Here is a 52,279-nt window from a genome sequence, read left to right as displayed (position 1 = left end):
GTTCTTTTATGGACTCTTCAGAAATCCCCGTGTCTTCAGACCGGGGAAGCTTAAAAGAATTTTCCTATTTGGTCGGCAGAAGTCATGGCGATTATTGATGCTGCTGTAGATGAGCGAGACTTATATGCTCAAAAAGGGTTGAGATTTGAGAAGTTCAAAGGAAAACGAGCAAAACAAGAACAGCGTTCCTTACGTTTAACTGATCAGTGGCGTTTAATCGTGACAGTGGATGAGGATGACCAGGGGAATTCCCTCACAATAATCGACATCGAAGACTACCACTAACATTTATCAGCAGGGGAGACAGCAATATGAGCCAGAATCTAGCACCAGCGAGAGTACCAACACCAGGGAAAATTTTAAGTCGAGAATTAGAAGCGCGTGGCTGGACACAGAAAGATTTAGCAGAAATTATGGATCGTCCAGTTCAAACTATCAACGAAATTATCCGAGGAAGTAAGCAAATTACACCTGAGACAGCTATCGAACTTTCCCAAGCTTTGGGTACTTCTCCTGAGTTCTGGACGAACCTTGAAGCAAAATATCGACTGCATATAGCAGGTAAAGAAATTGATAGCTAGGTTTGCTCTGACGCAGATTATAAATTATATAGTATGTCCATACAAAGAAGATGCATCTATCCAAAGTGGTAAATTTAATTTTTCTAAGTGATTGAAACTAGATAAAAGTTGTTGTGGTTTGCCCCAAAGATCCAAATCAAACCAACCATCATCTTCTTGATTGAGTGGGAGTGATGCCTCAATTATATTGACTGTAATTCCATAAAGCGAAATCAAGTTAGATATAACTGGCGTTTGGTGATAATCTTTCAAAATGCATATTTGTAAACGTAGTCGGTGAGATTGACCAGTATAAACTTGATGGGCTTGATTATTTATAGGTGTTGGTGAATGCAGAAGTTCTCGTTTATTTATTTCTTGATTTTGGTTAGGAAATAGATGAGAATTATAATTATTCTGCACCATTCCAGTAATACCTAACTGTATTAAATCGATGCCTAATTTTTGTAAATACAGCAGGCTATTACAGATATGATCTGGATTACCTTGAAATTGCAAGTCAAACCAACCGTAGTTTTCTGTTGTTGTCAGCATTGCAGCCGTAATATTAACAGTTACACCATAGCGCGATATCAAACGCGAAATTACGGGTTGTCGCTGATAATGCTGTGGTATACGAATGCGGCTATTAATTGGAGTGGGTTCAGGAGATTTTTTTGGAAACATGTGAATGGGGAATTGGAGTGCTGAGTGCTGAAGCGCGGTAGCGGGGCGTTTAGCCCGTGCTGAGTGAGGAGTGAGGAGTGAGTGATTAGTAGTTTTTCTCCCTGCCCCTTCATCCCCTGATCACCAAACACTTAAGCTGTTTTCATCCCATATTTGCAGTTGTTTATTCTTCAGATAATTAATAGCTGCATCTATATTTATTGTTGTGCCTTGTAAGTCGAGATCAAACCAACCATCACCAACAGCATTTGCACCCAAAATTGCAGCTGTAATATTTACAGTTAGACTATAATCCGAGACTAGGCGAGAGATAACGGGTTCTTGATGGAAGTTTTTAGGTATTTGTAGGCGAATTCGTTTGTGAACGATTTGATTATTAGTAACCATATCTAAATTACCTAATTTTTCATCGATTTTAACTATAGAAACACACTTGTAAAACTTTATGGGAAAATAGCAGATGGGCGGAAACTACCCAACTGCTAAATAGGAAGGAGTAAGAACAACTTTGATTAATGGTATTGTTGAATTGGTTCATGAATTGCGGTTGTCAACAAATTTGGCATTTCCCATCAACCTTTTAATAATGCGCTAGCCGACTACGACGCTAGGATTTTTGCTTTTAGAGAGAAAGACTGGACTGTTAGCCTGACCTTGCTTGAAGATAGAGAACATATCAAACTTGATGTGGGCAATTACCAGCGAGGTAAACTTAAAGGCAGGAAACCGACATCGGCTCAACTGTGTAAACATCGGGATGGTTCCTACTACATTCATATTCAAATTAAAGATGAAGCACCCCAGCCACTTAAACCAAACAACGTTATTGGTGTAGATTTTGGGCGCAGAGATATCGCTGTCACTAGTAATGGGGACAAGTGGGATGGAAAACAAATCAATAACATTAGAGACAATTTTTCGCGCTGTAGGACTTCCCTCCAAAGAAAAGCGTCGAAAGGCACAAGGTCTACTCGCCGTCGAGCGAGACAGATTTGGCAACGGCTGTCGGGGCGTGAGAGAAGATTTCAACAATGGCTCAACCATCAAATCAGCTACCGGATTATTCAACAAGCAAAGTCTACAAGTGCAATTGTAGCTATCGAAAATCTGACTGGGATTAGGGAGCGTACCAACAAACAACCTAGAAACAAGGTTGAGCGCAGACGCTCTAATTCTTGGTCGTTTTATCAATTGCGTTCTTTCCTTGAGTACAAGGGTATTAAGGAAGGAGTAGAAGTAATTGCAGTGCCACCAGCATATACAAGCCTTACTTGCCACCAGTGTTTGCACATTGGCTTGAGGTCTGATAAACGCTTTAAGTGTGGTAACTGCTCTTGGCATGGTGACGCTGATTTGAATGGTGCAAAAATGATTTCTTTATTGGGGCAGTCTGTAAGCCTGCCTAGAGGTTCGGGTTATTTGTACTGTGAACTCAGTATAGATAGCTCAGGGCTACTGAAAGCTCCGTCTCTTTAGAGCGGGGAAGCTTACCAAAGGGACTTAATATTTGTGGTTCTGCTGTTGGCTGATTTTCTAGGGGCAAACGTGGGAAGAGTAATTCTGCTACTCGATATGCTTCTTCTAAGTGAGGATAACCAGAGAAAATAAAGGTATCGATACCCAACTCAGTATATTCGAGCATTCTTTGAGCAACGGTATCGGGATCGCCTACCAAAGCTGTCCCAGCACCACCACGCACTAAACCAATTCCTGCCCACAAGTTCGGACTAATTTCTAAAGCTTCTCGACTGCCGTTATGTAGTTCACTCATCCGGTGTTGTCCTTGGGAGTCCATGCGCGAGTAAGCTTGCTGGGCTTTGGCGATCGCTTTATCATCTACGTAGCGAATCAAATCATTCGCCGCATCCCACGCTTGGCTCTCAGTCTCCCGCACAATGACGTGTAAACGAATACCAAAACGTAATGTTCTACCTGCTTTTTCCGCTAGTTGGCGTACAGAAGCAATTTTTTGGGCGACTTGTTCCGGTGGTTCACCCCAAGTAAGATACACATCTACGTGTTTGGCGGCGATTTCTTGAGCAATGGGAGAGGAACCACCAAACCATAAAGGTGGGTAAGGTTTCTGTACTGGGGGAAATAACAACTTACCACCTTGAATGTTAAGGTAGTTTCCCTGAAAATCAGCAACTTCCTCCCCAGCGATCTGTCGCCACACTGTCAAAAATTCATCTGTTAATTCGTAGCGATCGTCATGGCAAAGATGCAAACCATCCCCAGCCAATTCTACTGGATCGCCACCCGTGACAACGTTAATCAGCAGTCTGCCACCAGAAATCCGATCAAATGTTGCTGCCATCCTTGCCGCTACCCCCGGTGACATCAACCCCGGACGTATCGCCACCAAAAACCGCATCCGCTTGGTGTGTGTCACTAGAGTTGATGCCAAAATCCAGGCATCTTCACAAGAACGCCCTGTAGGTAGTAATGCCCCTGTAAAACCTAAATGATCCACAGCTTGAGCAATCTGCCGCCAGTAATCAAAGTTGACTACCCGCCCGCCTATCGCAGTACCAAGATAGCGCCCTTCACCGTGAGTGGGAATAAACCAAAGTAACTGCATTGTCTTTCTATAAGTATATTACGGTAAATTGATAGTTTTGCCGTATATTTTAGTCACCTTAAGAATATCCCATAGGTCATAGAACAAAGCAATACCTTTACAAAATTAAATACGGTTAATCTATCGAATTTAAGTTGTTTACTTCTTGTCGTTTTGAAGCGGATGTGACATACTCAATATCATTAACAACATTATTCCGACCGATTTGCCGTATTTTAACCATGTGGAGTTGTGAGAGGCGTCTTCATAGGCTTTGGTATGGGGGAGTAAAGGAGACGCGGGGACGCGGAGACGTGGAGAGTAACCAATGACAATTCCCCATTACGAATTACAAATTACGAATTACGAATTGCGAATTGGTTTAAATCATGCTTAAAGATGCACAAGGATTGGTAGTTACAACAGATTCAGCAGAAGCGATCGCCGCCATTAATCGTTTTATCAATCAGGCGCTTTTTTATGGCAAACATATAGAAACAACGATTTTAGAGGCAATTAATGCCGATCCAACTTGTGCTTTAGCTCATGCCTACGCAGCTACTTATTATCTGTCTCAAGAAAACGGCATCGCTTGGCAGCAAGTGCAACCCCACCTGCAAACAGCACAACGGCATTTAGCCAAGATTACGGTTAGAGAACAGCTATATGTGCAGGGAATTTTAGCTTGGGCAAACAAAGAGATTGATGTGGCGATCGCGATTCATGAAGAAATTACTGATAAATTTCCTCGTGATTTGATTTCAGTGCAGCAGGGACAATATCATTATTTTTATACAGGTAAAAAAGAAAAATTACTACAAATTGCTTATAAAGTCTTATCTAGCAATCTAGAGCATCATTATTTATACGGAATGTTAGCGTTTGGTTTAGAACAATGTCACCAACTAAAAGCAGCAGAAAACATTGCTCGTCAGGCGATCGCATTAAATAGGTATGATCCTTGGGCGCATCATGCGATCGCCCATGTCATGGAAACTCAGGGAAGAGTCAATGAGGGTATAGCTTGGATGGAGAATTTTGCAGATACTTGGCAAGACTGCAACTCTATGCTCTACACCCACAACTGGTGGCACATTGCCCTGTATTATCTCAAGCTAGGCGACGTTCGCCAAGTTCTCAGGCTCTACGACACCCAAATTTGGGGATGTGCTAACAAACAATCTCCCAAAGACCAAGTAGGGGCAATTTCGCTCTTATTGAGGCTAGAATTACGTGGGATAGACGTGGGTAGCCGTTGGCAAAATATCAGCGTTTATTTAGGCGATCGGCTCAATGAACATGCATTACCATTCCAGGACTTGCATTACATCTATGCAATCACCAAAGCGGGGCGTACCGACTGGGTAAACCAGATGTTACAGAGTATGCAGCAACATGCTTTGGGCATCAATCCTTTCTGGCGACAGAGTTGGTTAGAGGTAGCAATTCCTGCTGCTAGGGGAATGACAGCTCATGCCAAAGGTGATGTTAACACAGCTGTTGCCGAACTCAAACCTGTTTTATCGCGCCTATATCAGATTGGAGGTAGTCATGCACAGCGAGTGTTATTTGAGCAAGTTTATCAAAATGCAGTTTTATTAGCACAAAAGCAGAGTTTGGTTTATCGCATGACTGCGTGAAGGGGGAGGGGAGTAGGGAGTGGGGAGTAGGGAATTGGGAATGGGGAATTGGGAATTGGGAATTGTTATTTGTCGTTGGTTATTCTCCGCGTCCCCGCGTCCCCGCGTCCCCGCGTCCCCAATCCCCAATCCCTACTTACGCTTCATCTAAAGCAGCGATACCGGGTAGTACCTTGCCTTCAAGTAACTCTAAGCTAGCGCCGCCGCCGGTGGAAATATGGCTCATTTGATCGGCTAAGCCTACCTTCTCAACAGCTGCTACCGAGTCACCGCCGCCGATGATGGTGGTTGTGCCAGTTTTGCTAAGTTCAGCGAGGGTATGAGCGATCGCTTCTGTACCTACAGCAAACTTGTCAAACTCAAATACACCCATTGGCCCGTTCCAAATCACTGTCTTGGTATCTCCAAGGCTCTCTTGGAAGACTTTAACAGAGTCAGGGCCAATATCCAAACCCATCCAACCATCCGGGATATTCTCAATGCTGACGGTTTGAGAATTAGCATCAGGAGCAAAATTATCTGCTACTACCACATCTGTGGGCAACAGTAAGCTTACACCACGTTCTTTGGCTTTTGCTTCCAAAGACTTCGCTAGTTCTAGCTTGTCTTCTTCCACGAGCGATTTACCAACACTCAAACCACGGGCTTTGTAGAATGTGAAAATCATCCCGCCGCCGATGATCAGCTTATCGCACTTCTCCAGCAGCGTTTCAATCACGCCAATTTTACTGGAAACTTTAGAACCACCGATAATTGCTGCCAAAGGACGTTGGGGATCTTCAATTGCGCTTTGCAGGTACTGTAATTCCTTCTCAACCAAATATCCAGCCACAGAAGGACTCAAGAATTTAGTCACACCCTCAGTAGAAGCATGAGCGCGGTGTGCTGTGCCAAAAGCATCGTTTACATAAAAATCAGCATTGGCTGCCAGTTTTTTGGCAAATTCTGGATCATTTTTTTCCTCTTCTTTGTAGAAGCGGACATTTTCGAGTAACAGCACTTGTCCATTTTGTAAAGCTCCCACCTTGGCAGCAACTTCGTCGCCAATAGAGTCATCAGTTTTAATGACTTCTTGCCCCAACAGCTCAGAGAGACGCTTAGCAACCGGAGTCAGGCGCAGTTTGTCGTCCACACCTTTAGGACGACCAAAATGGCTTGCTAGAATTACCTTAGCTCCCTTCTGCGTCAAATCTTGGATGGTTGGCAAAGCTGCACGGATGCGAGTATCGTCTGTGATCTTGCCTTGATCATCTAAGGGCACGTTAAAATCTACCCGCACCAAGGCACGTTTGCCAGATACATCACTTGCAGATAAATTTGCTAAAGTTTTTTTGGACACAGCCAGACCCTCCTGATTGCCTTTTTGTTATTGTTTTGAAAGTAGAACCATCAAGATTTTACCGGAGTCAGGGGTGCGTAGGTGAGAGAGATGTTCAAGACAGTTCTATTTCCAATCGATCAAAGCCGAGAAGCGCGGGAAGCTGCTGATGTAGTTGCAAATATCGTGCAAAAATACAGCAGCCGCTTGGTACTGCTATCTGTAGTAGAGGAACCGCCTCCAGAAGCACCTAGTCCAGATCCAATGGTGTCACCGGAGATAGTTGCTAAATTACTAGAGAATGCTCAAGTCTTATTTTCTGGGCAAGGAATTCAAGCCGAAGTCTTAGAAAGGCAAGGCAAACCAGCATTCACTATCTGCGATGTCGCTGACGAAATCGAGGCCGATTTAATTATCATGGGCTGCCGGGGATTAGGCTTAACTGAAGAGGGAGCAACTGATAGCGTTACTACCCGCGTGATTAACCTTTCCCCTTGTCCAGTGCTGATTGTGCCTTAATCAGGTTCTCAAATCAACTCTGTGAAAAAAGCGATCGCCCTCCAGATTAGCATTGGTGAAGGCGATCGCTTTTTTCGTTTTTTAGCTTCTTTAAATAGTTAAAAGTAATTATAAAAAAGCAATCGTCTCTACCAATTGTGGTTAGCGAAACGATTGCTTGTAGCAATTATGTCAGATTAAATCATCTATGATTAATTCTATCCTGAGTTTCAAATATTACTAGCTACCCTGGGATAGATTGGGTACATATATCAATAGGTTGAGAATATAGCAGTTTTTGTGAGAACCAAGTAGACCTTAGAGTTAAAACGGTCTTTATCAGCTGTTAAGCATTTAATTTGTGCGTTGAAACAGCGCGTTTTTGGGGGTTTAACGCCACTTCCTACAACTTTGGGAACCAAAGCAACGCAGTGGCTCCCCAAATGCTGCTGTGTTGGGTTGGATAATGAGACATTGGGGTCTTTTTGATTATTTGAAAATGGGGAGTAAAAAGGAGCCACTGCGTTGTGGAGCAAGTGTGGTTTTGGAGGTTTTCCCCATGAACAACTCGCGTTGGGGAGGAGCCACTGCGACTGCGGTCTTCTTCCAAGGGGAAACGCTAAGAGCGATAGCGAAGCGGTAGCGAGTCATCGAGCGTTTGGAGTCTTCACAAGTAGAGCCAGTGACGTTGAGGAGTGGGATAAAATACCTTTTTTTCATATTTTGGTTGTGTTTTTTCGTATACTGCTGTGTTGAACTGGGCAATGATACTACGAATTAGTATTACTGCTGCTTTCAACTGGCTCTAAATATGCATTCGAGAATTAATTTTTGATTCACCAGCGAATAAGGCTGAATTTCCAATGCGCGTTGAAAAGCTTGGATAGCTTCACGATAATTTCCTAAAGCCGCGTAACACAAGCCCATGCCATGAAGCGCACCAAAATGTATTGGATTTAGCTGTACGACCATCAGACAATCTGCTAAAGATTTTTGATAATCACCAATACTGTAATAAAGAAAAGCACGCCGATTCCATGCTTCGGCAAAATCTGGTTGATATTGAATTAAATCGCTTAGTACTGTTTCGGCTTGGGTAACTTCCCCTCCATCCAGTAACTTTTGACTATAATCAATCTTTTCCAGTCCATATATCCCCTTCTGCTGAAACCAAATCCGCCAAATTTTTCTAGTTGCCTGTTCGCGGATTGTGGCATCGCAATTCTTCAAATCTTCAAGTAAGGAATTGATAGATAAAGAGTCCATGAATTTGAGATCCGTAAATATATCCTTACTATCAACTCTCTCACAAAAGTCATCACTTAAATCATTTTTAAAGTGATTTTTAAATTCTCTAAATCATTGGTTCATCAGGTAATTATTATATCTAGTAACCATCAGGAGACTCAAAGACAACTTGTAAAGTCATAAATTACCGATGATCAGAACATCAAAACTTTAAAAAGAAAAACTAACTATTGGTAGTTGCACAGATCACTGCTGACTAATAGAGTATAAAAATATTATAAAAAACAATAGTCTAGGTTTTCTTCTGTCATTTCCTTTGGCAGTTGCTCAGGTTTGGGGAGTTTATCGGTAGCGCGGGAGTCCCTACCTTCAACGAAACGAAGTGGAGTAAGGTAGGGAAGGATAGCGCTTTCAAGGGTAGGTTTTTCATATTCAGTCTGAAAAAGCCTATTTTTCCGTTCCGAAATCTTTCTTTGCGTCCCTCTACCCTTCTCCTATCGGAGACGCTGCGCGAACGGGAACGCTTTCAGCGAACGGGTTCGCGCCTGCGGAGGGAAACCCTCCTTTACTCGCTGTCTCACCGCGTCTCTCCGTCTTTGCGTCAACCAAAACGCGAAATCTAAAAAACCTACCCATAAGAGCCTCTAAACTCTCCTACGGTTTCCAACCTGTAAGCAGATTTGGATAAGTCGTTGCAGTGGGAAAGATTTTTTGGAAGCCAGATAGGCGTTCTTGGGGATTTTCTTTGCTCAGGTTCCACAGAGTTTCATAGAAAAAGAAGGAAACTCCGGCAAAGTTGCGATCGCGTACTTTTTGTACTTGTGTTTGAATTTGTTGTATGGGTACAGATTTATTTTTTAATCCAGATAAAATGCCAATACTGACTGGTATATGACTTTTTGCTAGTTTCACCTCTGGATATTCTAATTCTTTGACAAATACATTCAAATCATCGCGATATATCTGCAACACCAAGTCTTCAACGATTCCTAGTCGTTCCCATTTCTGCCAATCTGCTAAGAAAAAGTCATAAGAAAAACGTTGGGGATTAGGAGCAACGGAGACAATACAGTCTTTTTTAGTAGCTTTGATTGCCTTGAATACTCGCTTCATAAAATCAGTGATTTTGTTAGCTCTCCAGCGTACCCATTCTGCATCTTGCGGGTTTTTGGAGGGAGCTTTACCACGATGTTCTTTCTTATAAAGCGCGACTGTGTAAGCATCATATCCTAATACTGATGGTAAGCCAAAATGGTCATCGAATTGAATGCCATCAATGTCATAGTTTCTGACAATTTCTACAATTAAATCTTGGATAAATTGTTGTACTTCTGGACGAAAAGGATTTAACCAAACACGATCATGTATACCTTCTTTCAGAATCCGCTTGCCATTGTTAAGATTGGTGAGCCATTGGGGACGATTTTTAGCTAATAGGGAGTCAGCTGGTGCCATGAACCCAAATTCAAACCAAGGAATGACTGTTAACCCTTGTTGATGTCCAACATCAACAATTTCTTTGAGTATATCTCGCCCTTGCAGTCCGGGTGTGGGATCGAGCGATCGCCCAATGACTTTTTGAGCAACTTTGCTAGGATAAAGCGTATAGCCCCAATTCCAAACTGCCGGATATACAGTGTTAAAATTGAGTTCGTCTAACCGTTGCAAAGAACCCTTGAGACGATCGCGAGCAAATAAGACATCACTATCAATATTTGTTAACCATACTCCCCTCAACTCAGATACTAGGGATCTTTGAGTAATAATCTGAGCATTTAAGGAAGTCGATAACATTACCGTAGCTACCATACTCAAGGCCAGCAATACGGCAAAAAAACCCAAATTCCGGCTTTGGCGAATCTTCCACCAAGCATGAGACTCAATACACCATATGACAAATTTTTTCATTATTGGCTACAAACATCATCAAAATTATCCTGATTAACTAGTATACGAAACCCAGCATGGATATCGGTGTTGATTTACCCTGCAAGAAGATGCTGGTTATCACGAGTGAGTGTCTGAATGCGATTACTTGTGCCTGTGCGGCTCGTTTTGTTATGCGATCGCTAACTCAGTTAAACTACCTTTATAGCCAGTAATCTCTATCACTGCATCACTCAAAGCAGAAAATCCATCTCTACTATCATTGATAGCGAGAAAAGTCCGCACACTTACACCAATACCAACATTAAATGTCGCTGCCTTGTTAGCAGTGAAAGTAGTAGGAGTTAATAAGCTTTGGATATTCGCCTCAGTTATGGTGTTAATCTTAGCAAACTGAGTGACATTTGCAGCACTCACAGCCTTGAAACTATCAATTTTATCCACATCAATATTCAAGTCTGTAATCACATCAAAATTGGATAGCAACGAATCACTCAACGCATTAAAAATAAACTCATCACGACCATTACCACCTGTTAATATATCTCCACCAACGCCACCAATGAGGGTATCATTGCCGGCTTCACCAAAAAGTTGATCATTCCCCTCAAATCCTGAGAGTTCATCATTCCCTTTGCCACCAAAAAGTTGATCATTCCCCTCAAATCCTGAGAGTTCATCGTTTCCTTTGCCACCAAAAAGTTGATCATCGCCAGCTAACCCCAACAATTCATCATCACCTTTACCACCATTGATTGTGTCATTGCCAGCATCACCAATTAATTCATCGTTACCTTTACCACCGTTGAGAATTAAACCTGCAACTAACTCATCGGTGATAGTTTTGGATATGAGTCTGCCAGCTTCATCATAAATGTAGCTGGCAAGTGCATCGGTCACACCATCGTTGTTGTTATCAATATCTGCAAAGATGAGTTTCCCACTGGCATCGTAGTTGTAAGTGGTGAGTTCGTCTGTGGTACCATCATTATCTTTATCAAGTTGTTCAGAGATTAACTTACCACTGGCATCGTAGTTGTAAGTGATAATCTCATCAGTAATGCCATCGCGATTATTATCAATTTTCTGTGATTTGAGCTTGCCGCTCAAATCGTAGCTGTAGATACCAACCGCATCAATTACACCATCATTATTTTTGTCGTAGCTGGCGGTTGTACGTCCATAAATATAAGTAGTGAAATAATCAGTGATGCCATCGCCATTGTTATCATAACTAGAGGATATTAGGTTATCCATGGCATCATAGCTATAAGTGTAGGTTTCGATTTTATCAACACCGTCGCTGTTATTTTTAAGGCTATAAGATGTTAGATTGCCCTTGGCATCATAAGTTCTAGTTTCGACAAAATCAGCGATGCCGTCGCCATTATTATCACGGCTAAAGTATATCTGGTTGCCCTTGGCATCATAAGTAGAGATTTCGATATAATCAATGATGCCGTCGGCGTTATTGTCAGAGCTATAGGATGTCCGATTGCCGTTAGCATCATAAACATAGGTAGTGAGATAGTCAGTGATGCCGTCGCCATTGTAATCACGGCTTAAGGATATCTGGTTGCCGTTGGCATTATAAGTATAGGTTTCCACAAATTCAGCAATGCCGTCAGCGTTTTCATCGCGGCTTAAGGATGTCAGTTTGCTGTTGGCGTTATAAGTATAGGTTTCCACAAATTCAGCAATGCCGTCAGCGTTTTCATCACGGTTATAGGATATCCGGTTGCCTTTAGCATCATAAGTATAGTTGATGATAAATTCAGCAATGCCGTCAGCGTTTTCATCACGTCTAAAGGATGTTTGATTGCCGTTGGCATAAGTATAGGTAAAAACTAAATCAGTGATACCGTCGCCGTTGTTGTCATAGCGCGAGGATGTCACTTTGCCGTTGGCATCATAAATAGAGATAGTGATATCATCAGCGATGCCGTCGCCATTGTTGTCATAGCTTAAGGATATCTGGTTGCCGTTGGCATCATAAGTATAGGTATAGATATAATCAGCGATGCCATCATCATTATTGTCAACGCCATAGGATGTTAGCTTGCCGTTGGTATAAGTATAGGTTGAAATATCATCAATAATCCCGTCACCGTTGTCGTCAATACTGTACGATGTCAGATTGCCATTAGCATCGTAAGTAGAAGTTTCGATATAATCAGCGATGCTATCACCATTGTCGTCTTCGCTATAGGATGTCAGGTTGCCCTTGGCATCATAAGTAGAGGTTTCAACAAAATCAGCGATGCCATCACCATTGTCGTCTTCGCTATGGGATGTCAGGTTGCCCTTGGCATCATAAGTAGAGGTTTCGACATAATCAGCAATGCCGTCAATGTCGTAGTCGATGCTTTTGGATATCTGTTTATAGCTATAGGAAATAACTGAGTCTATTGTTCCATCATTACTGCTGTCTATACTCTGCGATATCAATTTGCCATCGACATTGTAAGTATAAGTCGTTGTAGAGATCATAAACCTATCTTTACTAATAAGTACTTGTACGGCTGATTGCCATGTATGACACATTACTATGGATACTAAAATTTTACTAGTACCAGTTCTGACAAAAGATTTTGTCTGAAAATGAGGAGTGTGTTTAGGAACTAAGCAAGAGGAATTTTTCTACTTTAGTTGTATGATTGATCACATAAGAGTTGAACTGAAAAGCGATCGCCTCACACTCAAGACAGTTACTATCAGGTTAATTATCAATAAACTAATGCACATTAACTATAATTAAGAATTAATGTGCATTGTGCAATTATTTAGATAATTGGAAATTGGAGTTAGGCGATCGCTAAATTATTTAAGTTACCTTGATAGCCAGTAATCTCAATCACCGCATCCGTCAAAACATCAAATCCATTAGTACTGTCATTGATTGCTAAAAAAGTCCGCGCACTTCCTCCATTACCAACACTAAATGTTGCTGCCTTGTTTGCAAGAAAAGTAGTGGTATTTAATAAACCTTGGATATTCGCCTCAGCTAGGATGTCAATACTGCCAAGCTGAACAACACTTGTAGCACTCACAGCCTTGAAACTATCAAGTTTATCTACACCTATTTTCAAGTCTGTAATTACATCAAAATTGGACAGCAATGAATCACTCAGGGCATTAAAAGTAAACTCATCACGACCATTGCCACCAGTTAATATATCTCCACCAATACCACCTATAAGGGTATCATTGCCATCATTACCGAAGAGTTGGTCATTACCCTCAAATCCTGAGAGTTCATCGTTACCTTGACCACCAAAAAGTTGATCATTGCCCTCAAATCCTGAGAGTTCATCATTACCTTTACCACCATTTATTTGGTCGTTGCCAGCTAACCCCAATAATTCATCGTTACCATCACCACCATTAATTTTGTCATTACCAGCACCACCAATTAATTCATCATTCCCATTACCACCGTTGAGAATTAAACCCTCTATTATTGGCTGCTCAGTAATAGTTTTGGATATGAGTTTACTATCCTCATCATAAACGTAGCTGGCGATCGCATCAGTGACGCCATCATTATTTTTGTCAATATCTGCTGAGATTAATTTACCACTGGCATCGTAGCTGTAAGTGGTGAGTTCCTCTGTGACGCCATCATTATTGTTATCGAGTTGTTCAGAAATTAACTTGCCACTGGCATCGTAGTTGTAAGTGATAGTTTCATCACCGATACCATCGTTATTGTTGTCAATTTTTTGTGATTTCAACTTGCCGCTAAAATCGTAGCTGTAGATACCAACCGCATCAATCACACTATCATTGTTCTTGTCATAGCTGGCGGTTGCCTGTCCATAAGTATAGGTTATGACTTCATAAGCAATACCATCATCGTTGCCATAGCTCTTGGATGTCAGGTTGCCTGCGGCATCATATATGTAAATTATAACATTTTCAGCGATGCCATCGGCGTTGTAATCAATTCTGTCGGATGTCACGTCACCTTTGGCGTTATATGTAAAAGTTTGGGTACTATCAAGGATACCATCGGCTTTTGCGTCAGAGCTAGTGTATGTCAACTTGCCATTGGCATCATATTTATAGGTTTGGATAAAATCAGCGATGCCGTCGATGTTTTGGTCAGAGCTAATGTATGTCAACTTGCCACTGGCGTCATATTTATAGGTTTGGACTATATCGACAATGCCATCGTTGTTGAAGTCAGTTTCGGATACCCCGTTACCCTCAGCGTCATAAGTAAAGGTAGAGGTAGTTAATCGATCAACGATGCCGTCGGCGTTTTTGTCGTAGCTCTCGGATATCCGGTTACCTTTGGCATCATAAGTATAGATTGTGATCTCATCAGGGAAGTCACCGTATCTGTAATCTAAGCTATAGGATGTCCATTTGCCGTCGGCGTTATAAGTATAGGTTTCAACTATATCAGCGATGCCGTCGGCGTAGAAGTCCATGGTATAAGATGTATTATTGCCTTTGGCATCATAAGTCAAGATTTGGATAAAATCAGCGATGCCGTCGCCGTTTTGTTCATGGCTAGAGGATGTCTGGTTGCCCTTGGCGTCATAAGTAGAGGTGACAATTTGGTTGTTACTGCTAGATATGCTAGATAATATCGCGTCATAGCTGTAGGTAATAGTTGAGTCTATTGTTCCATCACTATTGTTGTCTATGTTCTCAGAGATGATTTTGCCATCTGCACCGTAAGTATAAGTTGTATTTGAAATCATAAACCACTACTCCTTGATAAGTATTTGTACTGCTGGACACTACGTGTTTTAACGAGACTTTAATATGGTAACGAAAATATTTTTATGTAATATTTTCTACCGTAAAATTTTAATTTAAGAGCGATCGCCTCAACTCAAAACAAATGCACATTAACGTCAGATTAAGAATTAATGTGCATTGTGAAATTATCTAGATAAGTGTAAGTTGGAGTTAGGCGATCGCTAAATTATTTAAGTTACCTTGATAGCCAGTAATCTCAATCACTGCATCCCTCAAAGCATCAAATCCACTATTACCATCATTTTATTAAATGGGAGCGCAAGATTAAAAATAAAGGAAATGCTGTTTATTAAATTTAGCTGCGTAGCAGCTTATTAGTTATGTATCTGTGTGCCAGTCGTACTGGTCGGATTAAGTAGTATAGGAAAGAAAGACTAGATGGCAATGAGAAAAATTCTCGGTCTGCTTGATTAGTATCAGTGATTACCAACCTGGTTGTAAAACTCAAAAATTGCCATACTAGATAAATACGAGTTGGCATTCTGCTATGTGACCCCTTTATCATCAATTGCTGAAAAAAAAGTTTAATGAACCGTGGAGTTTTAGCTTCCATGAATAATTGTTTCTGCATTCGCACAGCATAAATTGCAATTGTTGGATCAATTTGAATCTGTTTTTGAATAGCCTGCTTGACTTGATCTGGTAAAGGTATATTTAGAATAGTATTAACTATTAACAGACTTATAAAAAATGGTCTTTCAAGTTCCAGACTCTTTACTTTCTGCAATAATTTTTTCCAATCTAATGTCTGTTGAATACGCAATAATTCAGCTAAATCACAAATCTGAGTTAAAGAAGCTCTACTTTCATTAACTCCTCTGGCAACTTGTACAGCGAGGATGATTAACAAATCATCACAAGAGAATTCGATGATAGATTCACCATTGAGAGTTAAAGACCTGCTTCGTTGCCACAAGGTTTCAAAATCAGGAAGTTTAAAAGGAAAGTAAGATAAAGGAGTCAATTCATTGTGAATATCCACTATTATGTCTGGGTTTTGGCTATGGACAAAAGTTTGCTGCCAACCGTAGTAATCAGCCTCTAGTTGATATTGATGAGCAATTAGTAATTCTTTAGCTTTGACTGCATCCTCTGGTTTTATCAGAATATCTAGGTCGCTAAACTGTCTCATTGCTAAGTTGCCATAAATAGAAGTAGCTAAAACAGGTCCTTTAAAAGGAATAGCTGGAATTTTGTAAGCCTCAAATAACTTGAGAAGGTTCAGCAACTCGTGACTTAATAATAAGTTGCGGCTAGCATTATTATAATAATGGCTCTGAAGTTGAGTTAAAACTATTGGAGGAATATTTTCTTCCCAATAAGTTTTGAAATTTTGATATAAAAGTGGTGTTGTCCCATGAGATACTGCTATTTGCATAAAATATTTCCAGTCTATATCTTGCTGGATTAGGGTTGTAATTCGCTCTGCGGTTTCAGGATCTATGTAAGTTCGGGTGCAACACAAAAGTAGCTCAATTTCTGGACGGCTAACCTTTTTTGGTAATTGAGTCAGAGGCTTGTTTAAGGACATCATAAATTACTTATTTATAGTGTTGAGCTTGGGTTTCAAACAATTTTGCATAGCAACCACCCAGATTTATTAGTTCCTCATGGGTGCCGCTTTCCATGATGGAACCGTTTGCCATCACGTAGATATAGTCAGCCATTCTGACGGTTGATAAGCGATGGCTAATGAGGATAGCAGCTTGGTTTTTGATAAGTTGGCGGAAATTCTGAAACACCTCCTCTTCGGCTTTAGGGTCTAAAGCACTGGTTGGTTCGTCCAATACAATTAACTGTGAATCTCGCAAAAATGCCCTTGCCAAAGCGATTTTTTGCCACTGACCGATGCTCAATTCTTCCCCTTGTTCAAACAATTTACCTAGTATGGTGTCGTAACCTTGAGGTAGCTTGCTGATCATATCATCAGCGCCAGAACGACGCGCAGCAGCAATGATTTTGTCGTGGGTGAATGGCAGATTGATATTTGCCATCCTAATATTTTCTTTAGCAGTCAGATGATATTTTGTATAATCTTGAAAAATGACGCTAATTTGACTGCGGAGGGCAGCAATTTCAAATTGGCGTAAATCTATGCCATCAATAGTAATACTACCAAGGGTAGGCTCATATAAGCGACACAAAAGTTTAATTAAAGTAGTCTTACCAGAGCCATTTTCTCCTACTAATGCCACCACTTCTCCCGGGCGAATAGTCAGATTAATATCCTCAAGTGCCTGACGCTTGGTATTTGCATATTGAAAGCTGACATGATTAAACACAATACCATTTTGCATTGGCATGGGAAAAGGTTTTGGATTTGACGGTTCTACCACCTTTGGTTTCAGGTCTAGAAATTCATATAAGTTGGCAAGAAATAGGTTGTCTTCATATAATCCAGACAAACCACCCAAGAGACTTTTCAGATCATTTTGTCCCCGTTGTAATGCTTGGTAATAGAGGACTAAATCACCAAAACGGATAGTGCCTTGCATAGTTTGATAAATAATAAAACCATAGGCAGCAAAAACTAAAGTTGTTGCCGTTGCTTGAGCGCCAAGATTAGCCACAGATTGTCTTTTGATCATGGCTATGTTTTCTTGGTATATTTGCCGACGCAAGCGCAAATACCACTGACTAAAGAAAGATCCCAAATCAAACAAGCGAATTTCTTTAGCGTGTTGCTCGGTAGTCAGTATCCGACTCAAGTACCCTGCTTGGCGTTCCTGGGCTGTCTTTTGGCGCTGCCAATGATACATGATGCCGGAGTATTTCACCCGCACTACCAGGGCCGGAATCGCAGCAACAAATAAGATAGCTCCTATTCCCCAATGCAATGACAGTAGCAACCCCAGCATCGCTATCAAAGAGATACCACTCAAACCAAGCCATCCCAATCGATGTAGTATTTGCCCTGGGCGAGAAGGAGCTTCTTTTTGCGCTCGCTGCAAGGCATCATAATATTCAGAGTTTTCGTAATATTCTAGGTCTACCTCTATTGATTTGGCATGGAGGACGTTTTGCATATAATCGGTGAGTCGCTGAGATTGGGAGGCATACACAAGTTCAGTCAGGGAAGAACATACGGTAGTCACTAAGGTAATAGCAGCAAAGAAGCCAAGCAAAAGTAATACTCGACTAAAGGCTGCTCCTTTGTCGGCAAGATTTACACTGGCGGCGACTGTATCTACGATGAGTTTGGTGAGGTAGAGAGAAAATAGAGGTAATAAACCTTGAATCCATAAAAGTGCAACGAAAGCAATAGTCAAACGAGGACTACTGTTCCAAACTAAGCGCAAGGCAGGCAGAATGCGTAAGCTTTGCTGGATTTTATATCTTAAGGTTTTGCCTGCTTTCATGTTTTAAATACACCCTTTTGTAAAAGATGCCATTTGGCTAAAATGAGAAAGGTCTGCAACATTGCCAATTACAACCTGTCCCTGATTTTCTAACCACGCATGAGCCTTTAACTCTCCTGCTTCACTTTTGGCAACACCAATGCAGAGATTAGATGTATAACCGTGGCGACTCATGAATACTTGGCCAGTCAGGGCACGCGCTAAACACTTAACACCGCCAGGCATATAATGACTGCTAACTTCCACAGCCCAAACAATTTTATCAATGGAAATGTGGTATTTTTCTCGGAATTTGGGTTTAGTATGATTAAGGTTTGATAGAAGTTGCTGCACGGTTTTAAATGGCAGCAACCATAAACCGATTCTGACTAAAACTAATAGCATAAACGTATTAATTAAAAGTTTTTTTGTTTGATAATCTAATACAATAAATTTTAATGATTTTTTCATTTTTTATAGAAGGCAATTGCTGATTTTAATATGATTGATAACAAGTTATATTATAAATATTAAGTTGCAAATTAAGGATGAGCTAGGGGTAACATTTGCTTTTAATGCTTGAGAAAAAGCCCTCACTACGTCTTTAACATAAATAAATTTTGTAAGATGAGAGCCAATAAATCCGGCTTTGCCAGTCACAAGAAAAATCATGATCTTAAATTTGCTTGGTAGATTATAGATAATTGCAATTCTTCATAATTGGCAGTTTCACCCCGCACTTCTCGGTAACGTTGCAAAACTCCACGGGCTTTGTCAATTTGATTATTTTGAATATAGAGATGGGCAAGTGTAAGGTAGAAATCATAAAAACAGGAATCGAGAAAATGAGCAGGAATTTTTATAAATTCTGGATTGCGCTCAATGACTTTTTCTTTAACTCGCAGGTAGCTAACTAGAAATATTTCTTGATTTTGAGAAAGACTATTTGATGAGTTGCGATAACGTGCTAAAGGCTCATTTAAAAAATAAATCGGAAATTTTTCAATCAGCCGTAACCATAAATCATAATCTTCACACGACCTCAGAGTCTCATCAAATAATCCCACTTGATTCAAACAGTCCCGACGCACAATAACCGTCAAAACTGGAATGTAATTCTCTTGGAAAAGAGTCCATAATACCTGAATACGAGGAGTAGGAAATACTGTATTATACGAATCTCGAAACAAACCTTTTTTGTCAGAAAAAAAGAATGAATCTGAATAGATTAAACCAAGATGTGGATTTGCTTCCAAGATAGGAATTTGTTTTTCTAACTTCTGAGGTTCCCAGAGGTCATCGTCATCTAAAAAGGCGATATACTTGCCTTGAGCAGAGTGAATGCCAGTATTACGAGCCGCAGAAAGTCCTTGATTGGTTTGATGAATCGTGGTGATGCGATCGCGATCGCTAAATTGAGCCAGCACTTGTGGAGTGTTATCCTGAGAACCATCGTTGATGACAATAATTTCATAGTCTTCGTAGGTTTGAGCCAGAACGCTGTTAATTGCCTGACTGACAAGATGGCCACGCTGGTAAGTAGGAATAATAACACTGACGGCTGGCTTAAAAACTTGCATATTTAAAAATTTGCTTAGTAAATATAGGCAGATATTCAAATTACTGGTGTTGCTAAACCAAAGTATGAATCAGGCGTAAGTTTTCTAAAATAACATCATAAATTTGCCCCAAACTTTCCAAATTATCAGGAAGTAATAACTCCCGCACAGGAACAGTCTTTGCCAACTGACCTAATTCTTGAAACTCCTGTCTACACTGTTGAGAAGTGAGGAAAGCACGCCCATAGGAATTGAACATTAGATGCTTCATTGCTTCAGGCAGAGAAAGAGAGTTAATTATAGGTGCTGTGAGGTTTGAGTCACGTTCTCCTAATATGTACACAGCAAGTAGTGGCAAAGCTTGGGATTGAAACTGCCACTGTTCTCTATCTTTTATTTGCAAATCTAAGAAACGTTTATCTAGACTAGTTGATACTAGTGATAAATCTTCTATTGAGCCGTGAATGGCATTTACAGAATTAGGCCACAGGCGTAGACGAGGATAAGCAGACTGTGCCCAAAACCTTTTTTCATCAAGAATAAGTGCGGCAATATCATCTGCCAATACGGAGAATCCACGGCTAGCCAACGCCGCTGCTGTGGTTGATTTCCCCGCCCCTGATTGTCCCAAAATGGCAACGGCGCTGCCATCAACCGCAACCACGCTGGCATGAAGACAAGTCACTCCCCGCAGCCTTAACAGATGACCAAGTACACAACCCAACAGCAAAGATACCGCATCTGTAAATAGTGCATCTTTAGACCAAAAACCCCAAACTTGACTACCATCAGGATTCAAGATGAATTCCAAGCAATCAACCCCATCGAAAGATCGTATCCTCCAGTAAGTACCGTCATCTTGGTGCGTCGTCCATAGGTGAAAGCCTGTTTTTTGATACCACTCAAGCGGTACATTCCAAAAAGTTTGTTCAAGTAACGGTAGTTGACTTGGTTGTTCACCAACTAGGTCAATAGCAACATCTATAGATGCAGAACTATTAATAGTAGCTAACCCTGGAAGCAATCGATTAATAGATAGGTTGAGTCCATAAAATTGATAGTAATAATTATTGTTTTTATTCGACATTTGTGTTAATTTTTTTCAAACTCAAATTCATTGGATTCCCGACTTTTTAAATAAGTCGGGAATTTTTGAAAATTAAAACTTACACATTTTTCCTCCAATGGAAGAAAAAAGAAGGTAGAAAATGTATTTTATTCCGGAATAGTGGTGTCGAATATAGGTACATTTGTAGTACCAAAACCACCACTACCACCGACTTGTTGTGTCAAACCAGATATTTTTCCGTGAGCTTTTAATTCTGGCTCAGAATAGTTCTTTTTTGCGTTTTCAGATTGAGACATTTGAGTAACCCTTATTTTTTGTGTTTTCCTGATTTGGAATTATTCAAAAGCAATTCAAAATTAATTACTTCTGGCTTTTCTAATTAGAATTAGAATGGTGAATCAAAAAGGACTAGTAGCTGTTGGTTCGTCGGTGGGTATGAATACAGCTGTAGTACCAAAACCACCGCTACCACCGACTTGTTGTGTCAAACCAGATATTTTTCCGTGAGCTTTCAATTCTGGCTCAGAATAGTTCTTTTTCATATTTTCAGATTGAGACATTTGAGTAACCCTTGTTTTTTTATGTTTTCCCGATTTGGGATTATTCAGATTATGAATATAATACAATTCTCATGTTGTTATTTTTATAAAGTTTGTGTACAATGCTTGATATTTTTGCTTATTAAGAATTGCAAATAAAAGACTAATTTTTGTATATTTTTAACTAATAAAAGTTATTTACAAAAATAATAATTAATAATGTTCGGTTAACGCTAAACACTACTACTTGTATAGGTTGGATTGAGGATAATCTACAAGAATGCTAGGCGAACTGCTAGAGTAACCCAACATCCTCCAGATTGTGTCTGGTTGCATTATCACTTAACTAACCTACTTTTCTACTTAAGTGAAGCGTATTGTCATATAAATATAACTTCATGTTAAACACCTCCTAGAAGATCATTATTTCTTGAATTTTATGGTTAGTTATTTCGTCATTTATATTTATAGTAAGACGTAATCAAACTTAATTATGGAAAATTTAGGCAGAGATTAGCTTAGTAGTAGATGCTAAATCTTTATATATTTGAAATAGTCGCTTTTGTAAATTCGCCTCATCATATTGTTCGACGATCGCTTGCCGTGCTTTTGCAAGATGTGATTCTCGTTCTTGGGGAGGCTGATTGACAACTTTAATCATGGCCTTTGCTAGAGCTTCTGGATTTGTAGGTTCTACTAAAGTACAAAATTCTTCAATAAAAGTACCCCGATAAGCTAATAAATTACAAGTAATCACTGGGCGTTCGCAGGCAACCGCTTCAATGAGTGTGGAAGGAAAGGCATCATTGGTAGGATAATTGATAATTACATCTGCTAAGTTGTAGCCTGTGGGCATAAAACTATAAGGTAGGGCGGGCATCCAGCGCAGATTATCTAATAACCCAAGTTGTTGAGCTTGTTTGCTGATGCTTTCGTAAATAACTACTGCTTCTTCCCCACCGGCACGCCCTAGCTTTGAAAAGACGAGTACCGTTGGTTTGGTGAATTGGGGAAAAGCCTGTGCATAGGCTGTAAATATCTGCTCGTGGTTATATACTTTAGACCAACCACGGGGCGAAAGCAGAATTGTGGCTTCTTCATCAATCTTCAAGATTTCCCGTCGCCATTTTGGTAAATCTTTTGTGACTCCAGAGCGAAAATGTTTAGGGTTTGTCCCTAGAGGAATTAATTCTACCCGTTGTTCAGGGTTCAGTAGTGCTTTGGATTTTTCTATCAAATTGGGTGTTTCTACAATCAGCACACCTGTATTCTTAAATACTTGGCTAACCCTATCTTTATGCTTGCTGGATTCCTTTTCTGGTTGTAGCAAATGATTTAAAAAGCCCCAAGCAGAGACAACAAGAGGTTTAAGATTTGCTAAGGTACAACAGTAGGCGTGCCAGCCAATGGCATGGACATGGATGATATCAGGTTGGAATTGATGGACAAGTTGACGTAACGGCTCTACCATTTCCTCTGCCATTTGGTCTTCATAAGGATAGGTATTAGTATATTTTTCTGCATAGTTTCGCCAAACAGTGGGGAAATAGCGGTAGTTTTTAGGAGGTTCGGTTTCATAGGGGTCTGCATCACCTAGTAGCCAAACTTCATAACCTGCTTTGACTGCCCAATCTAAGGGTCGTGTCAAGGCAATGCCTCCAGCACCAATCATTAGTATACGCATGATTTGATTATTTGCTTTAAGTTAAGAATCTGTAATTTCCACGAGTCCAGCTTTGACTAGGTTCTCAATAAATTTGAGTAAGTCTTGTTTTAATTTCTCTGACTCGACATCATACTCTTTTAGCAAGGTGTCGTAAGCTGTTTGAATTGAATCTGATTCAATTAGCGTAAAGAACATTTTTGTCCCAACTTCGTTTTGACTAAAATATTCTTCACTTTGGAGATTTAATAAAACAGACTCTCCTGCTAAATCTTGAGTGAGAACGGTGGAAGATAAAGATACTTTTTGATTTGAAACTATTTGGGTTGTCATTTTTTAGCAAAAGTAATAGTTATTGTTGATAATAAACTTTGTTGTTATTTTCCAATTTTTTTAAGGCTTTGATTTTGCTCTTAATTTCGTTAAGTTCTATTTGCAAAGCCTAAATTTCCTCTTGAAAATAAGCCTGCATTTCAGCTCTATGATCTTGAAGAAGTCCTCTAATGAAAACTCCCAAAATATCTCGAATTGGTCGCCAAAATCCTTGCCAGCGTTGTTGGTCTTCTAATAGCAAAGTAATATAAGTATCAAAGCTATGGAGGAAAGGAATAACGCCCAGAAATCCTAAAGCACAGCCAAAATCAAGAGAAACACTTTGAGAACTTAAACAAATTATCCCATGTGCTTCCCCAAATGAAACACAGTTCCCTAGATAAAGTTCCCCAATTCTTAGACCATTAGCCGCAAATATATTTAAAGGGAATGGAGCAGGTAACTGATAAGCGTTTCCGCTTTTCTTAGTGCCATTCGCCCTGAAGCTAAACCTAACAGCTACTACGACGGAGAACTTGACGCGGCAATCGCCCTGCCTCCAAAGTTTCACGAGGGCGACTACTGGCGCGGATATCTAGCCAAAGTCAACCAGACAGGTAACACACCGTTCTAATGAGCAAAGGGAGGGTCAAACCTCAATACTTTTCGGTTAAGAATTAAGCAGTATTAATATAAGCTCCTTGTCTATCCTTTTTGTTCCATTGCTGACGGGTACTTCACTCAATACTGCCAGATGTACAGCTTGCCCATTAATGCTTTAGTGTTAGCATCGATTACTAGACAATCGCGCGAAAGTTAAGGTTTTTTTGAGACTTTTGCACCTTGACTCAAGATAGCCTTTAGGAAAAAATATGACACTTGCAAAAGTCACAGGAGACAAAAACATGAGCAGTTTGGGTAAAAAAAGAATTGACGCTGTTTTAACGATCGCGGCTTTCTCTGTTGGTGGCGCTGTTGCCTCTGCTGTGCCAACCCCAGGCGGTGAAATTCCCAAGCAGCTGCTGTTTACTGCTTCTGACATCATCATGTATACCAAGATTTGGAAAATCTATTTTGAGGAAGACTTATCTAGCAAGGGACTTATGCAAATCCTCGTCGAGTTAGGTTTTGTGACGGTTGCAGCGACGGGGATAGCTTATGTATGCAGTAAAGCAAATACTGCTATCTTGAAAGAACTGATGAACTGGACAGGGCCATTAGGATGGGTGGCAATAGCTGCTATTTCTAGTTCCATAGGTGGTTTATTTGCTCTTAGTTGGTTACTTTATTGCGATCGCCTCTATTCTGATAAAAATCCCCAACCTGTTTAATTTTAGGCTTTTGTCTGACAATTAAACACAAAAAAGGTTTATTACCCTACTCCCCACTCCCTTTTCCCTAAAATTGGGTACGTGTAAGCCAAAACCGAGAACCATCGCCATCCGAGGCAATTATGGACAGTCAATTGGTTGAGACGGCAACAATGCGGCACAATCTAGCGGCGGCGATGATCAAGTCAAATATATCTGGAGGTGGTAACTATAATTCAAACCCTACCCAAGTTAGCAACCTTTGAACAATTTATCGAGTGGTATCCCTCGAACGGGGTGCGATATGAGCTACATAAAGGAGTTATTGTCGAAATGCCACCCCCGACTGGTGAACACGAAAATGTTGTTGGATTTTTGGCAGCACAGATCACCTTTGGGTTTTTACAAATGGGACTTCCGTTTCGCATTCCCAAAACTGCCTTTATCAAAATTGAGAGCAATAACTCAACCTATTCTCCCGACATTTTGGTATTAAATCATGACAATCTCGTGAATGAACCTCTGTGGAGCAAACAATCGACTGTTATTCAAGCTGTATCTGTACCATTCGTAATTGAGGTAGTTAGTACCAACTGGCGAGACGACTACTACGATAAGTTCAGGGATTACGAAGAAATGGGAATTCCTGAGTATTGGATTGTGGACTATGCTGCGCTCGGTGGCAAAAGATTTACTGGTAATCCTAAACAACAAACCATTACCATTTGTCAACTAGTTGAGGGAGATTATCAAATGAGTGTGTTCAGGGGAGATGATGTTATTGTATCGCCTTTATTTGCCCAACTCAAATTGACAGCACAACAAATTTTTGATTCTGCTTTTTGATTAAACTCAGCTGAGCTGAGTTTAATCAAAAACAAGATTTAATTGTTTTTTATTGCGATCGCCTTTATTCGTTCCCTGTTCCCTGTTATAAAACTCACTGCGAGGATTTTTTGAATTTTTCATGTTCATCCTGAGTCACCCGGTAGACCTCTTTGTCTATCATATGGATTTCATACTCTCCTTCTCTTCCAGGGAAAAATAAAAATCCAGGCTGTTCTTCTACCACTTCTACTATTTCAGAAACTGCATCAGGATTTATCTCAACATGAACGCCTTCTGTGGTTTTCAATTCTACAGGTTTCATACTAACCTCTTAGCATCGTCAACAAATTTTGCGATAGGAATCCTATTTGATTGTTGAAAAAAATTACTACATCCCAAAAAGGCTTATTCCCTACTCCCCACTACGCCACTTGACGGCAGTTGGGAAGACCCCAATACCGCACTGGCTCCTCTACTCCCGCCTACGCAAATCAGTTCAAAAATCAAAGCGGACTGCTATATGTAGATGCTAGTATAGTTATAACTTACTTACTAAAACTAGCAAAAATACTTAATTATTAAGCGACCGTGCTTGCTTCATCAGTAGCACGAAAATTGGTTAGTTTACAGGCGATCGCTGTAGAATTAAAGAAAGGGTGTTCTAGGTCTAATAATCAAAAGCTAGTCCTATAAAGTATCCTAAACTCTAGATAGTTGCAGTTGTGATGCGAATGACTGAGCAAGATAATGCTGACTCGCCATTAAGTGATTCTCAGCAGTTCAGTGAAATTCCTGAGAGTGAGACTACCCAGTCGATTAAGGGTTCTCGGAAGAATCGCATTGCTAGCGTCTGGAACAAAACAACATCACGTTTAATGCAGTTCCTACCAACAGAACAATTAGCACAGACAGTTGTAGGATGGTTTAGCGTTAGCGAAACTCAGGTTGCCGAGATTTTAGAGAAAGTCCGGGCGGAACTGCCAACCACTGAAGCCCTGTTAATTGGTAAGCCGCAAACTGGCAAAAGTTCAATTGTGCGGGGACTGACAGGGGTTTGTGCTGAAATTGTCGGACAAGGATTTCGGCCGCATACACAACACACCCAGCGCTATGCTTATCCTTCTGGTGATTTACCATTGCTGATTTTTACAGATACGGTGGGGTTGGGAGATGTTCACCAAGATACTCAAGCAATTATTCAGGAATTAATCGGAGATTTACAACAGTCGAGTCGCCAAGCTAGGGTTTTAATTTTGACTGTCAAAATCAATGATTTTGCGATCGCCACTCTACAACAGATTGCTCAACAACTACGTCAAAAATATCCTGATATTCCTTGTCTATTAGCAGTTACCTGCTTGCACGAAGTTTATCCTCCCGAAATTGTTGATCATCCTGCCTATCCGCCAGATTATGAGGAAGTAAATCGCGCCTTCGCTGCAATTAAAGAAAACTTTGCTGAACTTTGCGATCGCTCCGTCCTCATCGACTTTACCCTAGAAGAAGACGGCTACAATCCGGTATTTTATGGTTTGGAAGCATTAAGGGATGCTTTAGCCGAATTACTTCCAGAAGCAGAAGCCCAAACAATTTATCAACTATTAGATGAACAAGCCGGTGAGCAACTAGGCAACCTTTACCGCGATGCCGGACGCCGCTACATTTTACCATTTGCAATTATGGCAGCGGCTCTGGCAGCTGTACCATTGCCATTTGCTACTATGCCTGTGCTAACTGCATTGCAAGTATCAATGGTTGGACTACTGGGACGACTGTATGGACAGATGCTGACTCCATCCCAAGCCGGGGGCGTTGTGAGTGCCATCGCTGGCGGCTTTTTAGCCCAGGCAATAGCACGGGAGTTAATTAAATTTTTACCAGGTTTTGGGAGTGCGATCGCCGCTTCTTGGGCAGCAGCTTATACTTGGTCTTTAGGAGAAACAGCCTGCGTTTACTTCGGTGATTTAATGGGAGGCAAAAAACCCGATCCTCAGAAAATTCAATCTGTGATGCGAGAAGCGTTTCAAGCAGCACAAGAAAGGTTTAAATAATTCGTAATGACGCGACGCTCCTGTGTCGCTCTAAGCGAAGCTATGCCGCAGGCTTTACGCTAACGCTATCGATGACTTGCTACCGCTACGAAGCGCGTAATTCGTAAATTAAGAGAAAATTTGCTAAAAATCCAGATTTCTGTGTTAATATAAAAACCCCTGGTAGTTAGCCAGGGGAGATGCAAGTCAGTACTTTTCGCATGGAATGTATCCCACTTCAATACCATAGCAATACTCTAATTTGTGTATCTGCCATTTTGCCAAACAAAAAAGCCCTCGGTTTGCTACCGAGGGTTAATTTTTTCTGGAATAGCGGTAATCTACAAGGTTATTATTCCCAAATAAATTCTACATATAGCAGTTCCCAATCGCACGAGTTACAGTCTAGCCCCTACCCTAAACGCCCCTAACCTCAACGAAATGTACCTCACTCAAACGAGAAACGCTATATTTCATATCATGTCCGGCTAATCGCTTATCATAAAAATTTCTCCCTTGTCTCCCTTCGGGTGACGCTCGCAAGCTCGCTCTAAGCGAAGCTATGCCGCAGGCTTTACGCTGCGCTAACGCAGTCGCCTGCGGAGGGAAACCCTCCTTTACTCGCTGTCTCACCGCGTCTCCCTATCTCTGCGTCAGCCAAATCATAAGTCTTTAAACGTACATGATATCATGGGTGAGGTTTGCCAATTCCCTAAATCTGCAATGCTTTGAACCATCTATTTAATACTGTGCTGATGGTTTGTTTAATCTGATGTTTGCGGTTCCACTTCTGGAAGGCAATTTCGTACTCTTCACCTTGAGTTTGAGAAGTATTCCAAACATCAAGCCCGATCGCTAGTCCACAGAATAATAGAATATACAGTGACCAAGAAAGGCCACCAGTGCTGATGAGGTTGATCAGAACCAAAAAACCATTGATTATGGTGTAATTGCCCAAACGCTTTTTAAATTTGTTGATGCGGTAAGCGTCAAAAGCTTTTCGCCGTTGTACTTGGCTTTGTTGTGCCAGCCAATCGCGTTCTGCTAGTTTTAAAGACTCTGGTGAAATTTCCAACTCAGCCGCAATTTCTACAAGCTGTTCATAAGAAAATTCTGTATCCTTGTCATCAACTTGACGAGCGATCGCTAATTGTAGAATTTGCTGTATATCTTCTTGGCTATAAAAACGGATGCTTTGAGGTTCAGAGGTTGTCATAATTTTGGGAGTGGGGAGTGGGGAATTGGGAAGTCGAATACTGAGCGAAGTGGAAGTATGAGAAATTGGTAAGAAGTTTTTTGCCCTGTTTTATCAAACTGATTAGCAGTGCTATTCGATCATTTCTACATTAACAAATCTCATTAATGCTGTAGGTCAGGATTGCCGAACTACAAGAACACTACTCCCTATTCCCTACTCCCCACTCCCCACTCCTGCAAGTTGGGCAAAAGGCGTAAATATCTTGAATCACCTGTACCCAACCATTGGCAACAGATTCGAGGATGCGATCGCCTTTTTCTTTACTGGCGGTTGTCGGGTCGCCGATTACACCACTTTTACTAATATCTCGCGTTACCCAAGCTATAGGTAGCTTACCTTCCCAACTCAGTAATTGACTTTCTGGATGTTCTGGTGGATACTCAGCTACGGCTTGCTCTAGTTTGACTTGGTTTGGCAAAATCGACAGCATAATACTAGTTTCTGCATCTCCGGCGTGCATTCCTAGCTCTGCCTCTTTTGGTGTTAATAAATCTTTAGCAATATGAGGCACGCGCCAAGTGAATAGCGGAAATACCAAAAAATCATCATATTGGACGTGTAAATCTCGTGCTGCCATTTGCATGACTTGGGGTTGTCCACCGTGGGAGTTCATCAACACTAATTTCCTGAACCCAGCACGATAAATACTTTCTCCCACCTCCATAATAATTGCCGTAAGAGTTGCTGTACTCAAAGTAATCGTCCCTGGAAAGTGCCAGTGTTCGTTAGATTTGCCATAATAAAGAGCTGGTAAGGCATAAGCGGGAATCCTGGCGTCCAGCTTTTGCAATGCTTTTCCTAATACCCCCATACCAATTGCAGCATCTACAATCAACGGCAAATGGGGGCCATGTTGTTCAATTGCCCCTACTGGTTGGATGATTACCACATTTTCCTTATCTGGCATTGCCTGGATATCTGTCCAGGTGAGGTAAGGGAAAAAACGTTCTGGGGGAATAAAGTTGTGCATAAGCAATTCCAAATGAAGAAATACAACACCGATTCCTGAATGAATACGAAATACAGCACATTTTATCTGAATGAAGTACACAAGGGCGGGCAGGATGCCCACCCCACAAGATTTATCATATTAAGATGTGTACTTCATTTACTTGCAAAGTGCTGTAAATAAGCTAAAAAACATCTAAATTACATAATCAAATTAAATAAAACTCTTGTGGGGTGGGCATCTTGCCCGCCCTAATTATGCAAGTTATATGTGGAACAGCTTATGCAAAATCTTGTTCTTATAATCTTAGCGGGGTTAAAATCACTATCCCGTGACGATGTTAAGACTCTCGACGCATCAGGATATTAACAGATACAACCGCATTAAATAGCGGAGTAAGTAAGCAGTTAAAAGGACACAACTCAATGGTTGAAGAAAATGGATCGATTCGCACCCTATCAGTTGATATTGGTGGTAGTGGTGTAAAAGCTATTGTCTTGGATGTGATGGGGAACCCGATTACACAAAGAGGGCGTTTAGAAACACCCCAACCTGCCACACCCGAAGTTGTGATCAACGCCATTGTACTGTTGGCGGCTGCTCAAGGCGAGTTTCATCGGGTTTCAGTCGGTTTTCCTGGTGTTGTGCGGCGTGGAGTTACAGAAACGGCTGTAAATCTACATCCAACTTGGATTGGGTTTGATTTAGCTACAGGATTATCTCAGCATCTAAATAAACCAGTGCGTGTAATTAATGATGCTGACATGCAGGGATTAGGAGCGATCGCAGGTAAAGGTGTAGAATTAGTAGTTACACTGGGTACAGGTTTCGGTTCAGCATTATTTGTAGATGGTAAATTAGTGCCGAATATGGAAATGGGTCATCATCCGTTTCGCAAAGACGAGACTTACGAACAACAATTAGGGCGTGCAGCCTTAGAAAAAATTGGCGCTAAGAAATGGAATCGGCGTTTAGAAAGAGCGATCGCCACTCTAGAACATCTATTCAACTACGATTATTTATATATAGGCGGTGGTGAAGCTGTCAAAGTAGATTTGCGACTACCATTAAACGTCAAACTCATTCCCAATATCACCGGTTTGTTAGGCGGTATTGCCTTGTGGCGAGATTGAAAGAGTGGGGAGTGGGGAGTGGGGAGATGAGGGAGAATTACAAATTTTTGACTTTTGAAAAATGACCATGCGATAAATCACATAGCAATAGCATAAAAATATGATACATTTTCTATTTAAAGAATTACCCAAAGTCTATTTTTAAGCTATGACCCCATGTGATAAACCACACAAAAGTAGTATAAAAATATCTCTTTCCCCATTCTCTACTCCCCACTCCCTACTCCCCATCGAGAATAAATGATTAAGTTTTCTGGTGAACTTTCAATATTGTTGGGTGCAGCCATTGTAGTAGTACAGCCGCAAATTGTAGCGGCGCTAACACCAGCAGAAGTAAACGCTATTGCTCAAGCAATTACAGTCCGCATTGATGGCTCAAATACTGGTTCTGGAGTCATTATTGGGCGTCAAGGTAACGATTATACTGTCATTACTAACTGGCATGTATTGAGAGAAAAAGGCACTTATACAATCCAAAAACCCGACGGAACAACAGAAGCAATTAAATATAACTTAGTAAAACAATTGCCAGGTGTAGATTTAGCAGTATTACAGTTTAATAGTAATCAAAATTATCAAGTTGCCGAACCCGGAAATTCCGATCAAATTACTGGCGGTAGAACTATTCATGTGGCTGGTTGGGCCGATCCTGGACCTGTAATTGTTGAGCGGAGTTTTCAATTTCTCACCGGGCAAATTTCTGGGCGTGTGCCAAAACCAAAAGATGGTTATGCCTTGGTTTACACTGTTAATGCTTTGCCAGGAATGAGCGGTGGCCCCATACTTGATGAGCAAGGTAAGTTAGTAGGAATACATGGACTTGCTGAAGTAGATCAACGCACTGGAAATGTCAGTTTAGTGTTAGGAATTCCCATTAAAACTTATTTAAATATGGCCTCCGCTGCCACGCCTCCCAACACAACATTAGCATCTACTAACTCTCAATTAAGTAATTTTCAAGCTTATATTGATCGAGCAAGAGAACGTATTGATAAGGGAGATGAGCAAGGAGCAAAAGAGGATTTTCAGCAAGCTCAAAAACTAGATACCATTCAGGCTGAAAAAGAGGGCTTGTCGCTTGCACAAGAAGCGGCACAGCTAGCACAGTTTCAACAAAACGATCTGGCTTTACCTAGAGCGAAGATAGCAACTTATCTAGTTCCAAACAATGATAAGGTGTGGTTGCTATTAGGTGGATTGTATTTACAAACTAGAAAGTACGATCAAGCTCTTATTGCATTGAATAAAGCAAAATTTCTTAAGCCTGATAATGCGGATGTATTATTTGCTATCGGTTCAACTTACTTCCAAACAAAGCTATATCGAGAAGCAGAGGATTATTATAAAGCAGGTTTAAAAATAAAACCTACTGATACCAACGGGTTATTTGATTTAGGTAATACATACTGGATACAAAGTAAATCGACAGATGCGATCGCCTATTATCAAAAAGTACTAAGTCAAGATGCTAAATTCTGGCCTGCTATTAACAATATTGGTTTAATTAAATACGAACGAGGCGATATCGAAGGGGCAATTAGGCAATGGCGGAGTGCTATTGCAGTTGATGAAAAAGCCGCAGAACCTTTACTTGCTTTAGCAGTAGCCCTATATAGTAAAAATGAGCAGTCACTAGGTTTAACATTAGGAAAACAGGCAATTACTATCGATAAACGTTATGGTGATATAGAATTTCTTAAAGAAAATCTCTGGGGCGATCGCTTGCTTGCAAATACTAAAAAATTCCTCCAAATATTAGGAACGAAGTAATAAATAAACTAGTTTATCAAGCAAAGCTGATGTTCGACAGAACGACAGAACGACAGGGATTATAAATCCCTGTCTCATAGCAAAAGTTCATTAAAAATGAACTAAATAATTATGGTAAATGGCAATGAGAGAACTAACTATTGGAATTCCGGTATTTTTAATTGGGACTGCAATTATTGTTGTACAATCTCAAATTGCTATAGGATTAACAGCAACTGAAATTAGTGCGATCGCTACAGAAATTACAGTAAGAATTGATGGTGAAAATACTGGGACTGGAATCATAATTGAGCGTCAAGGTAACACTTATAAAGTTGTGACTAACGCTCATGTTGTGTCAAAACAAGGAAGTTACACACTCCAAACAAATGATGGTCAAACCTATGCAATTGACTATAGCCAAGTTCGGCAGTTTTGTCCGTGGTAACTAGCCCAGATAGCGAGACTTTAGTTAGTGGTAGTGGCGACAGCACTATCAAAATATGGAATTTATCAACTGGTGAACTAATACGTACTTTATTGCACACAAAATAAAGCTGATTTCAAACTTTTCAGGTAATAGGTGCTAATTGCTGAATTTGATTTGGGGTTAATTGTTGTACATTATTTAACACTAATGCTGCACCTGCTGCTATTAGTGTTTGACTATAAGCCTCAGCACGCGCTGCTGTTTCTTGCACATGTGGCGGCAATACTCCAATACCAATCCAAGTATGAGCAGGATCTAACTGTCGTGCTTTCTCCACTGTATACATATCGGCTACGGTATCGCCTACATATAATACTGTCGATGTTTTCTCAAGCCCATTTTCTAACAAATCAACAGTGGCTAAAAGTCCGGTAGGATCTGGTTTACCTGGTGCATCTTCCATCGCAATCAACACAGGGGACTGTAAACCAATACGTTTTTCCAAAACATAGTTAGCAGAGGCACGAGTTGCACCACTAAAAAATCCCCAAGCAATCCCCGCTTGTGTAAGTTGTTCTAAGTAATCTAGTTGTAATAATAAAGGTTCATGACAAATATAGCCCGTCATTCTATCTGGTTCTGGGCCTCGGTAACGGGATTGAAAAAATGCCACAATTTGGTTGTAGTCGAGTTGCAGTTGTTCGCGTGTCTGTCCTTGAGTGGCAAAATAACGATAAATTAATTCTTGTGACGCTTCCCAATCGTTATTCCAGACGCCCTCAGACTTCAGTTGGTCGATATCTAGTGGTGTTGGACGATACGCTTGAGTAGTAAAATACTCTACAGTATCCGCGATCGCTCGACGATAAGAGCCACTAACATCGCGGATAACGCCATCAATATCAAAAACTGCGATCGCTCTTATTTGTTCAGTCATAGAATCAACGCAAATTAAGTTATTTCTCCATCATCCCTCTTTTAGGCAGTGAGCTTGTGGTTGATTCTACCAAAAACCATCCCAGCGCCAAGTTGCGCTCAAAACTATTCCCCACACTTCGATTACTTCGACTACGCTCAGTGCAAGTTCCCCACTCCCCACTCCCCACTCCCCATTCCCTCTTTTTGTAATTTGGTAAGGTATTGCGTTAAAATAAGCGATCGCTATCTCAGTTAAGTAATACCCGGAAAATCCCCGGAGGTGTGTTTGTCCAAGTTTATTTTAAAAATTCTTTGGCTAGACGAGAACGTCGCTTTAGCCGTTGATCAAGTTGTCGGTAAAGGTACAAGTCCTTTGACGAAGTACTTTTTTTGGCCCAGAAATGACGCCTGGGAAGAGTTAAAAAAAGAACTAGAGTCAAAGCACTGGATTAGTGACCTCGACCGCGTTGAGTTGCTCAATAAAGCCACAGAAGTGATTAACTACTGGCAAGAGGAAGGCAGAAACCGTCCGATGGCTGAAGCTCAGCTGAAATTTCCGGAAGTTGCCTTTACAGGTAGCGCATGATACTACACAGTTTTCTCAACTGAACTGAGGACGACTGCTGAAACCTAAAACCAAACCGCCCATGCATAACTTGAAAAAGTTTCTACTAAGTTGTATTGTGGGCGGTTTTTCAATATTTGAAGATTGACTATTCCTCAGTTCAAAAAGATAATAAAAGAAAGTAAGAATATTTGATTTTCTAACTTATGCCTTTACCAGAAAACTCAACCAGTAAAATTGGCAAAAAGGGTGTGGTAGTCATTCCCGCGTATCTTAGACGACGGTTTGGGTTAGAGGAAGGGTCATTAATCATTACTGAAGAGACAGCACAGGGGATTTTAATTCGTCCTGCGGTAGCCCTTCCGATTGAAATCTACACCTCTGAACGTCGAGCAGAGTTTTTACTGTCCAATGCAACTAATGAGGAAGAGTACCAAGCAGCCCGCTCCGAGGTAATTGCAATGGGGCTAAATCCCGATGAAATTCAACACCATAGACCTTAAATACTATGGAGCGGGTTTTTCTTGATGCCAACGTCCTGTTTTCTGCTGCCTATAAAAGTACCCGGCTAAGGCTTCTCTGGAGACTACCGGATGTTCAGCTAATCTCCTCTGCTTATGCTGTTAGGGAAGCAGAGCTAAACCTTGAGCAGATAAGACCAGAAGCCCTCAGTGAGCTTACAGAACTGTTAAAAAAAGTAGAAATCGTCATTACTATCAATTTAGAACCACTTCTGCCATCAATTTCTCTTGTAGAGAAGGATGTTCCGATTCTTCAAGCTGCCATAGGTAGTAAGCTAAAAAACATCTAAATTACATAATCAAATTAAATAAAACTCTTGTGGGGTGGGCATCTTGCCCGCCCTAATTATGCAAGTTATATGTGGAACAGCTTAAAGCAACCCATCTTCTAACCGGAGACATTAAACACTTTGGGAGCCTATTCGGTGTCACAGTTGAAGGAGTATTGATTCTACCTCCAGCTGAATACCTCAAAGGAAAGGAGTAAACTATATTCCAAAAACTCCACCCACAAGGGGTGGAGTTTAGCTCAAACCAGTTTATAACGTTTAACTCAAGAGTTCTCCTGTTTCTTGGAGGGAGTGCAAGCGGCGGTAAATGCCTTCGTGACGCAACAGTTCATCATGACTACCCACTTCCACAATCTTTCCTTGGTCTAGAACCACAATCTTATCGGCTTCCCGGACTGTACTCAGGCGGTGAGCAATGACAATTGTGGTGCGAGTTCCCTGAATTGAGCGCATTGCTAGCTGAATTGAACGCTCAGACTCGTAATCTAAGCTAGAGGTAGCTTCGTCAAAAACTAGTACATCCGGTTCGACTAACAACGCCCTAGCAATTCCTAAACGTTGTCTTTGTCCTCCAGATAATCTCACACCGCGTTCCCCAACGACGGTGTAATAACCTTGGGGTAGGTGTTGCACTACTTCATCAACTCTGGCAATTCTACAAGCTTCTTGAACTTGCTCAAAACTAGCATTTGGTTTGCCATAGGTCAGATTGTCCAACACAGTACCGTTAAAAACGTCTACTTCTTGGTGGACGATCGCCAATCTCCGTCTATACTTACCCACATCTAATGTGCGAATATCTTGACCATCGATTAATATTTGCCCTGTTTGAGGTTCAAAATATCGCAATAGCAATTTGACTAAGGTAGACTTACCAGAACCAGAACGACCTACTAAAGCCACTGTTTGGTATGGCTCAATCAGTAAGTTAATATCTTGCAAAACTGGACGACCTTCATCATACCCAAAACTAACGTGAGATAATTCAATTTTTCCTGTAAATTGATATGGTAATTCTGCTTGATTTTCTTCTAAAAGACCAATTGCATCTTTACCAATTGGTTCTTGGAGAAATTCGTGAAACCGAATCATCGAAGAATAACGACGGGCAAAAACTTCCGCCAAGGTGGTAATAGGTTCTAACTCAGCATATGCCATGCTCGAAAGAGTTAAGGTCATAACAAAATGACCCAAGGAAATTTTACCGTCTACTGTTGCAGCTAGAGTTAAACCCAGAATCATAAACACGCAAAACTGAATTATGGTTCTTTGCCAAGTACCAAGTTTCGTATAACCTTTGTGAATACGATAATTAAGTACCTTGAACTCACGCTCCAAACGGAGATTTTGCCGTTCTAATTCTTTGGCTTCTGTGGCAAATGCTTTGACAGTTTTGATGTTGGTAATCAACTCGGAAGTCCGGCTTTCGGTGTCTTCAGAGTATTTATCTAAATGACTTTCGTAGGAAATTAGCTGTTGTAAATCCTTCAAACTAAAGCTGAGAATAATTGCAAAAGAAATCAGATATAAAAGTGCAATTCGCCATTCAATCACTAAGATAAATACAAAAATTCCCAACACTCGAAATAGTTTGGGAATTAGCTGTCCGGCGATTTCTGGATACGTCCAAGTGTGGTTGGCAATTCCTCTAGCTACTCGTCCGGCAATCCTTCCAGGGTTGTTTTCGTCATAAAATTCCAGTGGCAGGGTTAAAATTTTGGCAATGGCTGTTTTGCTTTTATTTCGACGTGCCCTAAATGATATATCCCAGTGAAACCAATTAGTTAACCAAGGCTGTGTTGGTGCCTTGACTACGGTGACAAGGAAAACTAAACCCAGTAATAAACCTAGAGATAGAGGTTTATTCACTGGATAATTAGTAAGGTTAGCAAAAGTTGCGATCGCTCTTTGCAGAGGTTTGTCCAACGGTTGATTAGACAAAACGTTTAAAATCTGACCAATCGCATAAGGGACAACTAAATCAATAATTTCGTAAATGATCGATGCTGTAATACTGAAAATACTCAACTTCCAGTCAGAACGATAGTAATCGAGTAGATCTCGAAATTTTGCCATGATGCACCTTTCCAAGAGCGCGATCGTTAGCTTGGAACTTATATACTACACGCATACTACAAAATAGTCAACAAACTAATGATGATTTAAGAATTTGCGTCAATTAATCATTAGCGCGTCCCTGCGTCAGCTTCAATTATCCCATTGTTCAGCAATGCTGTTTTCTCTTAATTTCAACGCTCTGCCTAGCGAATGATATATTTCTAACCACAGATAAAATTAACTTCATTCTACAGGTCGATTCAGGCGTTAGCGTTTCGCAAGTAAAAATATAACTGGTGAACGTTGAATGAAGAAATCATCAAGCGCAAAGATTTTTGATAACTCAGGGCTGATTTCCACCTTGATAAATTATAGAATCAATGCGAGAAGATAACGATATTTTCTTCTAATGGTTCAACGATTTTTCGCTCCAAGATGGTGACAAATGAACAATTGAATTAGTTAAATTAACTAGTTCCAAACAGGAGTTCCCCTCTTCAGGATAAAGTTCTGCGTTGTTAATACTGTTATCGAGGATTTGAAATGAAAGTTATTGCATCTGTTTTATCTATCTTACGTCCAGTACGGTTTCTAGTTGTCGCTTTTACCTGTGCCTTACTATTGTTATCGACTGCGTTACCTGCCTCTGCTATCGATAGCTATCAAAGCAAGCCTACAGAAGGTACTACACAATTACTTGAAACTCAGCGCAAAACTGACGAAATTGCTAAGTCTGCACCTCCTGGATTGAAGAAAGTGCAAGAGGAATCTAACAAGGGACTCAACGAGGTTCAAGGTGATGCGGATGTTGACAAAATGAAGCGTCCCGAAAATTCGCAAAGTGCAACTTCAGTGGAAGATAACGTAAAGAATTTGTTAGAAAAAGTGACAGGTAACAAATAATAGAATCAATAGGCTCTTAACCTGTCTGTAAGAATAATGGGTAATTGTGAAAAGGCAATTACCCATTTTAATTTGATAGTTTCAGATAGACCTAATTATTTTAGTTAGATTACCATCTATTATATTTTTACTTGAGGCGTACGATAAAATCTGCCTTTAGTCAACGATTATTTGTGAATCATCTTTCCTTTGATTGATGTTCATTATGTATGAAATCGGAGAAACTGTAAACAAGTTTGCTTAGGAATAAAGAACAATGCGTGCAATAAACATTGGTTTGACAGAAGAACAGCGTCAAGGTGTAATTAATCTGTTGAATCAAGATTTAGCAGATTCCTATCTACTGTTAGTAAAAACTAAGAAGTATCATTGGGATGTTGTCGGCCCTCAATTCCGTACCCTACATCAGTTATGGGAGGAACAATATGAACAGCTGACTGCAAATATTGATGCTTTAGCAGAACGGGTTCGTACTTTAGGTGGGTATCCGGTTGGTACAATGGAGGGATTTCTCAAGATTGCTACCCTCAAAGAACATGCTGGTAAAGTTCCTACAGCAACTGAGATGGTAGCTAATCTAGTAGATAACCACGAGCAGGTTATTCGCAACTTAAGAGAACATGTAGATCAGTCTAGTGAGCAATTCCATGATGAAGGTACTGCTGACTTCTTGACTGGATTGATGGAAGAACATGAAGAAATTGCTTGGATGCTACGCTCATTTATTGAAGGGCAAGCAGTAGAACCAAGTGGCACACAGCCAGCCAAAGAAACTAAAACTCCAGTAGGCGTGTAATCGACAGTGTTGAGTCGAAAGACTTATAGAAGTAGGGGTTTCTAACTCCTGGAGGGAACAGGAAATAGCGCAAAGTATGATCCGAGGAAAACTCGGATCATACTTTGTAAGACGGAAAAACTCTTCCTCCGCAGTCGCTCCACTTGGGGAAACCCCAAGACTGCGCTGCTCGCAGTCGCTCCACTTGGGGAAACCCCAAGTAGAGTAACTGCTATGTGTTCCCTTCTTTGATGAATGACAAAAATATAAGATAATCAGGAGTGTTTAAGTGCCACAAGAATATAAAGCAGAACGTACAATCTCTGCTGTATTTAAAGAACAGAAGCAAGTTGATGATGTAATTCGACGTTTACTAGATAGAGGTGTGCCTAGAGATCACATTTCGGTGATGGGTAGAAACTTCCAGTCAGAAACTCGGATTGCTGGTTTTATTAGTAAAAAAGATGTAATTTTGGGAGGATTGAGAACAGGAGCTGTTTTTGGTTCCTTGTTTGGTTCTTTTCTCAGCTTACTCACAGGTGTGGGTGTATTATTTATTCCCTTTGTTGGCCCAATTGTTGCAGCAGGCCCGATTGGTGCGGTATTACTAGGAGCTGCTAGTGGTGCGATCGCAGGTAGTGCGGGTGCTGGTTTAGTATCGGTTCTCACTACATTAGGGATGCCAGAAGATAAAGCAGCTGTTTACCAAACTCGCTTGCAAGCTGGTGAATTTTTATTAATGGCAGAAGTTCCGAGCGATCGCACCGGAGAATTTCAATTGTTACTAGAAAGTGCGGGTGGTGAAGAAATTCACACCAGCGAAAAAACCTTTGCTCGTCCTTGTCCAGGAATATGCAACAGTCCAGAGGATTTATCTCCTGAAGTTCGCGCTCATCTTTCGCAAGATGCCCAACGTACATTTATTGAGCGCTACAACACTACTTTCAAGGAAAAGAATGACGAGTTTTCAGCTGAACAAGCCGCTTGGGAAGCAGTTCACCAACACTTTGATGAGGATGAAAACGGTGTTTGGTCAAAGGCTAAGGTTAGTGCTTGAGCAAGTCCTGCGATAATTGTCAGTCCGCAAACCTTTTACACCATTTTTCAAAACACGGTGGCATTGTTGAGGGGGTTGTCTATTTCATTTGGCAGTTGCAGTGAGGTGAAATCCATACTATGTAGGCATTATACTCATTTTTCTTCTTTCTTTTTATCGAAAGCGGCTTTGGTAATGGGTAATGGGTAGTAGGCCTATTACCAATGACCAAATTCCTCGCCCACAAGGGGGCGAGGAATTTTAATTAAGTCCCAATACTTAGATCTTGCACCTGCCCAATCTCCCGCCAGAGAATAAATTTTCGCTCTTATTAGGTCAAGTTCACTTAAGTGGACTAAAATCTATGCTTTTTGTGAGATTTAGTCCTCTTGAGAGGACTTTTGCTATTAGCCATAGGTTTCTAACCTATGGCGGTTTTTGGGACTGGTGCAAGATATCAGAATAGGAATAAGAGTGATTCAGGCTCGTTCATGTCTCCAACGAGCCTATTACTAAGCAAGATTCAAGTTGACTTGGACAATGAAATCGTTGTAATCTTTATCACCACCTCCTGTTTTATCTTCAAAGCCAAAGATGTTGTTTCCTAACAGGCGAATATGGTCTACTTTGTCTGAATTAGCACCTAAAAATGGGAAATATACTGCTGGATTGTTTCTGAGATTGTCATCTAAAATTGCTTCTGGTCTACCATTAGCAATAATAAATGGTGCAAAGATGGAACCAGGCTCAAAAGTTCCGGTGTATTTTGCAGTACCTTGGTTGTTGACTGTGAGGTTTATTCCCGCAACACGTCCGCTGACGGCTGCTTCAATATAACCAGTCTGTCCAGGGAGAATATCTGCTTTACCGTCGCCGTTGGTGTCAATGCCGCCATTTTGGTCTGTTATTTGGTAGAAGCTGATATAATTATCATTTTTAGCTTCTCTGTTGATGATAAACTCGGCATTGACTTGTTCGGTGACGTCGCGTAAATCAATTAGTTCTCCTTGTGGTAGGCTTTGGAGACCGATACCCAAAGGTAGGGATTGGTTCGTTGGCTGAATTTTCACAATTAAATCTTTGAAGTCAGGGACTTTGTTACCGGCGGTATCTTCCCAAGCCAGAGAAAATTTATCGTCGCCTAAGTCTTTAACTTGGAGATTTTTGACATCGGCAAAGAGTAAGTTTGAGGTTGGAGTGATGCCAGCTTTGACGGCGTCGGTTGTGCTGTCCTTGACTAAATAGAATCTCAGGTTTTCATTGGGGGAAAATTCTAGCAGGCGTGTCAAGTTAGGGTTAAAACCTTTGGGGGTTTTGGCAATTCCTGAGAAAATTACTTTTGCTCTTTCTAAGGCTGCTTGGGTATAACCTGGTGCATTTGGGGAAATACCGTTGATTTTGCCAGTTGCATCATCAACTTTAAATACTCCCAGTTCATTTACGGATTTAGATTTACTTCTGGTGAGGCTGATTTGCAGTTTTTGTTTCGCCCCGACGCCGAAGATGGTGAAAATATCATCAGCACTCTTGGTTAAACTAGGGGGAGCTACATTCAGCGGCTTTCCGAGTTCGAGGATGATGATTTCGTTGTTATCGATCGCAGGTGGTCTTCCCTGAGAAAATGGATAGTTGTTATCGTTGGCGACGAGAATTGTTTTGGCATCCAATACCAACACATCCTCGATGGTGACGAAGGGGAAGTTAAAGATGGTACTACCATCTTTATTTAAATCGTTGGGGTCTTGAATTGCTAGCAAATCGGCAATTTCTTGCTTGGCCACAAAGCCGTTGGTGTCTATCTTAGATAGGTCAACTTTAAAGATTTTCTTGAACTTGGCACTTTCACCTTGACCACCGTCGCGTTCAATAACTAAATATTCGTTGTCGTTGACGGCGGTAAAGTCACCAATGGCGTTGTTGGGGTTCTCCATCTTGTACAAGCCAAGCAAACCCTGATATTTTTCGGTCGCAACGTCAAATTTGTAGATTCTGAGTGAACCTGCGGGGTCGCCAGTGACAGTACCCTCTAGTAAAGGATATAAGGTTTTCTTATCTGGGCTAATTGCCATGCCCTCAAATCCTTTAGAACCACCGAGGTTTGCTGTTGCTGGTTCACCTGCGAGTTTGTCGCGTACCAAGTCACCTGTACCGGGGAAGTCGGTGAAGTAGGCGTCTACTCCCAAGTTGATGAACTGTGTAAATTCTTTTGTGGGGTCGCCGTTATAATCTGCTGCGAGGTAAAAGTCTTCGTTGCGGAAGGTGTAGGGGTGTACCTGCAAGCCGACATCATGGGCATCTTCTACCAAGGTGGTGGGAGTACCCAAAATTCTATCAGCATCGCTGATTGTACCATCGCCGTTGAGGTCATCTGGTTTACCGTCGCCATCGCGGTCTACTGTCTGGGCGGGAACAATTAAGCGCTTGTTGGGGCCGATGCCAGCGGCGTAGGTGGCGATCGCAGCTAGTTCTGTAGGTTTGGTAAGATCACCGTAGGTGCGGTTGTCACCACTGACGATAAAGTCGTAAGGTCTGTCTGTAGCACCTCCAAATAATTGCACCAGTGGGATGTTAATTCCCGCTTTCGGCATTAACTGCTGTTTCAGTTCCTTGAGATTACCCACCTCAAAGGATTGAATAAATACTCTTTCTGGGTCGGTAAATTCTTTAGCAACTAGGGTTTCAACTAGCTTTTCACCCAGGTTGATGCCTAAATTAGCAAAGTATGTGGGGTGTTTGGTTTCAGGATAGATACCAATTTTACGACCTGTTTCTTTTTCTATCTCATTCACCAAGTCGATGATTTCTTCTAGGGTGGGAACTTTTAGCTTATCGTTGTCGAATTTGGTTCCCCGCAGTGCTGGCAAACGTTCGATAGCGTTGAGGGTTTTGAGTTCTTCTAAGGTCAAGTCTTCGGTAAACCAACCCGTGATAGTGCGACCATCAATAACTTTGGTGGTTTTGCGGTCGGCAAACTCTGGACGTAGGTAAATATCGGTGCTGGTGTCGGTGGTGTTGACTGTGCCGTCGTCGTTGAGAATTGCTAGGGCATTTTCGTGACGGGCTACTAATTTACCGTCTTTGGTGGCGACTAAATCTGGTTCAATAAAATCAGCACCATCAGCGATCGCTAGTTTATACGATACTAGGGTATGTTCTGGGCGGGAACCAGAAGCACCCCTGTGACCAATGACTAACGGTGCTTTGCCGTCAAGGGTATTAAACTCTGTCTGATTTAATACATCTGGATTTTGAGGCGATCGTACAAACTCCCCGGTTAACTGGTCGCGTACTAAATTCCCTGTACCTGGGAAGTCAGTAAAGTAACCGTCCACACCTAGCTGAATGAACTGTTTAAATTCTGCTTCTGGGTTGTTGTTGTAATCTGCTGCTAGGTAACTTGCTTCGTTGCGGAAGGTGTAAGGATGTACTAGCAAGCCTGCCGCATGGGCATCTTTGACTAGCGAGGTTGGTTCGGTGAGGGTTTTATCGGTGTCGTTAACTGTACCATCGCCGTTAACATCATCCGCTGCCCCATCGCCATCTTGGTCTACACCCTTCACAGACACAATCATCCGTTTCCAAGGGCCAATACCATCGGCGTAGGTGGCAATTTCTTCTAAACCTTCAGGTGTTCGCAAATCTGCATAGGTGCGGGTATCGCCATTGACGACGAAATCATAAGGACTCACCTCTTGTAGTGAACCATCGAGGTTGACATCAAAGGCATCGAGTAACTGCACCAATGGGATATCGGTTTTCTCGTTGAGTTCTTTGAGGTTGCTGGTTTCAAAGGACTGAATAAATATGCGACTGGGGTCAGTAAACTTGGTTTTTTCTAGAGTCGCTAACAGGGGTTCTTCCAAAGATAAACCCAGGTCGTCGTGGTAAGTGGGGTGCTTGGTTTCGGGATAGATGCCAATTTTACGACCTGTATCTTTCTCGATTTGCTTAACTAACTCAATGACTTCCTCGAAGGTGGGAATTTCATAGACGCCGTTAAAAATTTGGGTGCGGAAGCTTTGCGGCATAATTGCCCGTAGTGTTTTGATTTCCGCGAGGGTGAAATCGGAGGCGAAGAAGCCTTCCTCAGCCTTGCCATCAACAATTTTGGTCGTCTTGCGGTCGGCAAACTCCAGACGAGTTGCCACATCTGTGGTAGCAATCAAGTTAGGTTCGTGACGAGCAATTAACACGCCGTCTTTGGTAGAAACTAAGTCGGGTTCGATGAAGTCAGCACCTCTGGCAATTGCCAACTTATAGGAACCTAAAGTATGTTCTGGCAACTCCCCACTTGCACCCCGGTGGCCGATGACGATGGGTGATTCACCGTTGAGGGTGTTGAGAGTAGTGACATTAGGTGTGGGGATGGGGGCATCTAGCAGTTTACCTGTGGTGTCGAAGTGGAGTAGGTAAGGGCCAAATTCATCACCAATCCAAATTGTACCATCTTTGGCGATCGCAATTGATTCTACATCAAAATCTGCACCAGTTAACAGGCGTGTTTGGGTATCTTCGTTAACAATTTTGAATGGGACTTTCTTGTCTGGGTCAGATAATTGAATAAAGTCCAACACTTTGACATTGCCATCACCTTTAAATTCCGCACCTCGGAAACTAGGGTCAAGGCGATGAATTCGCAACAAATAATCAGCACTGTTGTCTTTGCTGCCAAAACCGTTGTCAGATAAAAACCAGAAGGAATTATCGTCAGCAACTTGCACACCACTAAACCCTTGTATCGGCTGTTTGGTAAAGGGCACATTGCGACCGTTGGTACCTGTGATGGCACTACCAGATGGTGGCCCCTCTGCGAAGGTGTCAGCGGGAAGCGAAGCAAAACCTTTGAGTGTGACTGGTAGCCGTGCTTGGGGAGTGCGAGGATTGTAACTAGTGGTGTCAATCTTTAAGGCATCGGGTAAGGTGTTGGCGATATTTTCCCAAGGTACAAATTTAAAGTTAGAGTTGATGTTTTCCCCATCTGCGATTTTGGCAGGTTCGTTACTCCCATCTTGGGTGACAAATAAACCAAAGGGGAAGTTAGGGCCTAGTGGCACATTGACGACATCTGCACCATCCGATTCTTGCACACTATCAATAGACCCATTGTTACCAACGCCAAAACTACCGAGATAGTCGTTGTCACCTTCGCGGGTGTAGGCAACGAAGGTATTATCACCTTGGCTGGATGCTAGTAAGTAGCCTTTGCCGTCTGCACCATAATATATAGTCAATCCTTCGACATCGTTGGTGAGGTGACTACCACCCAAGTCTTGGACTTTATCAATCAGCTTACCAGTTTTGCCACCGTTGGGTTCGGCGAGGAATTTCCAGATGCCAACATCCTCTTGACCAATGTAAAGGAAGCCGGTTTCTTGGTCTACCACCATCCCCTCGGTTTGAGGGTCGCGTCCTTCGGTTGTGGGGATGGTAAATTCCCGTACCCGTTCCGCGCCTATTTTACCGTTACCTTTGTCAATGAGTTTGAATTGTGCGACATCGCCAGTTTCGCGGCGGTTGACGAAGGCATAGTAATCATTGGTGACGGGACTACGATATAGGGCAACTCCGTAAGCACTGCGAGATGATGTCGAGTAAGGTTCGCTAAAAGGTGGTGCTTGGAAGAGAGTACCGATGCTGCTGTCGGTGATTTCTTCGAGATATTCGCCAGGGGTGGCAGGGTTGGGGTTAATTTTAAAGATGGCGAGTTTGTCGTTTTCGCGATCGCTCGCTACGGCTATATCAACAGTTTCACCACCCAGTTGGAAACCGTATTGCAAGTCTATATTGTTGTAGCGGATGCCACCAGGGTTAATTTCTTGTAACAATTTACCAGACAAATCATAAACCCGCAGTCCGGCATTTTTCACCACCGTTAACACTAAGCTATCAGCAGAGTTATCGGCATTTATATAGATAGCAGGGTCATCAGCATCAGCTTGTTGGTCTGTGGGTAGAGTTTCATCATCAAACAAGTCAGGGCGAGTTTCCGCTCGTGGGGCAGCGGTGGGTACTAAATCTGCACCCAAGGTGAGGATTTGGGTAAATTGCGTGGGGCTGAAGTTGTTGTCACTCACCAGCACAATTGATTGACGACCATCTGCGAGTTTGGGGCCAAATTCTATCCCTTCGATGTTGTCTGAGCCTGTGGGCAAGTCCAAATCATCGAGATTCAATAGTAAACGCTTTTCGGCTGGTTTGATGGCAGCTAGTTCCGTTTCACTTAAACTGCTGAGTGAGTCGATGGTGCTAATATCGGTAGCACCTTGGAGAGTGACTTCGTAGATTTTGATGGTGTTGCCAGTACCAGATAGCCCGACAGAAAAGGAACGTTCTACCGCCAGCAAAGTACCCCGGTTATCAATTGCTAGTAAATCTACTAAGCCGTTGGTATTAAATCCATCTGCTGGATTTGGTGGGACTGCTACTGTGTCGGTGACGTAGAGGTATTCTTTCTCTGGCTGACCGGAAACTAAGTTGTATTGTAAAATCCGGGAAGGACTGCCCGTGGTAGTGGAAGCTACTACCCCATCTTGGAGCAGGGCATTTTCGGTGGCAGTGAATAGCGTTTTGGCGTCTGGTGTAATGGTCAGGCTTTCTAGGGCTAGGTTGTTGCGAATACCTGATAATTGGGTATCTGCTGCATCTACAGTACCGTTACCGTTGGTATCTTGGACTACGGGGAGGAATTTTTTAGGGATAGCAAGCGATCGCACTTCCTGCCCTGTAGTTAGGTTAAACTCTTTAACAAAGGGATTAGTAACGCGACCTGACGCTGAGTTGACTTCACCCTCAGAGGAAATAAACACAGTGCCGTTTTTGGTTAAGGCGATAGCTTCCGGGTCAAGGGTGTTGCTGCCAAAAAAGTTACCATTAGTATCCTTTAATGGCGTCACATTGGTAAAAGTTACCCCAGTTGTGCTAATGGTAGCAGGGTCAGTAGTTAGGGTATAAAAACGAGCCGGGGCAAATTGCGAGCGATCGTCTGAGATGGCATAATAGCGGTTATTCGCAGCATCGTAAGTAATTCCAGATAATCCTCCCACCTGGGCTGCGACTCCATTTACTTCTCCTGCTGCCCCAGGTGGGATAAAGCCTGTGGTGATAATTTGCTGTCCCAGAAATTCGGCGTTGGGTATAGTGTTACCTGCTTCAGTTGCACCTGTTTGCAAATCTGCATAAACTAGGCGATGGTCGGAACTGGGGAAGGGGAAGGTACCGACTGTCGAGAAGGTTGGGTCAGTGTTGAGGGGCCAAAATACGCCTGAGTTAGCAATTTGTAGGTCTGTGGAGGGTAATACATAGTCAGTCCGCAAGTTGCCGGGAGTCGTATCGGCAAAGTCTGCGGTGTCAAACTTGGGATTACTCTTTTGATTGTTGTTAGCACCACCTTGCAAAACGGCTTGTTGAGAAGCACCAGGGCTGGTGGGGATGACATTAGTATTGATGTTGGGGTTCTGTAATAGTTGCAGAATGGCGTTATCAAAACTATCACCATCAACAGGGTCAGCATTTTGGTCGCCCATGATGACGAAGCGTGACCCAGCAGCAATACCGCCTTTGTTACCGTCATCATCATAGATGTAATCGCCTTTCCCAGAGGTGATATAGTCTGCCCAAAAGCGGATTTCATCATGATTGCGTTTGCCATTCCGGTCTTCTTGACCATCGAATACTGGGGGTGTGGGATGGCTGACGAGGGCGTGAATTGTCTCGCCGTTGACTTGAATTGGTACGTCCCAATGACTCTTGGAGGAGAGGCGGAGGGCGTTTTGTTCTGCTGGGGAGTACCAAGGTTCGGCGGTGTCAGGGTCGGTAATGGTGGGTAGTAGAGAGTCTGGCATATCCTTCCAGAGGAAGTTTTGGAAGGTGCGGATATTTGCGGTGTCGATGGGATATTTTGACAGTAGCAACATCCCGAATTGTCCGGGGAAGTTACCGAAACCGAAGGCATCGTTACCATATCCTGCGCCTGGTGTGGTGACGATGTTGCCGTCGTTATCTAGGTCAAAGCCGGAGACGATGCCTGTATTGGACGGGGCAATGTAAACGTAGGGATATTCGACGGGGTTGGCACCGTTTTGACCAATACTCAGGTAATTTTGTTGAAATAGTTGTACTGGTTCTAAGGGATTGTCTGAAATATAGTCGAATTCGTTGATTAAGAGTACGTCTGGGTTGTTGCGTTGGATGATTTCGGCAACGGCTTTGGCTTGGGGGTTATCTGGGGTGGATAGGTCGGTGAGTAATTGACCTGGGGCGTTGCGGTTGAGGGAGGCGTTAAATTGGGAAAAGCGAATTGTTTCGGTAGTTACCATAGGTTTTTTCTGGGGTAGTTACTTGGTATTCTCTGCGTCTTGGCGGTTTTTTGAGGGAGAAACGAACCGTATTGGGCGCTGAGGGCACGGTGAGACAGCGAGTAAAGGAGGGTTTCCCTCCGCAGGTGACTGCGTTAGCGAGCTTGCGAGCGTCACCCGAAGGGAGATAAGAGTTTAAGGGGTCTAGAAAACGAAGTTGTAGATGCTGTTCATGGCGTTGGGGGCAACGTTTTCTAGGTAGAGGAAGGGACGGAAGGTGGCTGTACCTGTGGGGCCGTCGTTGTCTATTTGAAGTGTGGTACTTTTGGAGGTGATACCTTGTGTGAGACGAATGTAACCATCTGCGATCGCATCGCTACCTTGATAACCGTTAGGGATAAGATTATCTAAGAGTTGGGTGAGGACTATTTTGTCACTGCCGACTCTGAAATCGACGATGTAATGACCAGCTTCTTTGATGCTGTTGTAGACGAATTGGTCGTTGCCGCCAAGACCTGCGATCGCTTTGATGCCTGGGCCACCTACAATAATGTCATTACCTTTCGTGCCGATAACTAGTCTTTGGTTGGGGGAGGCGTTGATGGTTTTGTTGACGCTGTATAAGTTGAGTCCCACCAAGACTGCATCATGGTCGGAGGAACGGAAGGGGTCGGAATTATATAAGCTGTCTTGCTGTCCTGCTGATTTGAAGTTGGTGTTGTAGTCGAGGACTGTGGGTTCATCGGCGTTGATATGCCATTTAGTACCGCCTGTAATTTGGGCTGCTAGTTTGCCGTTGGCTAGGGCATGGTCAAGGGAACCGAGTTGACCGTTGAAGACGTAGGAGTAAGTGTTGTTGGAGAAGAGGTTGTTATACCCAGCATTGGCTAAGGTGGTCAGGGGGTCTTCTTTGGCATAGGCGTTGAGGTCACCAATTACTAAGTAATCTGGGTCTGTGGTACCTGTGGGGTTTGTAGCTAACCAAGCTGCTAGGTCTTGGGACGCCCGTGTTCGGGTTCCATTGGATAAACCTTGACCATCGCCGATGTCAGCATCGCCTACACCGCCGGAACTTGAACCTTTTGATTTGAAGTGGTTGACGACGACTGTAAATTTTTCGCTGTTGGAATTTTGTTGAAAGGTTTGGGCAAGGGGTTTACGTCCAGTAATATCAAATGCACCTTGACCATATCCATCTGGTGTGGTGGCAGCAGCCCCAACGGGGGTAACTTTACCAGGTTTGTAAATTAATCCGACGGTAATTTGGTCGGTTGCTAAACTGGTGCCTGGGTCAATGAAGGTATATGTGCCTGCACCAGCAACTGCATTTAATCCATTAACTAAATCTTGAATGGCACTGTTAGCCCCATAGCCATCGTTTTCTAACTCTATCAGTCCCAGAACATCTGCACCTGAGCCGATGATGGCTTGAATTATTTTACTACGCTGACGGTTGAATTCGTTAAGGTTATCAGCCCCGCGTGGTGTGGGGAAGCCACCACCAACACCATCACCGTTGAAGTAGTTAAGGATGTTGAAACTGGCTACTTTAAGGGTTCCGCCGACGTTTGGAGGTGTCGTTGGGCGGGGGTTGGCGGGGGTAAAGTCTTCCCCTGTTGCGGTTTGAACGCGATACCCTTCAAAACGGTGGTCAAGAATGCCATTGATGTTGGCAACTGTATCACCACCCCGTAAGGTGTTACTAGCGCTAAGAGGACTACCACCACGGGCGTGAATGATGGGGTCGGGGTTTTGCGTGTTGCTACCGTCGTCTAAAATGATGCGGCGTTTGGCAATCTCTTCTAAGTAAGAAGAGTTGCCGCTGACGCTGGGGGCGTTGAATTGGGTGTATTGGTCGAGTCTGGCGTCGGTACCGGGTTGGTTGCTGCTACCATTAGCCGAGAGGACGATTTGACCAAAGCGACCAAGTTGGAAGTTCTCTGTGACAGTAAGGTCGCCGCTAGCAGCACTCACATTTACTAGCATCCCTTCATAACGTTCTAAATCTGCGACGCTAGTTACAGGTAATTGAATGTTCGTCACCGCAGGCGAGTTATTTGCACCCAAGTTAACAACACTGGTCAGGTTGGCAAGTTGAGTTAAGCTGCTTACACCACCACTACTAAACTCGCCCACAGTCCCACTTAAGCGCACTTTATCGCCAACGCTACCAGAAAATAGTCCCGATGGGTCAAAAACAAAGATAGCTTCTGAGGTTGTGGCATCGCCATCAATATCTGCATCTTCTTCTTGGACATAGAAGCCATTCAGCCCAGAGGAACCTAGAAAAGCCCCGACGACAATTCCCTCAATTGTGCGGCTAGTACCTAAGAAATTCGCGGTTGCACCACTACCTTGAATCTCGTGAATTTTGGTGATTGAGACAACAACATCATTATCAGCAATTGTGGCATTAATTGACGCGATCGCCACACCGTTATAGTTACTATCGTTGCTAGTTGCTGTATGACTAATAACGCTAGCATGTGTACCTTCAACAACGGCATCGTCTACTGCACTCACCGTCACAGTCTGTGCTAAATCCCAGTTGGCAGGAGTGAAGGTGAGTGTAGTGGCACTGGTTGTACTCTGGGAATCAGGAGTAATAGTAATGGTGACATCGGCTGTCGGTTGACTATTCAACACCACTTTATAGCTATCCGTTGCCCCACCCTCAGTAATGTTAGTACTACCACCAGATTCAGTAATGGTGACACCAGCGGGAGTGGTGGGAGTATTAGCTGCGCCTGGTGTTGGGGTTAAGGCTTGGTAACTGCTAGTATTGCGAACACCGCCTGCACCGTTGGGTACTCGTTGCAGAGAGTCGTTAGCACTGCCATTGCTACCACTACCCTCATTTACCTGCGCTTGCCCGGAATTGAGCAGAGGCAGTAAACCAGGGTCATCGGCGTCGTCTGTATCATAGGCGATCGCATCGATTAAATTAGTTGTGGTAATAGGTGTATTATTAGGAAAATCGCTGGCATTAGCAGTATACAGTGCGATCGCATCAGCCCCATTTTGTAAAGTATTTGCTGGAAAAATTAAATCTACACTGGGTACGCCACTATTACCCAAAACAAAATAGCCGTTAGCATCAGTACTATAACCATCTAAATCAAAAGCAGCATAAGATAAGTCATTGCTACCGTTATAGAAAACAAGTGTTAGCCCGCTGAGGTCTGTATTACCTACGCCACCATCATAAAGCTCAACAAACTCTGCTGCATCATTCACAGGCAGAGTGGGAGTATCGGAGTCAATTTCATTGATGATGATAGTCATTATCGCTTTTTTTATTTTCTAAAGTAGTTAGAAGTGTGATTTTTTTTGCTATTAGATATAGGTTGACCGTAAAGATACACTCCGCAGTCAAGCCATATCAGCACAGCAAACACATGCACATGCTAAGTATTAATTCGGTTTCAGCCACCTCAAGCTATCCCAGTAACATTAAGAAACTCCTAGCGAAAGGTTAAAATCACGGATAGTTGAGTAGGTGTTAAGAAAGGGTCAGAAACCCCACGCCTAAAGGCGGGGGCTTGAAAAAGCCTATCTGACCAGACTAAGTACTTTGTGTA

The 52,279-nt window shown here is 42.1% G+C and carries 43 protein-coding genes and 3 pseudogenes; 19 read left to right on the top strand and 27 right to left on the bottom strand.

Annotation, left to right across the window (positions count from 1 at the left end; all coding sequences use genetic code 11):
* Positions 1–84: 84 nt before the first annotated feature.
* Positions 85–285: a type II toxin-antitoxin system RelE/ParE family toxin gene (locus AC5JMF_RS06250; RefSeq protein ID WP_495794838.1), complete on the top strand. Its 201-nt coding sequence runs from the start codon at positions 85–87 to the stop codon at positions 283–285.
* A gap of 26 nt (positions 286–311) precedes the next feature.
* The gene (locus AC5JMF_RS06245) at positions 312–581 is read left to right on the top strand and encodes a HigA family addiction module antitoxin (RefSeq protein WP_495794837.1); all 270 of its coding nucleotides are present in this window, start codon (positions 312–314) and stop codon (positions 579–581) included.
* 24 nt (positions 582–605) lie between these two features.
* Here the strand turns inward: AC5JMF_RS06245 and AC5JMF_RS06240 are convergent, their stop codons facing one another.
* Both AC5JMF_RS06240 and AC5JMF_RS06235 read right to left on the bottom strand, forming a co-directional pair.
* On the bottom strand, positions 606–1,247 hold the full coding sequence (locus AC5JMF_RS06240) for an NIL domain-containing protein (protein WP_495794836.1): 642 nt from the start codon (positions 1,245–1,247) through the stop codon (positions 606–608).
* A gap of 120 nt (positions 1,248–1,367) precedes the next feature.
* On the bottom strand, positions 1,368–1,634 hold the full coding sequence (locus tag AC5JMF_RS06235) for an NIL domain-containing protein (protein WP_495794835.1): 267 nt from the start codon (positions 1,632–1,634) through the stop codon (positions 1,368–1,370).
* Positions 1,635–1,787: 153 nt separating this feature from the next.
* On the opposite strand from AC5JMF_RS06235, the gene AC5JMF_RS06230 reads away from it, so the two are divergent.
* Complete coding sequence (locus tag AC5JMF_RS06230) at positions 1,788–2,723, top strand: RNA-guided endonuclease InsQ/TnpB family protein (protein ID WP_495794840.1); 936 nt, start codon at positions 1,788–1,790, stop codon at positions 2,721–2,723.
* Here AC5JMF_RS06230 and ssuD read toward each other — a convergent pair.
* On the bottom strand, positions 2,680–3,828 hold the full coding sequence (gene ssuD, locus AC5JMF_RS06225; RefSeq protein ID WP_495794834.1) for an FMNH2-dependent alkanesulfonate monooxygenase: 1,149 nt from the start codon (positions 3,826–3,828) through the stop codon (positions 2,680–2,682). The two genes, AC5JMF_RS06230 and ssuD, sit on opposite strands and share 44 nt — an antisense overlap.
* A 368-nt stretch (positions 3,829–4,196) precedes the next feature.
* Between ssuD and AC5JMF_RS06220 the strand changes: the two genes are divergently transcribed.
* Positions 4,197–5,447, top strand: a complete 1,251-nt coding sequence (locus AC5JMF_RS06220) for a tetratricopeptide repeat protein (RefSeq protein WP_495794833.1) — start codon at positions 4,197–4,199, stop codon at positions 5,445–5,447.
* A gap of 136 nt (positions 5,448–5,583) precedes the next feature.
* Here AC5JMF_RS06220 and AC5JMF_RS06215 read toward each other — a convergent pair whose 3' ends face one another.
* Entirely contained in the window at positions 5,584–6,786 is a 1,203-nt protein-coding gene (locus AC5JMF_RS06215; protein WP_495794832.1) for a phosphoglycerate kinase, read from the bottom strand.
* A 90-nt stretch (positions 6,787–6,876) separates the two neighbouring features.
* Here AC5JMF_RS06215 and AC5JMF_RS06210 point away from each other — a divergent pair, with 90 nt between their 5' ends.
* Positions 6,877–7,284 (top strand): universal stress protein, encoded by a 408-nt coding sequence (locus AC5JMF_RS06210; protein ID WP_495794831.1) that lies wholly within the window; start codon positions 6,877–6,879, stop codon positions 7,282–7,284.
* Between the two features lie 468 nt (positions 7,285–7,752).
* On the opposite strand, the gene AC5JMF_RS06205 is transcribed toward AC5JMF_RS06210, so the two are convergent.
* From AC5JMF_RS06205 to AC5JMF_RS06130, 16 genes and pseudogenes are all read right to left on the bottom strand, one after another.
* Positions 7,753–7,983: a hypothetical protein gene (locus tag AC5JMF_RS06205; protein WP_495794830.1), complete on the bottom strand. Its 231-nt coding sequence runs from the start codon at positions 7,981–7,983 to the stop codon at positions 7,753–7,755.
* Positions 7,984–8,058: 75 nt separating this feature from the next.
* The gene (locus AC5JMF_RS06200) at positions 8,059–8,529 is read right to left on the bottom strand and encodes a tetratricopeptide repeat protein (RefSeq protein WP_495794829.1); all 471 of its coding nucleotides are present in this window, start codon (positions 8,527–8,529) and stop codon (positions 8,059–8,061) included.
* Positions 8,530–9,165: 636 nt separating this feature from the next.
* On the bottom strand, positions 9,166–10,419 hold the full coding sequence (locus AC5JMF_RS06195) for a glycoside hydrolase family 10-like protein (protein WP_495794828.1): 1,254 nt from the start codon (positions 10,417–10,419) through the stop codon (positions 9,166–9,168).
* 150 nt (positions 10,420–10,569) lie between these two features.
* Positions 10,570–12,888, bottom strand: a complete 2,319-nt coding sequence (locus tag AC5JMF_RS06190) for a bluetail domain-containing putative surface protein (RefSeq protein ID WP_495794827.1) — start codon at positions 12,886–12,888, stop codon at positions 10,570–10,572.
* A gap of 314 nt (positions 12,889–13,202) precedes the next feature.
* The gene (locus AC5JMF_RS06185) at positions 13,203–15,110 is read right to left on the bottom strand and encodes a bluetail domain-containing putative surface protein (RefSeq protein WP_495794826.1); all 1,908 of its coding nucleotides are present in this window, start codon (positions 15,108–15,110) and stop codon (positions 13,203–13,205) included.
* A gap of 211 nt (positions 15,111–15,321) precedes the next feature.
* Positions 15,322–15,402, bottom strand: a pseudogene (locus AC5JMF_RS06180) (bluetail domain-containing putative surface protein); the annotation flags it as partial.
* A 64-nt stretch (positions 15,403–15,466) separates the two neighbouring features.
* Positions 15,467–16,705 carry a nucleotidyltransferase domain-containing protein gene (locus AC5JMF_RS06175; protein WP_495794825.1) on the bottom strand — a complete coding sequence of 413 codons (1,239 nt, stop codon included), beginning with the start codon at positions 16,703–16,705 and terminating at the stop codon, positions 15,467–15,469.
* A gap of 7 nt (positions 16,706–16,712) precedes the next feature.
* Positions 16,713–18,530: an ABC transporter ATP-binding protein gene (locus tag AC5JMF_RS06170; protein WP_495794824.1), complete on the bottom strand. Its 1,818-nt coding sequence runs from the start codon at positions 18,528–18,530 to the stop codon at positions 16,713–16,715.
* Between the two features lie 3 nt (positions 18,531–18,533).
* Complete coding sequence (locus AC5JMF_RS06165; RefSeq protein ID WP_495794823.1) at positions 18,534–18,980, bottom strand: lasso peptide biosynthesis B2 protein; 447 nt, start codon at positions 18,978–18,980, stop codon at positions 18,534–18,536.
* Positions 18,981–19,177: 197 nt separating this feature from the next.
* Positions 19,178–20,089: a glycosyltransferase gene (locus AC5JMF_RS06160; protein WP_495794822.1), complete on the bottom strand. Its 912-nt coding sequence runs from the start codon at positions 20,087–20,089 to the stop codon at positions 19,178–19,180.
* Between the two features lie 52 nt (positions 20,090–20,141).
* On the bottom strand, positions 20,142–21,155 hold the full coding sequence (locus AC5JMF_RS06155; RefSeq protein WP_495794821.1) for an HPr kinase/phosphorylase: 1,014 nt from the start codon (positions 21,153–21,155) through the stop codon (positions 20,142–20,144).
* 128 nt (positions 21,156–21,283) lie between these two features.
* Positions 21,284–21,433: a hypothetical protein gene (locus AC5JMF_RS06150; protein WP_495794820.1), complete on the bottom strand. Its 150-nt coding sequence runs from the start codon at positions 21,431–21,433 to the stop codon at positions 21,284–21,286.
* Between the two features lie 102 nt (positions 21,434–21,535).
* Positions 21,536–21,697, bottom strand: coding sequence for a hypothetical protein (locus AC5JMF_RS06145; protein WP_495794819.1), 162 nt, complete (start codon positions 21,695–21,697; stop codon positions 21,536–21,538).
* Positions 21,698–22,178: 481 nt separating this feature from the next.
* Positions 22,179–23,360 (bottom strand): glycosyltransferase, encoded by a 1,182-nt coding sequence (locus tag AC5JMF_RS06140; protein ID WP_495794818.1) that lies wholly within the window; start codon positions 23,358–23,360, stop codon positions 22,179–22,181.
* A 21-nt stretch (positions 23,361–23,381) separates the two neighbouring features.
* Positions 23,382–23,672: a PqqD family protein gene (locus AC5JMF_RS06135; RefSeq protein WP_495794817.1), complete on the bottom strand. Its 291-nt coding sequence runs from the start codon at positions 23,670–23,672 to the stop codon at positions 23,382–23,384.
* A 109-nt stretch (positions 23,673–23,781) separates the two neighbouring features.
* Positions 23,782–24,222 (bottom strand): hypothetical protein, encoded by a 441-nt coding sequence (locus AC5JMF_RS06130; RefSeq protein WP_495794816.1) that lies wholly within the window; start codon positions 24,220–24,222, stop codon positions 23,782–23,784.
* Between the two features lie 301 nt (positions 24,223–24,523).
* Between AC5JMF_RS06130 and AC5JMF_RS06125 the strand changes: the two genes are divergently transcribed.
* Positions 24,524–24,982: a hypothetical protein gene (locus AC5JMF_RS06125; protein ID WP_495794815.1), complete on the top strand. Its 459-nt coding sequence runs from the start codon at positions 24,524–24,526 to the stop codon at positions 24,980–24,982.
* 210 nt (positions 24,983–25,192) lie between these two features.
* The gene (locus AC5JMF_RS06120; RefSeq protein WP_495794839.1) at positions 25,193–25,807 is read left to right on the top strand and encodes a Uma2 family endonuclease; all 615 of its coding nucleotides are present in this window, start codon (positions 25,193–25,195) and stop codon (positions 25,805–25,807) included.
* A gap of 94 nt (positions 25,808–25,901) precedes the next feature.
* Here AC5JMF_RS06120 and AC5JMF_RS06115 read toward each other — a convergent pair whose 3' ends face one another.
* Positions 25,902–26,111, bottom strand: a complete 210-nt coding sequence (locus tag AC5JMF_RS06115; RefSeq protein WP_495794814.1) for a hypothetical protein — start codon at positions 26,109–26,111, stop codon at positions 25,902–25,904.
* Positions 26,112–26,520: 409 nt separating this feature from the next.
* Between AC5JMF_RS06115 and AC5JMF_RS06110 the strand changes: the two genes are divergently transcribed.
* Positions 26,521–27,840, top strand: a complete 1,320-nt coding sequence (locus tag AC5JMF_RS06110; protein WP_495794813.1) for a GTPase family protein — start codon at positions 26,521–26,523, stop codon at positions 27,838–27,840.
* Between the two features lie 691 nt (positions 27,841–28,531).
* On the opposite strand, the gene AC5JMF_RS06105 is transcribed toward AC5JMF_RS06110, so the two are convergent.
* Positions 28,532–29,035, bottom strand: coding sequence for a 2TM domain-containing protein (locus AC5JMF_RS06105; RefSeq protein ID WP_495794812.1), 504 nt, complete (start codon positions 29,033–29,035; stop codon positions 28,532–28,534).
* A gap of 181 nt (positions 29,036–29,216) precedes the next feature.
* Positions 29,217–30,047, bottom strand: coding sequence for a creatininase family protein (locus AC5JMF_RS06100; protein WP_495794811.1), 831 nt, complete (start codon positions 30,045–30,047; stop codon positions 29,217–29,219).
* A 404-nt stretch (positions 30,048–30,451) separates the two neighbouring features.
* Here AC5JMF_RS06100 and AC5JMF_RS06095 point away from each other — a divergent pair, with 404 nt between their 5' ends.
* The 5 genes and pseudogenes from AC5JMF_RS06095 (at position 30,452) to AC5JMF_RS06075 (ending at position 33,463) form a co-directional block, all read left to right on the top strand.
* On the top strand, positions 30,452–31,159 hold the full coding sequence (locus tag AC5JMF_RS06095) for an ROK family protein (RefSeq protein WP_495794810.1): 708 nt from the start codon (positions 30,452–30,454) through the stop codon (positions 31,157–31,159).
* Positions 31,160–31,399: 240 nt separating this feature from the next.
* Positions 31,400–31,996 (top strand): annotated as a pseudogene (locus AC5JMF_RS06090) (S1 family peptidase); the annotation flags it as partial.
* Between the two features lie 201 nt (positions 31,997–32,197).
* Positions 32,198–32,929: pseudogene (locus AC5JMF_RS06085) on the top strand (tetratricopeptide repeat protein); the annotation flags it as partial.
* A 124-nt stretch (positions 32,930–33,053) separates the two neighbouring features.
* Positions 33,054–33,356, top strand: coding sequence for a hypothetical protein (locus AC5JMF_RS06080; protein ID WP_495794809.1), 303 nt, complete (start codon positions 33,054–33,056; stop codon positions 33,354–33,356).
* Positions 33,350–33,463 carry a hypothetical protein gene (locus AC5JMF_RS06075; protein ID WP_495794808.1) on the top strand — a complete coding sequence of 38 codons (114 nt, stop codon included), beginning with the start codon at positions 33,350–33,352 and terminating at the stop codon, positions 33,461–33,463. Before AC5JMF_RS06080 ends, AC5JMF_RS06075 begins: the two co-directional genes overlap by 7 nt.
* A 17-nt stretch (positions 33,464–33,480) precedes the next feature.
* Here AC5JMF_RS06075 and AC5JMF_RS06070 read toward each other — a convergent pair whose 3' ends face one another.
* Entirely contained in the window at positions 33,481–34,275 is a 795-nt protein-coding gene (locus tag AC5JMF_RS06070) for a TIGR01548 family HAD-type hydrolase (protein WP_495794807.1), read from the bottom strand.
* A gap of 261 nt (positions 34,276–34,536) precedes the next feature.
* On the opposite strand from AC5JMF_RS06070, the gene AC5JMF_RS06065 reads away from it, so the two are divergent.
* From AC5JMF_RS06065 to AC5JMF_RS06055, 3 genes are all read left to right on the top strand, one after another.
* Entirely contained in the window at positions 34,537–34,842 is a 306-nt protein-coding gene (locus tag AC5JMF_RS06065; protein ID WP_495794806.1) for a 30S ribosomal protein PSRP-3, read from the top strand.
* A gap of 185 nt (positions 34,843–35,027) precedes the next feature.
* Positions 35,028–35,324, top strand: a complete 297-nt coding sequence (locus AC5JMF_RS06060) for an AbrB/MazE/SpoVT family DNA-binding domain-containing protein (RefSeq protein WP_495794805.1) — start codon at positions 35,028–35,030, stop codon at positions 35,322–35,324.
* A 5-nt stretch (positions 35,325–35,329) separates the two neighbouring features.
* Positions 35,330–35,632, top strand: coding sequence for a hypothetical protein (locus tag AC5JMF_RS06055; protein ID WP_495794804.1), 303 nt, complete (start codon positions 35,330–35,332; stop codon positions 35,630–35,632).
* Between the two features lie 258 nt (positions 35,633–35,890).
* Here the strand turns inward: AC5JMF_RS06055 and AC5JMF_RS06050 are convergent, their stop codons facing one another.
* Complete coding sequence (locus tag AC5JMF_RS06050) at positions 35,891–37,708, bottom strand: ABC transporter ATP-binding protein (protein WP_495794803.1); 1,818 nt, start codon at positions 37,706–37,708, stop codon at positions 35,891–35,893.
* Between the two features lie 525 nt (positions 37,709–38,233).
* Here AC5JMF_RS06050 and AC5JMF_RS06045 point away from each other — a divergent pair.
* From AC5JMF_RS06045 to AC5JMF_RS06035, 3 genes are all read left to right on the top strand, one after another.
* Entirely contained in the window at positions 38,234–38,593 is a 360-nt protein-coding gene (locus tag AC5JMF_RS06045; protein WP_495794802.1) for a hypothetical protein, read from the top strand.
* Between the two features lie 256 nt (positions 38,594–38,849).
* Positions 38,850–39,389 (top strand): Dps family protein, encoded by a 540-nt coding sequence (locus AC5JMF_RS06040; RefSeq protein ID WP_495794801.1) that lies wholly within the window; start codon positions 38,850–38,852, stop codon positions 39,387–39,389.
* A gap of 268 nt (positions 39,390–39,657) precedes the next feature.
* Positions 39,658–40,425, top strand: coding sequence for a ChaB family protein (locus AC5JMF_RS06035; protein WP_495794800.1), 768 nt, complete (start codon positions 39,658–39,660; stop codon positions 40,423–40,425).
* Between the two features lie 491 nt (positions 40,426–40,916).
* Here the strand turns inward: AC5JMF_RS06035 and AC5JMF_RS06030 are convergent, their stop codons facing one another.
* Both AC5JMF_RS06030 and AC5JMF_RS06025 read right to left on the bottom strand, forming a co-directional pair.
* Positions 40,917–48,719: a phytase gene (locus AC5JMF_RS06030; protein WP_495794799.1), complete on the bottom strand. Its 7,803-nt coding sequence runs from the start codon at positions 48,717–48,719 to the stop codon at positions 40,917–40,919.
* Between the two features lie 183 nt (positions 48,720–48,902).
* A complete protein-coding gene (locus AC5JMF_RS06025; protein WP_495794798.1) occupies positions 48,903–51,983 on the bottom strand; it encodes an ExeM/NucH family extracellular endonuclease in 3,081 nt (1,026 codons plus the stop codon).
* Between the last annotated feature and the right edge of the window lie 296 nt (positions 51,984–52,279).

This window comes from Desmonostoc vinosum (assembly GCF_059505385.1).
The sequence above is the reverse complement of the archived record's forward strand: the minus strand, read 5'-3'. Positions and strand labels throughout refer to the sequence as shown.

Bases quoted from the DNA above. Each gene is read 5' to 3' on its own strand.
- AC5JMF_RS06160 (WP_495794822.1), bottom strand. From the start codon at position 20,089: ATGCAAGTTTTTAAGCCAGCCGTCAGTGTTATTATTCCTACTTACCAG.
- AC5JMF_RS06070 (WP_495794807.1), bottom strand. From the start codon at position 34,275: ATGACTGAACAAATAAGAGCGATCGCAGTTTTTGATATTGATGGCGTT.
- AC5JMF_RS06105 (WP_495794812.1), bottom strand. From the start codon at position 29,035: ATGACAACCTCTGAACCTCAAAGCATCCGTTTTTATAGCCAAGAAGAT.
- AC5JMF_RS06195 (WP_495794828.1), bottom strand. From the start codon at position 10,419: ATGAAAAAATTTGTCATATGGTGTATTGAGTCTCATGCTTGGTGGAAG.
- AC5JMF_RS06110 (WP_495794813.1), top strand. From the start codon at position 26,521: ATGACTGAGCAAGATAATGCTGACTCGCCATTAAGTGATTCTCAGCAG.
- AC5JMF_RS06115 (WP_495794814.1), bottom strand. From the start codon at position 26,111: ATGAAACCTGTAGAATTGAAAACCACAGAAGGCGTTCATGTTGAGATA.
- AC5JMF_RS06220 (WP_495794833.1), top strand. From the start codon at position 4,197: ATGCTTAAAGATGCACAAGGATTGGTAGTTACAACAGATTCAGCAGAA.
- AC5JMF_RS06100 (WP_495794811.1), bottom strand. From the start codon at position 30,047: ATGCACAACTTTATTCCCCCAGAACGTTTTTTCCCTTACCTCACCTGG.
- AC5JMF_RS06140 (WP_495794818.1), bottom strand. From the start codon at position 23,360: ATGCGTATACTAATGATTGGTGCTGGAGGCATTGCCTTGACACGACCC.
- AC5JMF_RS06235 (WP_495794835.1), bottom strand. From the start codon at position 1,634: ATGGTTACTAATAATCAAATCGTTCACAAACGAATTCGCCTACAAATA.
- AC5JMF_RS06045 (WP_495794802.1), top strand. From the start codon at position 38,234: ATGAAAGTTATTGCATCTGTTTTATCTATCTTACGTCCAGTACGGTTT.
- AC5JMF_RS06200 (WP_495794829.1), bottom strand. From the start codon at position 8,529: ATGGACTCTTTATCTATCAATTCCTTACTTGAAGATTTGAAGAATTGC.
- ssuD (WP_495794834.1), bottom strand. From the start codon at position 3,828: ATGCAGTTACTTTGGTTTATTCCCACTCACGGTGAAGGGCGCTATCTT.
- AC5JMF_RS06135 (WP_495794817.1), bottom strand. From the start codon at position 23,672: ATGACAACCCAAATAGTTTCAAATCAAAAAGTATCTTTATCTTCCACC.
- AC5JMF_RS06175 (WP_495794825.1), bottom strand. From the start codon at position 16,705: ATGATGTCCTTAAACAAGCCTCTGACTCAATTACCAAAAAAGGTTAGC.
- AC5JMF_RS06055 (WP_495794804.1), top strand. From the start codon at position 35,330: ATGGAGCGGGTTTTTCTTGATGCCAACGTCCTGTTTTCTGCTGCCTAT.
- AC5JMF_RS06150 (WP_495794820.1), bottom strand. From the start codon at position 21,433: ATGTCTCAATCTGAAAACGCAAAAAAGAACTATTCTGAGCCAGAATTA.
- AC5JMF_RS06060 (WP_495794805.1), top strand. From the start codon at position 35,028: ATGCCTTTACCAGAAAACTCAACCAGTAAAATTGGCAAAAAGGGTGTG.
- AC5JMF_RS06210 (WP_495794831.1), top strand. From the start codon at position 6,877: ATGTTCAAGACAGTTCTATTTCCAATCGATCAAAGCCGAGAAGCGCGG.
- AC5JMF_RS06050 (WP_495794803.1), bottom strand. From the start codon at position 37,708: ATGGCAAAATTTCGAGATCTACTCGATTACTATCGTTCTGACTGGAAG.
- AC5JMF_RS06250 (WP_495794838.1), top strand. From the start codon at position 85: ATGGCGATTATTGATGCTGCTGTAGATGAGCGAGACTTATATGCTCAA.
- AC5JMF_RS06165 (WP_495794823.1), bottom strand. From the start codon at position 18,980: ATGAAAAAATCATTAAAATTTATTGTATTAGATTATCAAACAAAAAAA.
- AC5JMF_RS06245 (WP_495794837.1), top strand. From the start codon at position 312: ATGAGCCAGAATCTAGCACCAGCGAGAGTACCAACACCAGGGAAAATT.
- AC5JMF_RS06205 (WP_495794830.1), bottom strand. From the start codon at position 7,983: ATGAAAAAAAGGTATTTTATCCCACTCCTCAACGTCACTGGCTCTACT.
- AC5JMF_RS06025 (WP_495794798.1), bottom strand. From the start codon at position 51,983: ATGACTATCATCATCAATGAAATTGACTCCGATACTCCCACTCTGCCT.
- AC5JMF_RS06030 (WP_495794799.1), bottom strand. From the start codon at position 48,719: ATGGTAACTACCGAAACAATTCGCTTTTCCCAATTTAACGCCTCCCTC.
- AC5JMF_RS06080 (WP_495794809.1), top strand. From the start codon at position 33,054: ATGAGAGAACTAACTATTGGAATTCCGGTATTTTTAATTGGGACTGCA.
- AC5JMF_RS06095 (WP_495794810.1), top strand. From the start codon at position 30,452: ATGGTTGAAGAAAATGGATCGATTCGCACCCTATCAGTTGATATTGGT.
- AC5JMF_RS06240 (WP_495794836.1), bottom strand. From the start codon at position 1,247: ATGTTTCCAAAAAAATCTCCTGAACCCACTCCAATTAATAGCCGCATT.
- AC5JMF_RS06190 (WP_495794827.1), bottom strand. From the start codon at position 12,888: ATGATCTCTACAACGACTTATACTTACAATGTCGATGGCAAATTGATA.
- AC5JMF_RS06170 (WP_495794824.1), bottom strand. From the start codon at position 18,530: ATGAAAGCAGGCAAAACCTTAAGATATAAAATCCAGCAAAGCTTACGC.
- AC5JMF_RS06125 (WP_495794815.1), top strand. From the start codon at position 24,524: ATGACACTTGCAAAAGTCACAGGAGACAAAAACATGAGCAGTTTGGGT.
- AC5JMF_RS06040 (WP_495794801.1), top strand. From the start codon at position 38,850: ATGCGTGCAATAAACATTGGTTTGACAGAAGAACAGCGTCAAGGTGTA.
- AC5JMF_RS06145 (WP_495794819.1), bottom strand. From the start codon at position 21,697: ATGTCTCAATCTGAAAATATGAAAAAGAACTATTCTGAGCCAGAATTG.
- AC5JMF_RS06155 (WP_495794821.1), bottom strand. From the start codon at position 21,155: ATGTCGAATAAAAACAATAATTATTACTATCAATTTTATGGACTCAAC.
- AC5JMF_RS06185 (WP_495794826.1), bottom strand. From the start codon at position 15,110: ATGATTTCAAATACAACTTATACTTACGGTGCAGATGGCAAAATCATC.